A 51473-nucleotide genomic window follows, 5' to 3' on the forward strand; every position below is an offset into this window, starting at 1 on the left:
AAAGAGAAGGTTCAGGGGCAGTGGCGTTTATATAGTATGGTGCATAACATCGAAAAGCTCATGAAACACAGTTCGATAGGTTGGTAACGCTAGTTATCCACAGTAACTACACCTAAAAATCAAAAAAGTACGCATAAGAAAAGATTATGTAAAGTGTACCTGTTTGTTTTATGATCGGTAAAATTAATTCAAAGGGGCTGTGGATAAGTGGATTTTAAAAACGTTTTTCTACAGCCTCGTTATGCAAAACAAACTAAGGAACGTTTATGATTAAAGCTGCTATTGTAGGTTGCGTCTTTATTGGAATTTTTAAATTTTTTGAAAGGAATACTGGTAGAGACGTCGACTATTGGAGTGCCTTTGTATTAGTTGTAGTACCTCTCCTTGCGGTGTTTCTTCTAGCGCTAGGGGCTTCCTTTGTAGGATTGACTAGTTTAATGCCAATTGTTGCCTTGGTAGCCTATTTCATAATTCCGACGTTGCTCTTAAAGTTTCAGTTGGACTTTCCATGGTCAAGGTCTTCAGCGTACGGAGCAACAATTTTAGCTCTATTGTTCGGCTATGAACTTTTCACGCTGTTGGTACTTAGGTGAGATTAGGTGCATAACAAACGCAACCAAAACGGGCTGAGCCTCGCCCTCGACTCGCTGCGCTCGCGTTAGTTGCGGGCGTTCAATTTCCAAGGGACTATATGCCATATCCAATTGAACGGAAGCTTGTTGTTGCAGTTTCCTCAAGTGCTCTATTTGATCTGTCAGAGTCACATGCAGTCTTTGAAAAAGAAGGGCCGAAGGCTTATAAAAATTTTCAGGAAGAAAACTTAGATAAGGTTCTAGATAAGGGTGTTGCATTTCCTTTTATAAAAAGATTTCTGAAAATCAATCAGCGCTTTCCTGAAAGACTGCCAGTTGAGGTGGTGCTTCTATCAAGAAACTCGGCGGCCACAGGAAAAAGAGTTTTTAGATCAATCAAGCATTACGATCTTGACATATCTAGGGCTGCTTTTATGGAGGGTAAATCTCCATTTGAGTATATTCCGGCATTTAACGCATCACTGTTCCTTTCTGCAAATGAATAAGACGTCCAGAATGCTATTGATGCAGGGTATCCTGGTGGAATAGTTCTTCCAAGCAAGACAGTTCATGATGATGAATATGATGAGCTTAGAATTGCGTTTGACTTTGATGGTGTTATTGCTGATGACGAAGCTGAGGCGGTATTTAAAGGCGGTAATCTTCCAGAATTTCATGCATACGAAGTGGCAAACTCTGACACTCCACACAAGCCCGGACCGCTAGCAGATCTTTTTAAAAAGCTCTCTTTTCTTCAAAAGCTAGAGATCGAGAAATTGAAAAAGATCGAAAGTATAAAAGGGTGTTGACTACCGCCATTGTTACGGCCCGAAATGCGCCAGCTCATGAACGAGTAATTACTACTCTAGAAGATTGGGGTGTGAGTGCCAACGAAATGTTCTTCCTTGGCGGCATGGAGAAAGATCGAATATTGTCGAAGCTTAGACCGCACATGTTTTTTGATGATCAAAGAAGTCATTTGGAATCAAAGGCTGGTGATATACCTATGGTTCATATCCCATTTGGAATCGCCAATACAAAAAATTGAACAAGCAAAGGCAGCGGACAGCTAACGCTGCGCGCTGCTTTGGGCGTTAGCGGTACAACATGAAATACCAGTTATCCGAAGAATATATAAAGAAGAGAAAGAGAGGGATGCTTATGGCAGCGTTTATGTTCGGAGCTGTAGCTGTAATTCTTTCAATTCTTGGTATCGCTACTAAAAACTATGGAGTGTTCGTAGGCCTAATTTTCCTGGTCATGGCTTGGCAATGCTACAAAGGCATGAAAACGTGGGTAGCAAATGCAGTGAAGCTGCGATTTAGCTTCGACGGTCAAAGTTTGGTATTTTCGGGCTCGGAATTCGAAAGTAGAATGGCGCTTGCCTCTGTTAAAAAAGTAGTGGTGCAAACTAGAAAAAACCAACCTATATCGGTATTGCTTTTTCCCGCATCTGGCTCACTCGAAAAGTTTGAAGGCATAGATGATATGCCGTCTTTTGTAAACAGTATTAAAGGTATTGTTGGTGATTCCAAGGTTAAATATGCGCGTTTTTTCCACCGCTAACAAGTGACTATGGCCGCAAGTCAAGCACTTATGCTATTTTCTCATCTCGGTAAACTATGCCCTAGCAGCATTTCGCTCTCTTTGTCTTTTTCAAACGAGTCATCTGCCTGATTCAGCCGCCAGCGCTGCGGATGGACATAAAAAAAGCCCCGCGGTTTTCCGGCGGGGCTTTGCTTTGCTTTTTGTTTATTAGGCGGCAAATTCGCCTGCGATGGTTTGGATTGAGGCTTTAGCATCGCCAAACAGCATGCGCACGTTTTCTTTATAGAACAGCGGGTTTTCCACGCCTGAGTAGCCAGCGTTCATGCCGCGCTTGAGCACGAACACGGTGCGGGCTTCGCTGACGTTGATGACGGGCATGCCGTAAATTGGGCTGCCTTGGTCTTCGGTGGCGGCAGGGTTCACTGTGTCGTTGGCGCCGATGACGATGGCTACGTCAACGCTGCTCATTTGTGGATTGATAGCGTCCATTTCCATGAGCTGATCGTAAGGTACGCTTGCCTCTGCCAACAGCACGTTCATATGGCCAGGCATGCGGCCGGCGACGGGGTGAATGGCATAGCGTACCTGGCAGCCGTTGTTTTCCAGATGATCTGCCAGTTCGCGCACAACGTGCTGTGCTTGCGATACTGCCATACCGTAACCCGGTACAAATACCACGTTAGCGGCGGCTTCCAGAATCAGGTAGGCATCGTCGCAGTTGATGGGTTTGATTTCACCTTCCACCACGGTTGTGGATTTTTTCACTGCCTTAAAGCCACTGAACAACACGTTGGCCAGCGACCGGTTCATGGCTTTACACATGATGTTGGTCAGGATTATACCGCTGGCACCCACCAGTGCGCCGGATACAATCAACAGGTTGTTGTTCAGCACAAAACCGGCAGCACAGGCGGCCAAACCCGAGTAGGAGTTCAGCAGCGAAATTACAACGGGCATGTCGGCACCGCCGATGGGGATGACCAGCATGATGCCAAATACCAAGGCTATGGCAATCACGGCGTACAGGTGCACTGAGTCAGCCGTTGGTGCCTGCACGAACCATACGGCATTCAATACCAGTGTGATTACAATCAGGCCGTTGACTACCGCTTGACCGGTGAAGGTGATGGCGCGGCCGGGCATTTTCTCTGCCAGCTTGGCCCAGGCAATGAGCGAGCCCGATACGGTTACGCCGCCGATTAATATCGACAGCACAATGGTGCTGGCTACGAAAGCCGTCGCCTCGCCGTGGTAGAGCGCGGCCCAACCAACGAGCAAACTGGCGGCGCCGCCAAAGCCGTTAAACAGAGCGACCATTTCTGGCATGGAGGTCATCGCTACCAAGCGCGCGGCTAGCACGCCGATAACCGAGCCGATGAGCATGCTGGCCACAATCCAGGTGAAGCTGATGATCTGTTGATCCAGCAGTGTGACCACAATGGCCACCAGCATGGCGATGGCCGACAGTGCGTTACCCTTGCGCGCCGTGGCGGGCGAGCCGAGCATTTTTAAGCCCAGGATAAATCCCAGCGCCGATGCGATGTAGGCAAAGTTGATGACGATTGCGCTACTCATTTGGCACCTCCGGTGGCTTTCTTCTTAAACATGGCCAGCATTCGGTCGGTCACCAGGTAGCCGCCCACCACATTGATGGTGGCCAGCGTAACGGCCGCCGCACCCAACCAAGTGGCCAGGGCCGCGTGTTCGGCGCCGGCGCTCACCAGCGCACCCACCAAAGTAATACCAGAAATGGCGTTTGAACCGCTCATCAGCGGCGTGTGCAAGGTTGCCGGTACTTTGGCAATGAGTTCAAAGCCCACAAAGATGGCCAGCATCAATATGAACGTCAGGTAAACCAGTTGTTGCAGTTCGGGTGTCATGTTGACTACTCCCTCAATAATTTAAATGTTCGTTAGGTGTGGATTACGCGGCAGCCTGGGCGCGCGCGTTCTTAATCACCTCGTTGACTAGCTCGCCGCCGTGAGTAATCACGCAGCCTTTCAGAATTTCTTCATCCAGGTTCAGAGCGAAGCTGCTGTCTTCTTTTTGCCAATAGTCGAACACTAAATTAATCAAATTGTTGGAGTACATTTGGCTGGCATTCTGGGCCACGCGGCCGGGCAGATTGCGGTAGCCAATAATTTTGACACCGTTGTATTCCAGCTCCTTATCTGGCTCGGAACCCTCGACGTTGCCGCCGCTGTCCACGGCCATATCCACCACAATGGCTCCGGGCTTCATCACCGCCAGCATCTCTTTGGTGATAATGCGAGGCGCCTTGCGGCCGAATACCTGCGCGGTGGTGATCACGATGTCGCTGTTGGCCATTACGTCCATCTGGCCTTGGCGCTGCTTCTCGATTTGTTCTTCCGTTAGTTGCTTGGCGTAGCCACCGGCAGTTTGGCCGGTTTCGCCTAGATCGATCTCCAGGAACTTGGCGCCCAGCGACTCCACCTGCTCTTTCACCACTGGCCGGGTGTCGAATGCATCCACGCGCGCGCCTAGGCGTTTGGCGGTGGCAATGGCCTGCAGACCGGCAACGCCGGCGCCAATCACAAATACGCGTGCCGGTGTGATGGTGCCGGCGGGGGTCATCATCATGGGCAGAATGCGGTCCAGGCGCTCGGCGGCGAGCAATACCATGGCGTAGCCCGCTAGGTTTGCCTGCGACGACAGGGCGTCCATTTTTTGGCTGCGGGTAATGCGGGGAATCATTTCCATGCTGATGGCTGTGACGCCCTGCTGGGCAAAGGCGTCTACCAGCGCATGCTCGTTAAAGGGGTCAAGAAACGAAATATGGATGGCGCCGCGTTTGAGCTTGGCCACTTCCGCCAAGGGCGGTTTGCGCAACCTCAGTACCAGGTCTGCCTCGCCGAGTAACGCATCGCGGCTGAGTGCCAGGGTGGCACCTGCATCGGTGTAGGCGCTGTCTGGAATGAGCAGAGAGGCACCCAGGCCGGCTTCGATGGTGACGGTGGCATTGGCTGCCACCAGTTTTTTTACCCCATCGGGTAACAGGGGAACCCGGTTTTCGCCCGGGTCCAGTTCTTTGGGTATGCCGATTAGCATGATTGTCTTCCTCTGTAGCACCCGCCCTTTTTTGTCGGTATGACACCGGCTGTGTGTCCAGCCTTTGGCAACGGCTGAACCCTCAGCCGAAAATTTGCGGTGCGACATCATAGCTAAGGCTATTAGGGAACCGCTAGCTATAGATGTTATAAATAAAGGTAATGATTCTGTAATTACGCTACAAAATTATGAAGGTGCTAGCGTACCAGTGGGCTTTTCATGGGAATTATTGCGCGACCCGACAAATTAATTGTGCGAATTTTGAGCGATTCAAATAGCACAATTACAGCATTTGCTCACACAATAACGATAATAGATAAGTTTAATACACGGGCTACCGCAATTTACTCGCATCCTGGTGGTAAAACATTGGTTTAGCATTCATGTTGAGAATGCTTGATTACATTCGAATAGGTTTTATTAATACCTATTTGGGGCATTTGGGTGCTGGGCGAACACGCTACAATAGGGCCATTACCAGGGAGTACACGCTATGTCTGATTTAACACTACAGGCCTGGGCCGATCGTGCCCAGGCGTTATCTATTGAAGGGCGCGCTTTCATTGATGGCGCTTATATAGACGCGGCTGATGGCAACACCCGGCCCACGTATAATCCGGCTACCGGCGAATTACTGGCCCAGGTGGCCAGTTGTGGGCCGACCGATGCCGACCGCGCTATTGCTTCGGCGAAAGCGGTATTTGAAGCGGGGACCTGGGCCAACGCGGCGCCGGCAGAGCGCAAGCGCGTGTTGGTGCGCTGGGCCGAGCTGATTGAGGCCCACGCCGAGGAGTTGGCGCTGTTGGAAAGTTTGGATGTGGGCAAGCCCATTGCCGACACCCTAAACGTGGACGTGCCGGCGGCTGCGCGCACCCTGCGCTGGAGCGGCGAGGCCATCGATAAGGTTTACGATCAGGTGGCGCCTACGCCCGCGGATACGCTGGCGCTGGTGACGCGCCTGCCCTTGGGCGTGGTGGCCGCCATCGTGCCGTGGAATTTTCCGTTTTCCACCACCGCCTGGAAAATCGCGCCCGCCATTGCCACGGGCAACTCGGTGGTGCTGAAGCCCGCCTCTAACACCCCGCTCACCGCGCTGCGAGTGGCGGGGCTGGCCAAGCAAGCCGGCCTGCCCGACGGTGTATTACAGGTACTGCCAGGGCCTGGCGGCAGCCTTGGCAGCCATTTGGCCAAACACATGGATGTCGAGGGGCTGACGTTTACCGGTTCGACGCCGGTGGGCAAAATGCTGATGGAATACGCCGGTCAGTCCAACCTTAAGCGCACGTTTTTAGAGCTGGGCGGCAAAAGCCCGAACATCGTCTTTGCCGACGCCAATTTAGACAAGGCCGCTGCTATGGCGGCTACGGCGGTTTTTTACAACGGCGGGCAGACGTGTACCGCGGGTACGCGCTTGCTGGTGCAGCGCAGTATTCACGATGCCTTTGTGGCCAAGGTGATCGAGCACGCGAAAGGCTGGATGCCCGGCAACCCCCTAGACCCGGCCACCCGCATGGGGCCGATGGTGGACGAAGCGCAGTACAACACCGTGGCCGAGTATGTGCGCATTGGCTGCGATGAAGGCGCCACTTTGGCCTTTGGCGGCAAGCGAGTGGCGGTTACCGAGGGCGGCTTTTACCACCAGCCCACAATCTTCACTGGCGCCAATAACCAGATGCGCATTGCTCAGGAAGAAATCTTTGGCCCAGTGATGACAGTGATCCCCTTTGATACCGAAGCCGAGGCCATCGCCATCGCCAATGATTCCATCTTTGGTTTGGCCGGTGCCGTGTGGAGCCGAGATATCAATGTGGCCCACCGGGTCGCCAAGGCCGTGCGGGTGGGCACCATGGGCATCAACAATTACTTTGGTGGCGATATGACGGTGCCCTTTGGCGGCTTTAAGCAATCGGGCAATGGTCGCGATAAATCCATGCACGCCTTTGACGATTACACTGAATTGAAAACTACATGGATTGAATTTGACTGAGGCCGTCAGACGCTCGTCAGCCACAAAAAACGCCACCTCAGGGTGGCGTTTTTTGTGGCGCATACCCTTGCGCTGGCGTTGCACTGCGGTAAAGTGGGCGCTGTTTTGTATACACCCGGATAGGTGGAGTTCATCATGAAAGTGTTACCGTTGGTTTTGTTATCTGCATGTGCCGTTGCCTGTACGTGGGTGGAGCCCAAGCCCGAGGCGGCGCACATTAAACTGGTGCCGCTGGGCGATGTGCAACACTGCGAGCGCCTGGGCCAAACCGCCACAAAAGGAGTCAGCAAGGTGGGTATTTTTGTGCGCAAAGATGCCAAGGTAGTGGACGAGCTGGCGGCCCTGGCCAAAGATCAGGCCTATGCAATGGGCGGCAACCGTATTGTGCGCGAGTCTGAGCTCACCGCTGAAGGTGAAATGACCTTTGGCATTTACCGCTGCCCCTAGCGCGGCTGTCAGTGGCTTGAGTCTATACTCGCGCCAGGATGTGCATTTTTCTAGCCGGCTTGCGCCGGCTTTTTTGCGTCCAAAATATTTTTCTGCCCCCCTATTTAATTCCCAGAATTCGCCGCATATTAATGCGGGCCTGTCGAGGTGGCCGCTATGTTGAATTTACTGTTTTTTGTTTTGGGTTTATCCGCGCTGGTGCTGGGTGCCGATTGGTTAATAAAGGGTGCTGCGCGCCTGGCCAGTCGCTGGGGGGTATCGGCCTTGGTCATCGGTTTAACCGTGGTGGCCTTTGGTACCAGTTCGCCGGAATTTGCCGTCAGCCTAGAGGCGGCGCTGATGGGCCAGGCGGCGGTGGGCCTGGGTAACGTGGTGGGCAGCAATATTTTTAACGTGCTGTTTATCCTGGGTGTTACCGCGCTTATCCTGCCGCTGACCGTGGCCTTTCAACTGATTCGCTTGGATGTCCCGGTAATGATTGGCGCGAGCCTGCTGGTCTGGTGGTTGGCACGCGATGGTCATTTTTCGGCCTTGGATGGCGCCCTGCTATTTACGTGTTTGCTGGTCTACATCGGCTACTTGTTTTATCGCAGCCGGCAAACGCAAGCCGTGCTGGATCTGCCCGTGGATGTCGCCGTTCAAAAACCCCTGTGGTGGGATATGGGATTAGTGCTATTGGGGTTGGCACTGTTGGTACTGGGCTCGGGTTGGTTGCTCGACAGCGTCATTGTGTTTGCCCGCTATCTGGGCGTCAGCGAGCTAATGATTGGCCTAACGATTGTTGCGGCGGGTACCTCGCTACCGGAGGTGGTGACGTCGATCACCGCCGCCATCAAGGGGCAGCGAGACATAGCTGTGGGCAACGTGGTGGGCAGCAATATTTTTAACCTGTTGGGTGTGCTGGGGCTGTCCAGTCTGCTGGCGCCAGAGGGGCTGCTGGCGCCACTGAGTCTAGTACAAATAGATTTGCCCGTTATGTGTTTAGTGGCGGTGTTGTGCCTGCCAATTTTCTTTACCGGCACCCAAATTGATCGGTTCGAGGGCGTATTGTTTTTACTGGGTTATCTGGCTTATACCAGCTACCTGTTGATGGCCGCGTTGCATCATCCCTGGTTAACACTCATGGACGACGCTGTGTTTTTGTTTATGTTGCCGGTGGGCCTATTGCTCATTGCCGAGGTGATCAAACAACTGCAAACGCCCACCTGAGTGCCGCTAAAGTTTAAATTCAATGGGCGGCAAGTCGCCGTCTGTGGGCTTGGCGTCAGCCGCGGCGCTACCCGGCGCCGAGTCCGTGGGCTTTGGCGCCGCGGCGGTGGATTTGTCGTCGGGTTTTCGGGCGGGTTTTTGCGCGCGGCGCTCGGCCGCACGCCGACCTAATTGTTGCACAAGCTTTTGACATTGCGCGACCTGCGCTTCCATACCGGGCAGATCGGCCAAGGCTTCGCACATCAGCTCGTAGGCCGCTACCAGACGCGGATAATCGGGCGCCTGTTTGTGCAAGCCGTTCAACAGTTTCAGTGCCGAGCGCGGATCGCCGCTGGCTTGGCATTGTTCTGCCAGCAGATGGCGCAGGCGCGCACTCTCGGGTTTAAAGGTGGGCAGCACCAATAGCAAACGTTTAAATGCCGGGTAGACTTGGTCCTTGCGGTTACTGCGCAGCAAAAAGTCAAAATAGTGCGGTGCGAAACGGGTGAGCCTTTCGGGCATGCGTACGCTGCATAAAAACTCGAAACACCGAAAATAGTAATTGGCTTCCTGTGGAAACTTGCTGTTGGCTTCGGCAAACAGATCCACGACTTTATCGTACTCAGCTTCCTTTAAGGCAATATCAATGCGCGCGTTATGGCGTTGCTGATCCGTTCGCCCGCTGGTGTCGTCATCGTCGGCGCGCACCATAAATCCCAGTTCGGCTTGGTACTGAAAAATCATATAGCCCATGATGTGAAAGGCGACAACGGTGTAAAAATTGGAAATTAGCGATTGTAAAAAAGTATTGAGAAAACTGACGCCGCCAAAGATTTGATGCAGTACGCCCACCGACGCCATCATCACCATCATCAAGCCCAGCAACACACCATAGGGCAGGCCAATGGCGAGCACCAACTGCAAAATATTGAAGGGATTGATGGCTGCGGTCAGGCTTTGATTGAGCGCAAATAAAATAATTACGGCCGGAAAGCCAAGCACTAACAGTACTCCCGCCAGCCGAGCCATATTGGCGCCCAGCAGCGCGTGCACGCCAAACACTGCGGCCGCCATGACGATCAATAAAATCAGCAATTGAAAGAGCAGACTCACACCGCCTTCATAGGCGAGGGTGATATCGGGAGCGGACATTTTACCGTTGGCGGTTTGTTCCAGACAGGCAAAGCTGTAGCGCATCATGGCGCCGGTTACTATCAGGTACACCACAAAGGCGAAGGGCAAATAGGCCAAGACAGAGGTCAACAGCGAAACGCCAGTTATCAGCACCAGGCACTGGGTGGTAAGCGGGTAGCGAAAGGCCTGTTGCAGCCGCCGCCAAAAGGGTTCAGCACTGTTGCTGGCTCCCAGGCTGGTCACTTTATCCGCACAGTGGAAGCAGCGCTCGGCACCCCAACCCTGGCTGTCGTCGGTGCAGTTATCGCACAGTGTAGTGTGACAGGTGGGGCAGGCGTAAGTGGCGCCAACGCGGGGATGGTATTGGCAGTAGTCAGCTATCACGTTCAGATTCCCTCCCACGCGCTGGCGAGCGCTTCGTACTTTTTGGCCTTTGTGGGCTTGTGATGATTGCGAAATGCCAGGGCGAGCTTTTTCGCTAGCACATCCAGCGATGGGTGAGGCGGCGTATCGGATTCAAGGTTGTGGTACATGGCCTCGGCTGCGCTCAAGTCTTGCAGTTGCGTTAGGCGGACAGCCAGGCGGTAGCGCACGTCGGGCTCCAGCAGTGCTAACACCGCTGGCTGACTTTTTACCCACTCGGCTTGTTGGCGCAATTGGCCGGGCTGTTCGGGCTCTAGCGCCATCAGCAAAGCCAGCGACTGTTGGTGTTCGGCCCCGCCCGTTAATTTGGTTAGATTTAACCGCAACTGGGCCAACCGGTGATCGGCGCCATATTCGGCGATGGCGGCGTCGATCTGTTTGCGGGCAGCGTCAAAGCGAAACTGCTCAATGTGGGTGTAAATTCTAGCCAGTGCGTCTTGCTGCGGATCGATACTTTGATCCGCTTCCACATAGTCGGTGTCAATGGTTTTTGGGTTAATTAAATAATTGCCCAGCATCAACAATGCGCCCGCCAAAAAACCGCCGGCATGGGCCATAAAGGCCACATTAGATTCTGTGTCGGTATAAAAGCTGGTTAGCTCCTTACCGATATAGATTGGCAGGACAATCAGCGCCGGCGCGCGCAAATAACCCACTACCACAAAAAACCAGTAGAAAAACTCAATTCGCTTGAAGCGAAAAACCGCCAGATACATTGCCATGACACCGGAAATGGCGCCCGATGCGCCCACTAGCGTGGTGCTGCTCGACAGGTCCATCAGCGCGTGGGCCAGGCCGCCCGTGACTCCGGATATCAGGTAAAAGGCCAGAAAACGCCAGTGGCCAATGGCGGCCTCAACGGCAAACCCGCAAATAATTAGAAAAAATAAATTGCCCAGCAGGTGCATGATATCGCCGTGCAAAAACTGGTGTGTCAACAGGCTGCTGACACTGAGTTCTTTAGGAATTAATCCATGGGCGTTAAAGCTGAGCGACTGCACGTACCGATCGATGGTGGCCCTGTGGGAGAGCCAGTTTTCGGCGCGCTGGTAGCCGATAAAGTTGTAGGGGTCTGCGCGCAGATGTCGATAAAAATCGCTGCGCAACATGATGTGAACGGCGAGCGAAGGCAGCTCATCGTCGTCGTGCATATCGCGCAAGTCGTCCAGTGCGCTAAATTCTTCGCGCGCCTCCAGGTATTGCTGGATTAGCGGCCACTCGAGCTCCAGATAATTGTGCTGACCGTAGAGCGCCAGGGCCTGTTCGAGTTTTTGGTCGTCATTGGCCTGATAAAAGAAAAACACCATTACGTTGACCAGCACAATACTAAACAGCACCGTGGGGCGGTAGCGCCAGTCAAAGCGTTTTTCGGTGGGGATGATAATCAATGGCGACTCCCTGTCTGTGTGGTCCCGGTACGTTGGCCAGTGGCGGTGGGTTTTAGACGACAATGATACGCAATTTCTTGCGCTAGAGCAGTAACATTTCGTCGATAGGGTGGTAGGCGCTGGCCGCGTCTATCAGGCTGTGTGCCGTCAATCCGGGGACACCGTAGACCTCTGCGGCTACCCCGTGGCGCTGGATGATGCGCGCCAGCAATAGATCGAAATCGCCGTCGCCCGAGAGCAGCACGACGCGGTCGAGCGAAGCGGCGTACTCCAACACGTCGAGCGTAATGCCGACGTCCCAGTCACCTTTGGCTGAGCCGTCGCTGCGCTGAATATAGGGCTTTAATTTAACCTGAAAGCCCATGGATTTTAACGCCTGCTGAAATCGAAGCTGATTGTCATCACCGCGGTGAATGGCGTAGGCAAAAGCCTGACAAATCTGGCCCTGCTCGCTAAGCTGTTGCCACAGGGCGCGGTAATTGAACTGGCGCTGATACCGCTGGCGACAGGTGTAGTAGATATTTTGCACATCGGCAAAAACACCAATGCGTGTTTTGGGAGCATTCACGTACTGAATTCCGGGGTCTTGAGTCAAGGGTCACTCTAGCGGGCTGGCGGCATCTAGGCCAGCGTCTTGGCGGCCGCTCTGGCCGTATACCCTTACAGCCGCCGCTCATGCGGTGCCAAGCGATGAACGCGAATCATCGACAGAGGAGAAATCTATGAAATATCGGATTGAGAAAGACACTCTGGGCGAGGTGCGCGTGCCGGCGGCCCGCTACTGGGGCGCACAAACAGAGCGCAGCCGGCAGAATTTTAACATCGGTCCGCCCGCATCCATGCCACTGGATATCATTTACGGTTACGCGCAGGTCAAAAAGGCAGCCGCCGAGGTGAACGCGGAGATGGGGTTATTAGCCAATCGCAAAGCCGATTTAATCGGTCAGGTGTGCGATGAAATTTTGGCCGGCGAGCTAGACGATGAGTTTCCCTTAGTAATCTGGCAAACGGGCAGCGGCACCCAAACCAATATGAATGTGAACGAGGTAATTGCCAATCGCGGTCAAGTGTTGGCCGGCGGTGCTTTGACCGATGCGTCGAAAATACTGCAGGCGAATGACGACGTGAACAAAAGTCAAAGCAGTAACGACACTTTCCCCACCGCTATGCACATTGCTGCGCACGACGTATGCACCCGAAAATTGTTGCCGAACCTGGCCGACTTACGCAGTGCATTTGCTGAAAAAGTGGATGAATTCTCGGCGGTGGTGAAAATCGGTCGCACCCACTGGATGGATGCCACGCCACTGACATTGGGGCAGGAATTCAGCGCCTATGTGCAGCAATTAACCATGGCCGAGCGCTCACTGCAACAGGCACTGGTTGGCGTGCGCGAATTGGCATTGGGCGGCACGGCCGTGGGCACGGGTCTGAACACCCCGGTGGGATTTGCGCAGATGGTGGCCGAGCGCATTGCAGCGCAAACGGGCCAGCCATTTGTGACTGCGCCCAATAAATTTGAGGCGCTCAGTGCGCACGACGCGCTAGTGGAGTTAAGCGGTGCTTGCAAACGGCTTGCCGTGAGCTTAATGAAAATTGCCAACGATGTACGCGTGCTGGCCAGCGGCCCGCGCTGCGGCATTGGCGAACTGCAGCTGCCCGCTAACGAGCCGGGTTCGTCTATTATGCCGGGCAAGGTCAATCCCACCCAGCCAGAGGCGGTGACCATGGTGGCCGCACAGGTGATGGGCAACGATGTGGCGGTGGGTATTGCCGGCAGCAACGGTCAATTTCAGCTCAATGTGTTTAAACCGGTTATCGCGGCAAATGTTTTGCAAAGTGCGCACCTGTTGGCCGACGCCTGCGCCAGCTTTGCCGCGCATTGCGTGCGCGGTATTCGGGTTAACCAGGCGCAAGTGCAGGCGCATTTAGACAATTCCCTGATGCTGGTGACGGCTCTGAATCCGCACATCGGTTACTATAAGGCCGCAGAAATTGCCAATAAGGCGCACCGCGATGGCAGCAGCCTGCGCCAGGCGGCGTTAAGCCTGGGGTACGTCACCGAGGCGGAGTTTGACGCCTGGGTAGACCCTGCCACTATGACCGGCCACAGCACGGCTCCTAACAAAGCGACTTGATATGAAGATTGACTTGGCGGACATGGCAGTCGCCATTGGACTCACCAACCCCAAAAGCCCCGCGAACGTGGGCGCGGCCATGCGGGCCGCTGGCTGCTATGGCGCCGACGGTGTCTTTTACACCGGCCGGCGCTTTGAGCAGGCCGCAAAATTTCACACCGATACCCAGCAGGCCGCCAGCCGTATCCCCCTGCTGCGGGCAGAGGATTTTGAAGCGGCGCTGCCCGCGGGTATGGCGCGGGTGTGTATCGAACTGGTTGAGGGGGCAGTGGATTTGCCGAGCTTTGTTCACCCGGCGCGCGCGCTCTACATTTTTGGTCCGGAAGACGGCAGCTTAAAACAATCGGTGGTGAACGCCGCCGATGCAGTGGTCTACATTCCCACCCAGGGCTCCATGAACCTGGCGGCCACCGTGAACGTCGTGCTTTACGACCGCCTGGCCAAACAATTGGCCTCGCAAGCCACCGCTAGCGACGACGCGCTCATACGCGCCAGCCGCGATGTCAATAATCGTCTGAGAGTGCCGGAGGCCGCTAAATCCGGTAGCCATAACAGACTTTAGCGGCGCTTTGCGTTAACGTTTGGTCTTCGAACTACGGGGACCGATTCGCGTGCAGATGTCAATTGTCGTTTTCTGGGGACTGGGCTTGCTTTTGCTGGCCCTGACCTTGCTGCCCATGTGGCGCTGCGAACACTGGTCGATTAGAGGCCTAGACTTTCCCAGGCTGCAGCTATTGGCCGTGTCGCTGTGCTACCTGGGGGCAGCGGGGAGTTGGCTGGGCTGGGGGCAGACGGCCTTTGCGGGCCCGCTCGCCTTGGGCTTGGTGTGTTGCGCTGTCCAAGCCTGGTGGATAACCCCCTACACGCCGCTGTTTCCCAAAGAAGTGGCAACTGCCTCGGCGGATTGGCCCTGTATCAGCTTACTCACTTCCAACGTTTTGATGACCAATCGCAACAGTGCGGCACTTATTGAAAAAGTGCAGGCCCTGCGTCCCGATATTTTGGTGACACTGGAAACCGACCAATGGTGGCAGCAGCAATTGGCGTGTTTGCATTCGCACTACCCGCACCGCATAAGTTGTCCGTTGGATAATTTGTACGGCATGCACGTCTATTCTCGGCTGCCGCTGACGGCACCGGCGATACACTTTCGGGTTGAGCCGGGCGTACCCTCGATGCAAGCGCAACTGTCGGTGTCGGGTCGGCGGCTAGACGTATACTTTTTGCACCCTGCGCCGCCCAGTCCCACAGAGAATGCGACTTCGGACGAGCGCGATGCCGAATTAATCCAGGTGGCGAAAGAGGTGGCCCACAGTCCGCACCCGGTGATCGTCACGGGCGACCTGAACGACGTGGCCTGGTCCGCCACCACGCGACTATTTCGAAAAATCAGTGGCCTGCTGGACCCCCGCGTAGGGCGGGGCATGTTTAATACTTTTCACGCTGGCCTGCCCTTTGTGCGCTGGCCTTTGGATCACATTTTTCACAGCCACCACTTTGGTCTGGTATCGATCCAGCGGCTGGAGAGCATTGGGTCGGACCACTTTCCTATCTACACCCAATTGGCCCTGGCGCCCGGCCAGAATAGTGAAGACGATGGGCTGCAGCCAGATGCCGAGGATCGTCGTTGGGCGAGGGAAAAAGTGCGTTAACCGATTTGTGCTTGCCGGTGTTGCCGGGAATACGCATTCTTAAGCTATCGCCACAGTTCACCTCATTACAGGAGTAACTACATGACCGGACAGGTTTCCGTTCAGCAAGCAGACACGCACAGCAAGGCCATGGGCTACTTGCTGTGGATCTTTGGTTTTATGGGCGCGCACCGTTTTTACTATGGCAAGCCGATCACCGGCACGCTCTATTTCTTTACCTTTGGCTTGTTTTTGATTGGCTGGATTGTGGATCTTTTTCTAATTCCGGCCATGGATGCCGAGGCCGACAGCCGCTATCAAGACGGCCATACCAACTACAACCTAACCTGGATATTCCTAACCTTTTTGGGCATTTTTGGTGTGCACCGCTTCTATATGGGCAAGTGGGTCACCGGTATTATCTGGTTCTTTACTTGCGGCCTATTTTTGTTGGGCTATCTCTACGACTTGTGGACATTGAATGAACAAGTCGACGAGGTAAATCGCAATTAACCCTTCACTGCAAACACACAGGTAATCGGCGCGCGCTGCTTGCCTGTGTCAGAAAGACGCGCAATACTCAGTTTTTTCGCCGCCACGGGGCGACTAGCTTGAAACAATCCATACTAGCAGCGCTGCATGAGTTTTGGTGGTTTGGCCTCAAGCAAGCCTATGCCTGCCTGTTTGGCGGATTCTTGTTGTTGGTGATGCTTGTCACCCACTATTGGTACCCTCTCGAGGCCTTGCATCGCTACGATTTTATTTTTCTGTCCGCCATCGGTTTTCAGCTAGTGTTATTGGCCTTGGGGTTGGAAACCTGGCGCGAAGCGGGCGTGATCGTTATTTTTCATTTGCTTGCCACAATCATGGAATTGTTTAAAACTTCGGATGCCATTGGCTCCTGGCACTACCCGGAAGCCTATGTGTTTGGCATTGGCAATGTACCGCTTTTCACGGGGTTTATGTACAGTGCCGTGGGTAGCTACCTCGCTCGGGTGTGGCGTCTCTTCGAGTTTCGCTATCACCGCTATCCCAATCGCACGGCAACGCTGCTATTGGTGACGCTAATTTATATCAATTTCTTTTCGCACCATTTTATCTGGGATTTGCGTTGGCTATTGATTGCGGCGACGGCTGCACTATTTTTTCGCACCACCATCTGTTATCGCGTACTCTCAGAGTACCGACAGATGCCGCTGCTGTTGGGGTGGCTGCTGGTGGCTTTGTTTATTTGGCTGGCGGAAAATATTGCCACTTACGCCAATATCTGGATCTACCCCAATCAACAGGCCCAGTGGCAACTGGTGCCCCTGGCAAAGCTCAGCTCCTGGTATCTGTTGATGCTGTTAAGCTTTGTGTTGGTCTCCTTAATAGCCGGCACCCAGCCAACACCCGCTCAGCCGCGCGCGACAGCGACGAACAGAAACGGCGAATGTAACAAAGGGTAATGCGATGAAGTTTATTTTTGAAATTACGATCAAGCCGGGTTATCGGGCCGAAGATTACGCCAGCGCCTGGCTTAAGGCGAGTCAAATTATTCAGCAGGCGCCCGGCGCCATGGGCACAGAATTACATCGAAAAATCGGCGAGCCCCACAAACTGATCGCCATTGCGCACTGGCGCAGTAAGCGCGAGCGGGATGCCATGGAGGCGCAGCACAATACATCGGTGGCGGATATTATTCGCGCTGCGGCGACGTTTGTGACGGTCAATGTGATTGGCGAATTTGAAGAGCCGGAATGGGTGGTGAAGCCGGGCGCAACAGATTGACGGCAAACTGTTCAGCTCAAGATCACTGGCTGAGCCCTGCGGATTTTGCCGCCCGGCTGGTGGATAACACGCCGTTACATTGTTTTACCTTAGAGCGCACCGTCGCCGTTAAAGCGGGGGTAAAAACAGACAATACCTATTTTAAAGTTTACTATTCGGCCGAGTAAGCGGTGACCAATGAATGCCTGCGCTGCTGATTGGCTGCGGGCACAAAGTCTGAGAGGTGATATGGCGGATTATGTGGCAGGCGTGCACTGGGCGCGCAAACCCGGCGAGGCGTTTGTGGATAACACCTACAGCCGCGCTCACCAATGGCAATTTGACGGCGGCCTGGTCGTGCCCGCGTCGGCATCCCCGCACATTGTGCCACTGCCGTTTTCGGTGGCGGCTAACGTCGATCCGGAAGAGGCGTTTGTGGCGTCGTTATCGAGTTGCCACATGTTATTTTTTCTGTCCATTGCCGCCAAAAAACGCTACTGCGTCGACACCTATCGGGACGAAGCCGTGGGTGTGATGGCGGCGGACGCTCGGGGCAAATTGTGGATGAGCGAGGTGGTGTTGCGTCCGTGCGTGACCTTTAGCGGTGCGCGCCAGCCGGATAACGCAGCGGTGGAAAAGATGCATCACCTGGCGCACGCCGAGTGCTTTATTGCCAATTCGGTGAAAAGCGCCGTACGCACCGAGCCGGTGTTCGACTAGCGGCACCGGCGAGTCACACGGCCAGCACCGCAGGCAGCGGGCGGCCGTGTGTGCCGTTGTTACTGGCCGTCTGCGCCTTCTGCGGGAACCACCTCTTCGGGTGCCTGTTCACCGGCGGCGGGGCTTTCGCCGCCAACCAGATGACACGCCCAGCCCCAGCCCGATTGTTTGTCGGCAAAGGCTTGCGCTTGGGTTTCGCAGTAGCCAGCTTCGTTGTCTGCGCGCCAGAGCGTTTGCGCGTTACCGTCTTTGGTGTAGTGCACTTCGCAGGGCACTGGCTGGCCCGGTGTCTGATAAACCACACTGATTGTTCTTTCCATGCCGCCATTGGTGCATTGGTAGGTTTCTGCCTGGACCAGGGCGCCGGCGCCCAAGGTTAGCAACAGTGCGCAGAATTGCGTTTTCATGTGGAACTCCCGTAGTTGAGTGTGGTTGCAAGCTTAGGGTCAATTGGTGAGGCTCGCCAGCGCTTGGCGCATATTCTCGTAGCCCAGCTGCCGGTAGGCATCGAAGTGTTGCTCGTTGTAAAACTGATTGGCCGTGCTGTCGTTGGGAAAGCTGGGGTCTAGGCGACTAAAACTTGTGAGCTGTGTGCTGCTCCCGGCGGTGAGTAGGCTTTTGACATACAGCAAAGTGCCGGTCTTACCCGAGGCGTAGCGAATCTGTCCTGTGGCAAAGCTGCGTTGGTGCAGGCCGTTTTCCACCGCGCAAAGTGGGGCGGTGTCGATCGCAATCTGGCAACCAAAATCGGCTTCGGCACGCTGAATGAGCAAGCCTAAATCCGATAAACTGGTGCTGGGATCGGCGCCGGCGTCGCCGGCAATAATCACCGGCAGCTCGCGCCTCAGCAATTCGTATACGCCCAGGTTTTCGAAGTGGCCACCGTCGGTTAGATGAATATTGCGCGCTGTTTCACTGAGCCCAATGCCGAGCATTTCCCGCACAATTAACCAGTAGGGCATGCGGTTCCAGCGCTGATTGCCCACCTTGGGTGCGCGGGTCCAGAAACCCAGCCGAAAGTTCAGCAGCGCCATTAAGAAGCTGAGCCCGGCATTGGCAGTTTGGGCAGTGTCTGGGTCTACTGCCGCGCCCGAGGTGGTCATGGCCTCGCCGAGGGTCAAGCGACCCGACTGAAAGTGCGTGGTCTCGGCAAAGCCCGTGGCCGGCGAGCCACAATGCAGGGGCGTTAAGGTAAAACTGGCGCCTAAGCGCGCGCGCCACAGCGTATTGGTGGAGCTTTTGGTGCTAAGGGTGGTGTTGATCAGTGGCAGTGGCGCGCCCGTCGCCGGCGTCAGGGATGCCAGCAGAGTGTCGTTTTGGCGCGCAGGTGTGTTGGCCACGGGCATGAAAAATGCGTTGCACAATTGCGCCAAGTAATAGCTGTGCATGGAGCTGCGATTAATCGAAGCGAGTAGTAATAAAACCACCGCCATAGTCAGCCACAGAGCGAAGCCCTGGGTTTCTACAATACCCACATGAAACACTAGGTGGTAAGCGCCGGCCGCCAAGCCAAACAGCAGCAGCGCGATACCCACCAGCGCCAGGCGCGGTTGATTTTTGGCGCGCGTGAGGGTGGCGACACCACCTAAGAATGGCACCACATAATTCAGGTGTTTGGTCCAGCCGCCGACGAGTTCCGCCTCGGCCATGGCCACCAGTGCATCGCCCAACTGCGCCGCCAGCGGCAAGCTGCCAACTAAGCCCAGGACAATACTGGCGGCGAGCAGCTGGCCCATGCGCCGGCGCGGGCGAAAGCGATGATGCGCTGTGTGCTGTCGCCACAGCGCCATGGCGGGGATGCAAAGTAGGTAGCCAGCAAAGCAGGCTGCCGACAAGAGTAGCGCCACTAAATAGCCCACATGGCCTTCGATACTTTCAGCGCCCGGTAGATGCCAGTGGTTGGGCCAGTGCAGCTGCGCGTGCGGTAGGCCGGCCAGCCAAACCACCGTGAGTAGCAAGGGCATGAGCACCAAGAGATTAAACAGCGTACTGGCCAGTAGCGCAGACAGGAGTGTGGCGCTGCTCACGGATTTGCCGTCGATTAAAAATTTGCCGTGCGCGCGCAACCAATCCATAACGCTGCCCTCGCCTGCAGGCTGTTCAAACAGGCCCGCATTGTCGGGGCTGTTGGCGCGGTGCTTTAACCATTGAAAGCAGCTGCCAATGTAGCCGCCGCCCGACACGGTGGACAGATAGTCCACCTGCGACAACTTCTGGGTGGCCGCCAGCGCCTGCAATACCCCTAAGTGAAAGCAGGCTGAGCGAATGCCGCCGCCGGAAAAGGCCACGCCCAACACCGGTTGCTCCGCTGGGGTGCCGGCGCGCTGCCGACGCTCGGTTATCCACGCCTGCTCGGCAGCCTGTACCTGTTGGAAGGTGTGCGTTTCGCTCATCCTTGGTAGCTCGCCAGACAGCTAGTGCCGGGCTGAAATTGGTAGCCCTCGGGGTTATCGCGATGAATTTTCAAGTACTCGATCAGTGCCATGCGCTCGTCGTGAGTTAACAGCGGGCCAATGGTGCCTTTGGGCAGGGGGTTGGCTTTGTAGTCGGCGCGGTAGGCGGCCCATTGCTCGGGCGATGCGGTAAAACCGTGACCGGTGTTGTGGTTGCCGCTGAGGCGCGTGTCAAACCACAGGCCGTCCTTCTCGCGACCGGCAGCTGGGGTTGAAACATAGCCGAGATGCACGGGGTCATAGTCTCGGCGGCCCACAAAGAAGCGTTGATCGCGCTCTTCGGGCGGCATTAGCATTTGATAAATGCTGGGCACGGAACCATTGTGCAGGTAGGGTGGCGTGGCCCATACGCCGGCCAGCGGACGAGGTTTATAGCCCGCAATTTGCTGGGGCAGGTCGAGGGTGCCAAAGCCTTCCAGACACTGAATTTGGTCGGCGCTCAACTGGTTGTCTTCGTAGTAGCGTGCCTTAATCAGCAGACCCACCAAATTCAAGCCGACACCCTCGGTGAGTTTGGCAGGGTCCAGCGCGCTGAGATTATCGGCTACCGATTGGCGACCGTAGTCCATATCCCACCAGAGTGCATTGATCTGGCACTGATAGCTGCAGGCCAGCTGGCGGTAGGGCTTGTAGTTGGCGTTAACCTTTTTACTGGGTTGCAGATTGTGCGCATTGAGCGCCGCGCGTATGGCGTCGAAGGGCGCATTGCTCAGGCCATTTTCGCCCAGCTCATCGGGGTTGGGGTATTGCGCGATCAGCGCGGCAAACGCGGCTTGCACCTCGGGCGTCGATTGCTCGGCGCTGGCGATGGCGCGCAGGCGGGCCAACACATCGCGCGCTATCTGCTTGTCGAACAAGGGCGTGAATACCGTTTTAATGGTGTCCCTGTCGATCCCGGTGGGGGTGAGGTCGTAGGTTTTGTCGATAAATCCGCGCGCGGCATTGGCGTCGGTGCCAATGTGATCCAGGTCGATAACTTCAATCAGCCACTGATCTTCGGTGCGGGTTTTTAGCGGCGCTTCTGCAAGCATGCGCGCTTCGCTGGCGCGGTGCGGGCCGTGGCATTCGACGCAGTGGTTTTGAAACAGGGTTTTACCTTGTTCGGCCAGCGTGGCGTCCACTTCGCCAAATATTTCGCTGGGCCACTCTGGTTCCAGCAGCGTTTGCAACGTGTGCTCAATTTTTTCGATATCGGGAATACGCACGGAACTGCGGAAGCGATCGGCCGCCGGCAGCGGTGCGCCCTCGGGGGTGATTAAGGGAATCACCGCACCAACACCCAGGGCTTCGCCGATATTGCGCGCGAGGGGTTGTGCCACCGAGCCGTTGTACTGCACCCAGTTGAATTTCCAGATGTTCCACAAATAGGGATAGCTCACCGGCGCTGCCGAGACCTGCATGTTCGATTCAATCAGGTGATCGCCAAACAGTGTGTTGGCAATGCGGCCCAGGGCGTCGGTGCGGCCGTAACCTTCGCGAGTGGGGTAAAGGTGTTTCAATGGATTGTTTTGCTTAATGGATAAAAATGCCCCCAGCGATTTACCCAATTGTTGCTTGAGTAAATCGCGATCGCCGCCCTGTGCCAACACCTTGTTGGCAAAGCGATCAAACTTGACGGGATTGGCCCAGGTTTCGATCAGTGCGGTGATCAAGGTGGGGCCAAAGGTGCCGCGGTTTAGATCGGTGAAGGCGTGCATAGCCTGACCGCCATCTACGCGCACGGCGTAATTGATATCGCCTTTCTTGTAGTGCAGCTCACCGGTGTGGCAGGCCGCGCAGGTGATGTCTAACACCTCTTCGCCGATGTCTGCATTGAAGTGCTTGGTAAAACCCACGGGCAAGTGGTCGGGATTTTTGGCGCTGGGTTTTGGGTCCACCAAAAACTTAAAGCGGCGCATATTGCCGGGCGCGGCAAAGCGCTCGGTGGATCGGGGCATTTCCAGATTCACAAACCAGCTGTAGCGCAGCGCACCCAAGTTGGCGCCCTGGGGCACCGAGGTGCCCTGGGGCGTGTAGTAATAAATGTCGCGCTCGGCGGCGGACCAGTTTTGGTTTAGGTAGACAGTTTGATCGGTGAACTCCTCGCCCGGCTGAATTGCTTTGGAGGTTTCAACGAAGTACACGAAAGCCATCACCACCAGGGCGCTGAGCGTGACCAATGTGCCCAGTACCCAGCGCAGCCAACGCAGGCCAATTAGCTTTTTTATCCAATTTATCATTGTGTGTTCCTTGCCAAATGTCATGGAAGCCAGCGCGGCTTACAGGGTTTTCAGGTATTCGATTAAGGCGTGTTTTTCAGCGGTTGCCAGCTGAGTGCCGAACGCATGGCCGGCGTTGCTGTTGCCCGGCAATCGGGTATCAAACTGGAAAATCTGTGCCGGGTCGAGCGACTGCTGGCTTAAGCCCACCGCCGTTGGATCGAATTCCACTTTGCCGACCACAAAGGTGGCGGGCCGTTGATCGGGTGGGCTCAACATGGCCTCTAAGGTCGGCACCGATCCATTGTGCAGGTAGGGAGCCGAGGCCCAAATACCGGACAGCGGTCGGGCTTTGTAGTAGTGCGGATTGTCGTTCAGGGCGGCCTTGTCCACTTTGTGGGTGCTGAGTGCGGCCTGCCAAGTCGATGCCAGCGGGTGGTCGAGCAAAGCACCCACGGCCGCGTGAGCCACCAGTTGGATCGTGGGTGCGGTTTCGCCAATCACTGGGCCCGCCGCAAACAACACCTTTTTGCCGGCAAAGGCGCCCGACTGTGCCGTGGCGCCAGTGAAATTGCGGGCCATGGTGGGGTCTGTGCCAATGGTCGCCAGGTCCACGGGCGTGCTTTTTAGCATGCGCTTGGGGTCATTGCGGTCGGACAATTGATGACAGCTCAGGCAGTGTTGTTGGTACAGGGACTTACCCTGTTGGGCCAAGGGGGTATCGATAGCGCCAAGTATTGTCTCTGGCCATTGCGGTGCTGTGATCTGGTACCACTGATCTTGAATCGGGCCGAGGTTGCTAATTTCGACGCTGGATTTGTAGCCCAGACCGAAATCATTGTGTGCGATATCCAGGTGGCCGAAGACCGCCAGTGCGGTGGTGGCGTTCTGGATCAGTGGACCTGGGCCGGCGTTGGGCGCCGAGGCATTCCACTGCACTAAGTCCAAGTGCGAGGCGTCCCACAACACTGGGTAGCTCACCGGCGCGTTAGGGTCTTGGCGGTTGGCTTCAATCCCTAAAAAATCCACCGCGACGGCGTTAAAAATCTGCCCGAAGGCGTCCAGCCGGCCGTAGCCATAGTGACTGTCGGTACGGTTGGTGTGTTGGCGTTGTTTGAGTGTGTCTAACCACGCAGCCATCGACTGCGTCAGGGCGTCTTCGGCCGGCGCTTGGGCGCCGAGGCGGGCGCGAAAGCGCGCAAATTTTTCGGGCGCGGCGAGCGTGCTCGCCAGGGCCTGAATGGCGGCTTCTTCAAAGGCTTGAAAATCGATCAGGGCCGCGCCGCCGTCGATGTGGATGCGCTGCCCTTGATAATGAATCAAGCCAGAGTGACAGGCTGAACAGCCCAGCCCTAGCCAGCGGTGGTTGTCGCGCTCGGCCGATACCGTGAGGCCGATGGCCAGGTTATCTGGGTTGGCCTCCGACGCGCCGGGTACGGCGAAGCCAAACGACTCGAGGTATGCGGGGGTATTAAACAGTTGTGGCTGGTCGGCTTGCTCCAGTGCTAAAAACCAACTGTGGGGCATCACGCGAGAGCCAAAGGAAGTAAACCAGGCGCTGTTGCGTGTGTCGTCATCCCAATTTTGATCCAGCAAGAGTAATCCACTGGGCGTTGAGTTGTGTTGCGGTTCGGCGGATTGATCGCAGCCGATGAGTGTGATGCTTGCACAGGCAATGCCTAAGCCAAGTGCGCCCCAAGTTGGTATGGTCACTGATGTGTCCTTGTTGTTTTATGTATCCAGCGCGTTTTTTACCATATTTATCGGTTTGATGCCCCTGCGAGGTTTAATCCTCGGCGGGCTTTTATGTTTCACTGGCGAGTTTAACTTGGCACAATAACTAAAATTACAAAACTGGCACCGGGTTCACCCGTTGCATTAGGCGCCAATTGGGCCAAACAAGAATAACAAAATGCAGTGGTTCAGGCAGCAAGCGGGGCAAAGGCTATGCAGTGGATGATGACGGGGTTGCGTTGGTTGGGGTTGTGGGGGTGTTTGTGTTGGTGTGCTGGCATGCAGGCTGCGGAATCCATTCGCGTCTACGATCAAATGCCAAACTTGTCGCTCACTCAATCCATGGCGTTGTTGGAGGACCCAGAAGCTTCGTTGACGTTGACGGATGTGTTGGGTGACGCCGCTTCGAGGTTTTCCCAATGGCAAGCTCCGGCAGCGAACTTTGGTTTTTCTGGCAGTGCCTACTGGGCCAAGCTCAGGTTGCGCAACGAGCAAAGCAGTGCGACCGAGGTTTTGATCCGCCAGGATTATCCCCTAATCGACTACCTGGACTTTTGGTTTCAAGATAAAAACGGTGTCTGGCGTGCGGTGGCCACCGGCGATAGACGCAACTTTACCAGCCGGCCTATCGGTGTGCGCGACTTTGTTTTTCCGCTGCAAGTCCCGGCCCACAGCGAACAAACGGTGTATTTGCGCTTTAAATCGGGCGGGCCCATTAATATTGGCCTGAGTATCGCCAGTCAGGCCAATGCGCTGGCGCGCGTTAGTGGTGAGCAACTGTTGTTTGGCGCCTACTACGGCGGCTTCCTGGTCTTGGTTATCTATAACCTGATTTTGTTTCTGGCGGTGAAAGACCGAGTGTACGTGTATTACATGGTCTATGTGGTGAGCTATGGGTTGTATATGTCAGTACACAACGGCCTGGCGTTTCAATACATCTGGCCCGGTAGCCCCTGGCTGGCGAACCAGAGTTTGCTGATATTGTTGGGGATTTCGCTACTGTTCGGGTTGCAGTTTTCGCGCGAGGTGAATGGCAGCACCCGGCTCGCACCCAAGACGGATCGCTTGGCGGTGATCCTGCAGGTGGCAAGCGGGGCCTTGTTATTGGTAACGCCGTTTTTAGATTACCAGCATTTAATTCTGGCCTACTCGCTACAAACCATCTTTGTGTGTAGCTGCATACTCGTATTGGGCAGTGTCTGCTGGCTGCGCGGCTCGGTTCCCGCGCGCTACTTTATGGCCGCCTGGCTGCTCTTTATGGTGTCGGTGTTAATCTACATGGTTAAACAGTTCGGCTTTCTGCCGCACAACTTCTTTACCCAAAACAGCTTTCAGATGGGCTCATTGCTGGAAATGGTGCTGCTTTCCTTGGCGCTGGGGGCGCGGGTGAATGAAATGCAAAAGCTGGGTTACTCCGACGCCCTCACTGGCCTGGCCAACCGTCGCCATTTCGATGAAATGCTGCCCCGCGAACTGGCCAACGCCGAGCGCACCGGCGCGCCGCTAACGCTGATGATTCTGGATATCGACCACTTTAAACGTATTAACGACGAGCACGGACACGCGCGCGGCGATCAAGTTATCGAGGCCATTGGACGATTGCTACGTAAAAACGTACGGCGCCCAAGCTTTGCCAGCCGCTACGGCGGCGAAGAGTTTGCCGTGCTACTGCCCCACACGAATGTATCGCAGGCCATGGCGCTGGCGGAGCGCTTGCGGATGTTGGTGCAAACTGAGATGCCGAGTGGATTGCCAGTGACGGCCAGTTTGGGTTTAGCCTGCTGCGAAGGGGGGTTGTTAAGGGCGCAGGGAGCGCTGTTTGAAGCGGCGGATTCGGCGTTATACCAGGCAAAGTCCGAAGGGCGTAATCGCGTCCAGTGTTATCAATTACCCGAGGCGACCCGGCGAGAAGTAGAAGCGGCGAAAGCCTAATGCCTGAAAAAGTGGCGGCGCGGCTGCGTCGCCACAATTTTGCAATTTACTTGCCCTTTTTACCGGCGGCAGGCTTGGCAGGTGTCGCGACCTTACCGGTTGCTTTTTCTGGCTTGTTGGGCACCTTGGAAACAGCAGATGGAGCCGCTTTGTTGCCACTTGGGGTTTTAGCCATTTCAATCTCCTAGAAAGGCTGGAGGGGTGCCTGCCCTGAGCGGGCCAGCTTGACCCTCGGTTACCAACTCGATGTTGGCTACTTAAATATATGCCTAATTTTACGGCGCGCAAGTGGCTGTAAAAAATATTTTTCAATGCAGACGCAAGGTTGTTATTTGGGTTCTAGGCTGAGTGCAAATGCCTTGCTGAGTTCTATCCAGGCGGCCAGTTGTTGCTCCGAGTCGACCCCGGCGGCGGCGATGTATACCATGCCCCTGAGTGGCTTGCCGGTAAAATCCATTTGTCTGACATAGGGGATTTTCAAACAAGCTTCGTATTTTTCTGGGCCTACGCGCGCCATTAATTCTTCACCCACTACGCCACAACACATATTGCCGTTTAACATCATCGCCAAGCCGCCAAACATGTGCTTTTCGTGGTAGTTGTCGTGGTGATTCAAATGGCTTCTAACGCGTTCGGCCAGCGCTTCACTGTAGGCCATAGGTGTGCTTCCTCATTGATTGGACTGCCAGGGGTAATCCATTTGGCGCGCCGTTTGGATGGCGAGCGCCGGGTTTGCCAGGCGGGCGATCAGGTGCAGGCTCGCGTCTATACCTGCCGACACGCCGGCAGTGGTTAGGGTGTGCTGGTGATCGATAAACCGGTGTTCGGGTTGCACGCTAAGTGCGGGAAACTGTTCGGCAAGCAGGGGTGCGTCTTCCCAGTGGGTGGTCGCGCTCAACCCCTGTAGCAAGTCGGCGTCTGCCAATAGAAATGCACCGTTACAAATACTTGCCATAATTGCCGTGCTGGCCCGCCGGTTTTTAAGCCACGCGAGCAGTTCTGGGTTGTCGCGCGGGCCGTCAACCACGCCGCCGGGCAGTATGAGTAGCTGCACTTCAGGCAGGTTGGCGCGCGTGCAGTCGGCCTGCACAACGAGACCGGCGCGGCTGCGCACGGATAGCTGTTGGTCACTGAAGGTGATCACGTTAAAGGGGGCCTGTAGCTGTTGCCGTTCGCACAATCGGTTGGCAGTGGTAAACACCTCCTGCGGGCCGGCAAAGTCCAGCAGTTCAACCTCGTCAAACAAAAAGATACCCACATTCAATGCGGGCGATGTTTGTATGAAATTTTTCACGCTTCGTCCTTGATCCAAATATTAGTGTTAACTACGGGGCCTGCTCGATAGCTGTTTATATACTGTCGGCAGTGCAGACTGGTTTGATAAGGCGAGCGTTGCACCCGTGCAATTCGTTTAGTGTGTCGGGCTAACCCGCTTTTCAGTCTTTTCAATCTGCGTGTCAATCTACGAGGTCTAGTCAGGTCGTCAGCGCGTAATGCCGTACAGGCAATCTGCCTCAATAGGTGATCCATATCATGCAAGTGAACTAACGCTTGGCTGTTGCGAATGGTTGCGAGCCCCTGCCTTCGCAACCAACCAGCAAAAAAATTCATCAATATTTCTCGACGGCGCAAGCGCACTTGCAATAGTTAACGCACGATTAAAACGTGTGGGCGATACCGATGTAAAAGGGCTATAAACACCGGCATCCGCGCCACACAACGATTAAAGTTTAGCACAGGCTGGCCAAGTCAACCGACAGAGTGCTGCACGATCGAAGAGCGTGACCAGAGAGAGGCTTTGGGTACGAAACGGTGGGTATTTACTCGTCTCGGATTGTCTACTCTGCTATTAGGGCGATTAACTGTTGCGATGAGGGATTTATCACAGCATTTGGGTGTGGGTACATGGATAATACAGGCGACTGAATCAGCACCTAAATCCAAGCGATAAGTTGACCCTTAAGGCAGGTGAAAGGTCGCGGGCGTAAAACCTTGTGAACGCAAGGCGCCGCCGGTCACTGGTGCATAACGAGGTGAAACTATGAGCTTACAAACCTTTGGGCCCTATCTAAATAAAGGTTTTTTAATAACTGCATTGGCGACGTCAGGACTCTTGGCGGCTTGTGGCGGTTCATCGAGCAGCGACGATACCGCCACACTGAATCTTTCCATTGTGGACGGCCCGGTTGATGCTGCCGATGCGGTGGTGATTGCCTTTACCGAACTTGAATTAAAGCCCGCCGGAGGGCCGAGTCGCGTGATAACGCTGGACGACACGGCCACCATTAATCTGCTCGACTACCAGGGTGAGGTGAGTGCACCCTTGGTGCGAAACCTAGCGCTGGACGCCGGCGATTACAACTGGGTGCGTTTGGCTGTGGATGCCGCGGCCACCTATATTGAAATTGACGGTGCGCAATACCCGCTGGAAATTCCGAGTGCGGCGCAGACAGGTCTGAAATTAAATCAGGGCTTTACGCTGGCGGCCGGTGGAGTATCGAATTTCACGCTGGAATTTGATTTGCGCAAATCAGTTCACCAGGAAGGCACCGGCGATTATAAATTACGCCCCAGGCTGCGCATGGTGAACAACCTGGAGGTGGGCACGGTATTGGGCAGGGTGGATCGCGCGCTAATTGAAGATGCGGCCTGTGAAAATAATGGCGACAATAACGACATGGGCAATGTGGTTTATGTGTTTGAGGGCGCCGATGTCACCCCTGTCGATATTCGAGGCGCCGCCACTGATCCGATCACCTCGGCAACGGTGGTGTACGAGCAAAGCAGTGACAGCTTTATATTTACCGTGGGCTTTTTGGCTGCCGGTGACTACACCTTGGCGTTTACCTGTGACAGCCTGATCGACGATCCGACGGCAGCCGATGAGCTATTTTTTGGCGCCGCGATTGATGCCACTGTTACGGCCGGTAATACCACTCCGGTGATTTTGCAGTAGGTCCTTCAGCAAATAAAATCGGCCTCCGGGCCGATTTTTTGCGCACTAATCCGCACTTAATTCCCAAGCAAGTCGCGGGAAATAATGAGCTTCATGATTTCATTGGTGCCGGCGTAAATTTTTTGCACACGCGCATCGGCCCAGGCGCGCGCCACCGGATACTCCCACATGTACCCATAGCCACCGTGCAGCTGCAAACACTCGTCGGCCACTTTACATTGCAGCTCGGTGGCCAGCAGTTTGGCCTTGGCGGCCGTGGGTACGTCCAGTTTTTGTTCGACGTGCAGTGCCAGGCAATGGTCGATAAACACCCGCATGGCGGTCAGTTCGGCGCTGAGTTGCGCCAGCACAAATTGGGTATTTTGAAATGCGGCAATGGGTTTTCCAAAGGCGCTGCGCTCTTTGACGTAGTTAACCGTGTGATCAAGCACGGCCTCGGCGGCGCTCGTTCCGCCGATGGCCACCGACAATCGCTCCTGGGGTAATTCTTGCATCAGATAGACAAAACCCTGCCCCTCTGCGCCCAGCAGATTCTCTTTAGGAACTTTGACATCCTGAAAAAACAGCTCGGAGGTGTCTTGCGCTTTCATGCCGATTTTTTCGAGATTTTGGCCCTTGCTAAAGCCTGGGCTATTCGATTCCACCAGCAATAAGCTGGTGCCGGCGGCGCCGGCATTGGGATCGGTTTTGGCCACCACAATAACAAGGTCGGCGAGTTGGCCGTTGGTAATAAACGTTTTGGCGCCGTTGAGCAGGTAGTGATCGCCCTGCAACACAGCGGTGGTTTTAACGCTTTGCAAATCGGAGCCGGTGCCCGGTTCGGTCATGGCGATGGCGGTGATTAGGTCGCCGCTGATACAACCGGGCAGGTATTTTTGTTTGAGTGTGTCGCTGCCGTAATTGTAAATGTAGGGCACGGCGATGTCTGAGTGCAGTCCCCAACCAATACCCGATAGACCGAGGCGGGCCACCTCTTCGTCGATGATGGCGTTGTAGCGAAAGTCCAGACCCAGGCCACCGTCGGCCTCTGGGATGGTTGCCCCCAGGTAACCTTGGGCGCCGGCTTTGCGCCAGAGTTCGCGGTCGACACAGCCGTCTTTTTCCCATTGGCTGTGAAAGGGTTGGGCCTCTGATTCTAAAAATTTTCTAACGCTGTCGCGAAATTGTTCGTGTTCGGATTGGTACACGGTTCTGGGTATCACGGTGAGCTCCTGGTTAGCTGAACAACGTATTATTGTGGGCGGCGTCGAGTAAATTGGCGGGCGCTTCAAAGCGTTCGCCGTAGCGCTCGGCCAGTGTCTGTGCGCGGCTCAAAAATTCACTGGGGCCGGTTTGATTAACAAACTGTACGGTGCCGCCGGTCCAGGCCGGATAGCCAATGCCAAATACTGCGCCGATATTGGCGTCGCCCGTGTTTTTCACGACGCCCTCTTGCAAGCAGCGCAGGGTTTCCAGCGCCATGATGTAGAGCAGGCGATCTTTGACATCCTGCAAATTGGCAGAGGGGTCATTGGCGGGAAAGTGGTCGGCCAGACCGGGCCAGAGCGCTTTCTTGCCGTGCTCTGGGTAATCGTAAAAGCCTGCGCCCGCCGCTTTACCCAGGCGCCCGGCCTCGAGCATACGATCCAATACGGCGTCACCCGGGTGCTGTGGGTAGGGCGTATTGTCTAAGGCTAAATCCTGTTGGGTTTGGCGGCGCACCTTGTCCAGTAAGGTCAGGCTCACCTCGTCGATAACCGCCAGCGGCCCCACCGGGAAGCCGGCCAGAAATGCGGCGTTTTCTATCACTGCCGCGGGTACGCCCTCGGCTAACAGGGCCATGCCTTCGTAGGTGAAAGTGCCAAAAACCCGCGAGGTATAAAAGCCTCTGCTGTCGTTTACTACGATGGGCGTTTTACGAATTTGCTGCACGAAATCGTAGGCGCGCGCTATGGCTTCGTCACTGGTGTTTGCGCCGCGAATAATTTCGACCAGCGGCATTTTTTCCACCGGTGAGAAAAAATGCAGGCCCAGGAATTTTTCGGCGCAATGCACGGATTCAGCCAGGCCAGTGATGGGCAAAGTTGACGTATTACTAGCGACTAACAGGTCTGGGTGCAGGTGCGCGCCCAGTTCGCGCAGGGCGGCGGCTTTTACGTCGCGGTTTTCAAACACCGCCTCAATGATCAGCTCGCAGCCGGTGAGGTCTTCGGCCAGGCTGGTGGAGTGAATGCGCGCCAGCACCGCGTCGGCTTCGGCCTCTGTAAGCCGGCCTTGAGCCTGTTTTTTTTCCAGCAGGGCACTGGTGAAAGCTTTGCCTTTGCCCGCAGTGGTGTTGTCCACGTCTTTAAGCACGACGTCTATACCGTGGATTGCGCATTGGTAGGCGATACCCGCGCCCATCATGCCGGCGCCCAATATGCCGACCTTTTTGATGGGCGCCGCGCGCTCGAGTTCCGGCCGGCTTTTGCCGGCTTTAATAGCGTTGAGTTGGAACCAAAAGGTATTGATTAAATTTTTGCAGATTTGTCCGCGCGCCAGCTCGACGATGTAGCGCGATTCAATGCGCGTGGCGGTGTCGAAATCCACCTGAGCGCCCTCCACGGCGCAGGCCAGAATTTTTTCCGGTGCGGGCAGGCAGCCGTGCGTTTTGGCGCGCACCATGGCCGGCACTATGGGCAGGGTGCGTGCCAGCGCCGGTTGCGACGGGGTGCCGCCCGGCAATTTGTAGCCCTTTTCATCCCAGGGTTGGCGCGCCTCGGGATGGGTGGCCGCCCAGGCCTCGGCGCGGGCGATCAGGCCGGTTTCATCGTCGGCCAGCTCGTGAATCAGCCCCGCCTTTAAGGCGCGCTCGGGCGTGAGCTGCTTACCTTCGGTAAGTAACGGCAGCGCCGCCTGTAATCCCAGTAGGCGCACAGTGCGGGTAACACCGCCGGCGCCCGGCAGCAGGCCCAGGGTGACTTCGGGCAAGCCCAGCTTCACCGAGGGGTTGTTGAGTGCCACGCGGTGGTGTGCGAACAAACACATTTCCCATCCGCCTCCGAGGGCTGCGCCATTGATGGCGGCAACCACCGGCTTGCCCGCCGTTTCCAGTTGGCGCATGCAGCGCTTGAGTGTTTCGACCATGTCGAAAAATGCCTGGGCGTTGTCGTCGTCAACCTGGCTTAAGGCGGTTAGATCGCCGCCCGCAAAAAAAGTCGCTTTTGCCGAGCGAATGACGAGGCCGCGCCAATCGCTGTCGAACAGTGCGGTGGTGGCGGCGACAAAATCCTCGGTGAACTTTTGGTCCATGAGATTGGCGCTGGCATCGGGGCGATCCAGCACAAAGTGGTGAATGCCGTTGTCGTGTTTGATGAGTTGCACGCTGGTATTTGTCATGTGTGTCTCCTACACCCGCTCGATCACGGTGGCGATGCCCATGCCGCCGCCCACGCACAAGGTAATTAAGCCAAATTGTTGATCGCGCGCTTCCAGTTCATCCAACAAGGTGCCGGTGAGCATGGCGCCGGTGGCGCCGAGTGGGTGGCCCATGGCAATGGCGCCGCCATTGACGTTGATTTTTTCCGGTGCCACCTTCAGCTCGCGGGCAAAGCGCAGCACCACCGAGGCAAAGGCCTCGTTCACTTCGAACAGGTCGATGTCATCCACGGTCAGCCCGGCAATGGCCAGGGCTTTGCGCGCCGCCGGCGCAGGGCCCGTGAGCATGATGGTGGGGTCGGTGCCCACCAGCGCGGTGGCGCGCACCTTCGCGCGGGCGGTCAGCCCCCACTGGCTGGCCGCATTTTGACTGCCAATCAGCACCAGGGCGGCGCCGTCCACAATGCCCGAGGAGTTGCCGGGGGTGTGCAGGTGTTGAATCTGCTCCACCTCCGGGTACTTGGAGCGGGCGACGCCGTCAAAGCCCATGGCACCGATATCGGCAAAGGAGGGTTTAAGTGCGCCCAGACTCTCGAGCGAGGCATCTGGGCGCAGGGTTTCGTCCTGCGCCAATATCTCAAAGCCGTTGGCGTCGCGCACGGGTATGACCGAGCGGTTGAAGGCGCCCCTGGCCCAGGCGGCCGCGGCCTTGTGGTGCGAGTGCATGGCAAAGCTGTCCAAGTCTGTGCGCGAGAAGCCCGCCAGGGTGGCAATGAGATCGGCACCGATTCCCTGGGGCATAAAGCCGGTTTGCGCGTTGGTGGCCGGATCTAATGCCCAGGCGCCGCCGTCGCTGCCCATGGGTACCCGCGACATGGATTCGACGCCGCCGGCCACAATTAAGTGCTCCCAGCCGGAGCGCACTTTCTGGGCGGCCATGTTGACGGCTTCTAAGCCCGAGGCGCAAAAGCGGTTGAGCGTGACGCCCGCCACGTCGTCGTGCCAGCCGGCCGTCAGCGCCGCAGTTTTGGCGATATCTGCGCCCTGGTCGCCAATGGCAGTTACGCAGCCCAGCACTATGTCGTCCACCTGATCGGTGGGAAAGCTGCCGTTGCGGCGGTGCAGTGCCTGCAACAGCTGGGTGACGAGTGTGATGGGTTTGACTTCGTAGAGTGCGCCGCTGGCCTTGCCGCGCCCGCGGGGTGTGCGCAGTGCGTCGAAAATAAAGGCTTCCGATGTCATGGGGATTCCCTGCTGTGTGGGTGATGAATCAACTATAGGCCAGGGGGCTATTGCAATTTAATGATCCTAAGTGACAATGCCACTGATCAGATGGCTAAGGGATGTCACCCAGCGCAGGAACAGGAGTCATTGCGTGGTTCGATTATTGTTGATGGGAGTGGTGTGGGGCCTGTGCGCTTGTACGCCCACCCGCGTGGCTGAATTCGGCTTGCGGTTGTTTGTGGATTGCGACGAGGCCGGCTACGAGGGCTCAACCATTCGCGACGAAGATTGGCAGCGTCGACACGACGGCGGCAAGGCAATGTGCAACCGCATAGTGGAGTCCACGGCGGCCACACTGGCGGGCGAGGCGTAGCGGCAGCTCGTAATGACGATTGATTGCTCTGGCGGGCGTAGCCCCGCCGTACTGCAGATGGATTGGCCGTGCTGCCGCTAATTACCCACCCGGCCTACAGTTACGACTTTCCCGCGCGGCACCGCTTTCCCATGCAAAAATTTAGCTTGCTGCACGACTACTTGCGCGCGCGCGGGCTGGCGACGGAAAGCAATACGCTGCGCCCGGGTCGCTGTCGGCCAGGGCTTTTGGCGCTGGCCCACGACGATGACTACGTGGCGCGTTTTATAAGTGGCCAGCTCTCGCGGCAAGAGGAGCGGCGGATGGGTTTGCCCTGGAGCGAGGGGCTGGTGCGCCGCACTTGCATTTCGCCCGCGGGTACGCTGCTGGCGGCGCACTACGCCTTGAAATACGGTATTGCCTGTCATCTGGCCGGCGGCACCCACCACGCGCATAGGGATTTCGCCTCCGGCTTTTGTATTTTTAACGATCTGGCGATTGCCGCGTTAGCCGTGCTGGCGCACACTCGCGTACAGCGGGTGCTGATCTTCGATGTGGATGTGCACCAAGGCGATGGCACGGCGCGTATTTTGGCCGAGGAGCCGCGCGTGTTTACCTGCTCGGTGCACTGCGAAAAAAACTTCCCCGCGCGCAAGGCGCACAGTGATTTGGATATTAACCTGCCGGTGGGCATGGGCGACGAGGCCTACCTCAGCGTGGTGGAACACACCTTTGCGCGCTTGCTACGCGAGTTTCAACCCGAGCTGGTGCTCTATGACGCAGGCGTGGATGTCTATGCCAACGACCCCTTGGGATTGTTGAACATTTCCGAATCGGCCATCGCCGCGCGCGATGCACAGGTATTGCAAATGGCGCGGGCGGCGGGGGTGCCGGTGGCGACGGTGATCGGCGGTGGCTACGACCGCGATCAGCGCGCGCTGGCCCGACGCCACGCGCTTTGCGTCGAACAGGCCGCTCGGGTGCACGGGCTGTTATAATCGCGCTTTTGCGAAGTATTTCTATGTCTGTATTAGCCGCCCTGCAGGCGCGCAGCGACTGTTGCGAGTTGTGTAAATCCACCGATCAACTGGCTGCGGTCGAAGTGGGGCCAGAGGCCAACGCCAACTCCGATCGCCAGCTGTTGGCCTGTACTGTGTGTCGCGCGCAATTGAGCGGCGAATCGCCGCTGGACGAAAATCACTGGCGCTGCCTGAACGACAGCATGTGGAGTCAGGTGCCCGCGGTCCAGGTGCAAGCCTGGCGTCAACTCAAGCAACTGGCCGCCGATGTGCATTGGGCGCAAGAGTTGTTGGACATGCTGTATCTCGCGCCGGAACTGGAAACCTGGGCCAAGGCATTGGGGGCCGAGCAGAACCTGGTGCACACAGATTGCCACGGCAATGTATTGAGCGCCGGCGATAGCGTCACACTCATTAAAGACCTGCCGGTTAAAGGCGCTAATTTCACAGCCAAGCGCGGCACGGCGGTGCGCAGTATTGCGCTGGTGCCCGACAATGCGCAACACATAGAGGGCAAAGTGGAAGGCCAGCGGATCGTGATTTTGACCCAGTATGTGAAAAAGAATTAAGCACTCTTAAAGCCTCCCAGTGCGATCGACCATAAAAAAACCGGGTTAGGCCCGGCTTTTTTGGTGCGCTGGCATTATGCCCGGCGGGGTCGGCGCGCCAGGAGCAGCATTAATGCGCCGATCAACATCAGCAGGGCGCTGTTGGGTTCGGGCAAGACGGTTTTAATTTTTGAGGCGTACAGGTTGACGTGCGACAGGCCACCACCTCTATTAAATTTATTGATAAAACTCCAACTGCCAGCGCTCACACCCTTAGCGATTTCAAACACAAACCACTCGTCTGGCTGGTTGCCGGTGCCAAATTTAAAACCCAGTGCGGCGTTGTCGTAGTGATTCCAAAAGTCGCTGTCGAAACCCCAGGTGCCGGTGCTGGACTTATTGGCGCCCGGTGTTTGGCTAAACACAATGGCAAAGGGATCGAAGGGGTCGTTGAGCACGCCCGCATCGTCTTTGCTTTTTAATACCCAATTGACCGGCGTGGACAGTAAAAATTTGTCCGTGCCCGGGTTGCCGCTGATATTGCCGGTGCCTGCGCCAAGGCAGCTGAGTGCGTAGGCGCTGTCCATCTTCATGTGATTTTTGGTGGTGTCGGCACAATTGATGGCGGTGGCACTGGCGTGGGCTGCCGCTAGCCATAACACACAAGCGACGAAGGTGTTTCTCATTTCAGGTTAAACCTCGAAATTGGCGAAAAAAATAGGGGGTGCGGTTGGGCCGACTGGGCGTTGCGCGTATTGCCTGAGCAATCCGAATCGGAAGCCGACGCAGTGGACAAGCAACACCTGTGCCGCTTGAAAAATATCTCTACCATTCAATGCGTTAGTGCTTTTTGGTTGCTGCGCTTGCAGCGGGCTTGTCAAATTTATCGACGGTTTAGCTGCCCGCAGCTAGCGCGTCCTGGGCGCGCGCCACATTGTCTTGCAGGTGGTGGGGGTTGAGGGTGCCTACAATGGCGCTGGTAACGCCGGGGGTGTTGAGTACAAAGTCCATGCTGGCTTGTACCGGATTGGCTTCTGCGCCGGTGCGCGCGTCGGTCTGACACAGGTGGCCGCTGGCCAGCGCCTTTTTGATAAACACGCCCTTGTGGTGCTGGGCGCAGTAGTCGATGACGGGGCGCTCGTCGCGCTCGCGCAGGTTGTAGGTAACCATCACGCCGTCGGCCTGTTGCGCGGCTAAGAGCCCGCCCGCCACGGTTTTGGTGGACATGCCAAAGGCGCGGATTTTGCCCTGGCGTTTTAACTCCGCTAATTGCTCGAGCGCGCCCTGCTGTTCAATGATGTGGCAATCGTCGCCGTTGGAGTGCACTAACACTATGTCGATCACCTCGGTGCGCAGCCGCTGCAAGCTGCGCTCGACGCTGGCGCGGGTGTGTGCGGCGCTGAAGTCAAAATGGGAGGCGCCGTCGACAAATTCTTCACCGACCTTTGAGCAAATCACCCAGTGGTCGCGCTGACCTTTGAGCAGTTCACCCAGGCGGGTTTCACTGGTGCCGTAGGCGGGCGCTGTGTCGATCAAATTGATACCCAGTTCGCGCGCGCGATGAATCAGCGCCAGGGCCTCGGCATCGGAGGGCAATTCAAAATGGTGCGGGTATTTTACGCCTTGATTGCGGCCGAGTTTAACGGTGCCAAGGCCCAGGGGGCTAACGTGAATGCCGGTGTTGCCAAAGGGGCGCTGAATCATCAGTGGGTCTCGGGAGTCTGGTTAAAAGCGATGTCCCAGGGCGTGTGTGCCAGGGGCGCGGGCGGTAAGAAGCTCGCATCGGTAGCGGCGTGGCTGGGGGTAATTTGGTCGTCCGCTAACAGCGACAACATGCTGTTGGCCATGTTGGGTGCCAGCGTTAATTTGGTGGGCCAGCCCACAAGAATGTGGCAAGCCGCACCGTCGGCGCGCTGAGCGCGGGCGGCAAAGGCCTGATCGGGGCGGGCAAAATTGCGCTGTCGGGGTTCGGCGCGCGCCACTGGCAGGGTGGCCCACTGGGCGCTGGAAAAGTCGAGCCAGGGCATGAGCGCGGCCAGTTCTTTTTGCGCGCAGGCAATGAGCTCGGCCGGTGTCTGTTGGGCGCCCTGCTCCGCCAGGCTGCCGCCCAAATACCAGACGATATCGCCATCGCGCGCCGGGTGGCTGGAAATGGTCAGGCGCGGCGTTTTATCGGCGCCCAGGCAGTGGCCAAAAAATCCATAGCCCAGTTTGTGTTTTACCATGACCTGCTGCAATGGTCGCAATTGCATGGCCGGCTGCTCGCATCCGCACTCGGCCAGCAGCGCCTCGTTGCCGCGTCCGGCGGTGAAAATTATTTTTTTCGCGTGCAGCCTGTGCCGCTGATGGCCCACTGTTGTGCACAGGCTTATGCCATCGGACGTTTGTTCAATGCGGCTGTGTTGCCAGTTAATCGTGCGGGCGCGATCGCCTAAATTGCGTGCCAGCGTGGCTACCACGCTGGGCACATCCAACACTAAATCCACCAGCTTATAGAGATCGAAGGTGCGACCGGCGGCGGCCAGCAGCGGCGGATAGTCGGCGGGTTTTAGGTGGTCCACGCGCCCGCGCAGAGCTTTGCTGGCAAAAAAGGTGGTGATGCGCGAGGTGACGCTGGGGCTGGCCCACATGTAAAAGTGCTCGCTCAGTACCCGCGCACCGCGCAGGTCTACATCGCCCAGGCCCTTCAGACAGGCGGCCCAGTGGGCGGGCATGTCGGCGATGGCTTCACTGGCACCGGTGAGCGCGCCCGATAAGGCGTATTTTACACCGCCGTGAATCATGCCCTGGGACGCCAGCGACTGGTGATCGCCCAGGCCCGACTGCTCCAGTAGTAACAGGTTGTAGCCCGCCGATTGCAGACGATTTGCCAGCCACAGGCCGGCGATGCCACCGCCGATGATGAGCGTGTCGAAATAGTGGTGCTGTTCGGACATAACCGGGCTCATGAAAAATTTCGCAAATTATACGGCAAAGACCCGCGCCTGGCTTGGCATGGTCGCGGGCGGTGGCTTTCGGTATGCTTGCGCCTTTGAGAGCAAGCAACCCGCCTATGACCCGCATTGTCTACACCCTGATGTTATACCTGGCCCTGCCGGTGATCGCGCTGCGATTGCTGTGGCGCGCGCGCCTGGCACCGGCCTATCGCGCGCGCTGGGGCGAGCGCTTTGCTGTTGCAGGGGGCAAGCCTCGCGGCCCCGCTATTTGGGTGCACGCGGTGTCGGTGGGCGAAACCCTGGCGGCTCTGGACATGATTGAATTCCTACAGCAGCGCTACCCAGACCACCGACTCTTAGTTACCACCACCACGCCAACCGGTTCCGAGCGCGTGACGCAGGCGCTCGGCGATACCGTGGATCACGTCTACCTGCCCTACGATTTACCGGATTGCTGGTGGCGTTTTTTCAAGGCATTTCAGCCGCGCTTGTTAATCGTTATGGAAACTGAACTGTGGCCCAATTTGTTGGCGGCCTGCGCGCGCCGGCAAGTTCCGGTGTTGTTGGCAAACGCGCGTCTGTCGGCCAAGTCTGCCAGGGGCTATCAGCGGTTGGCGTGGCTCAGTCGGCCCATGTTGCAGCGCTTGACGGCGGTGGCCGCCCAGCAGCAGCCAGACGCCGAGCGCCTGATCGCGCTCGGCGCGGCACCGGGGCGGGTGCACGTAACGGGATCGATTAAATTTGATCTCACTCTGACCGATCAACAGCGCGTTCGGGCTGCCGCGCTACTGACCGAGTGGGCGCCGGCGGGCGAGTGCATTTGGTTGGCGGCCTCCACTCACCCAGGCGAAGATGAGCAGATACTGACGGCCTTCGCCGCAGTGCGCCAACGCCAGCCACAGGTGCGCTTGGTACTGGTGCCCCGCCATCCCGAGCGCTTCGACAGGGTCGCGCGCCTTTGCCAGGACGCCGGCTGGCGCACCCGGCGCCGCAGCCAGCCAGGTGGCGACGCCTTCGATGTGTTGGTGGGCGATACGATGGGCGAGTTGTTGGTGTTTTACGGTGCCTGCCATGTGGCGTTTGTGGGCGGCTCGTTGGTGCCCACGGGCGGCCACAATATGATCGAGCCGGCCGCTTGGGCTAAACCTGTTATCTGCGGGCCGCACCTGTTCAATTTTGCCGAAGTAGCGCGCTTGATGAGCGTCGCGGGCGGTCTGTTTCAAGTGTCGACTGCCGCCGCGCTGGCCGAGCAAGTGCTGGCCTTAGTGGCAGATGAATCCCTGCGGTCGCACTCTGGGGCAGCGGCACAGTCGGTGGCTGAGACGAATCGAGGCGCGCTCGCGCGCTTAGTGCAGCTTGTGGACGAGACATTGCGCCGCTGAGTGGGCGCAGGTGTGCGCCAAAAAAAACACCGGCCAAGGCCGGTGTTTTTTTTGGCGCTAGGTGGTGCGGATTACTGCTCGTACTTGGCGCGCTCAACGGCGGCCAAGTCATCCAGCCACTCGTTGATTTTAACCACGTCTGCAGGTGTCAGATTGCCGGCCACTGCCTTCAACTGAAACTGGTTGATAACATAATCGTACAGGGCGTTGGAGTAGTCGCGTCGGGCTTGGTACAGGGTGCGCTGCACTTGCAGTACGTCCACCAGGTTGCGGGTGCCCACCTCGTAGCCAGCCTGGGTGGCAGAGACGGCACTTAAGCTCGAGGTAATGGCCTGCTTGCGCGCGGCTACGCGGGCCACATCGGTGGTCACTAGCAGGTGCAGCGAGCGCGCCGCCTGAATGGTGTCGCGATTGGCTTTGTTGTACAGCTCTTCGGCCTGCATGGCGCTGCCGTGCGCTTGGCGCGAACGGGCACTGGTACCGCCGCCTTCGAAAATGGGTACGTTCAAATTCAGCGACGCGGTGGTGCCGTTGGTGGCGCGATTATTCAGAATGTTTTCACCGTCTTCCGAATCGGAGTCGCTGTAGCCCAGGCTGGCAGTCAATGTGGGGTAGTGCGCTGCTTGCGACGCTTGAGCACCGCGGCGCGAAGCCTCGGCGGCCAGGCGTGCAGACTTCAGTGCATAGTTATTTTGCAGAGCAAAGCTCACCCACTCCGAACGGGCTTCGGGCTGTGGTTTTAGTACGGGAAAATCTTCTTTCAGAGGCGCAATGGTGTCGTGGGCGGTGCCTGTGAGTACCTCCAGGGCTTCGAAAGCGATACCCAAATTGCCGCGCGCGGTGAGTGTTTGCGCGGTGGCAATGTCGTAAGAGGCCTGGGCTTCGTGGACGTCGGTAATGGCCGTCAGCCCCACTTCAAAGCGCTGCTTGGTTTGCGCCAACTGGTGCGAGTTAGCGTTTTCTTCGGCGATGGACGCCTCCAGGGTGTCGATGGCGCGCAGTACGTTAAAGTAGGCGGTGGCCACGCGCACGATTAAGTCCTGTTGCGCAGCGCTGAAATCGGCCTCGGCTTTTTCCGTTAAATCGATACCTTGCTGATAGCCAAACCAGGCTGCCATATTGAACAGTGGTTGGGTCAGGGTGGCGCCCCAGGTTGTATTTTCGGGCTCGGAGGGGCCGGTGACACCCGATTGCGTCACATCCAGATCGCTTTTGCTGTAGCTGGCATTGGCGGAAATTAGCGGCAGCAAATTCGCGCGGCCAATATTTTTTGCCTCGCGCGCGCTGCGGTAGGCGGCCTCGTCTGCCTTGAGTTGATGGTCGTTTTCAACGGCCAATTGGTAAATTTCGTTGAGGGTATCGGCCTGGGCAAAATTCAGGCTGCCAATGAGCCCGGCCGCGCATATCCAGCGCAGAGTGTGGGCTAGCGGTTTGCGGGAAGACATAGTCGCATCCTTCGATGACTGAATTACTGAGGGTTTGTGTGCGGCAAGATTACCTTATCAGTTAGGTCTGGCCTAGTGTGGATTGTGAAAAGTAGGGTTAATTCAGGTCGAACGGAAAGGCGCCTGAGATCAACTGGCGCAATGACTTGCGGGCAGGGCCAAGGTGCGGTGGCGGACGCAAAAAGTAGAGAGTTTGCGAAAAAATGCCGTACAGTAGCCCACATAATAACGAGGGCTGCCGGTCAGACCGGCGCGCAGAGAGGGTGCAAATGTCAAAAGGCTTTGATTATGTGATTGTGGGGGGCGGCTCCGCTGGCTGCGTGTTGGCGAACCGGCTGAGTGCCGACGGCGAAACGCGGGTTTGCCTGTTGGAGGCCGGCGGCAGTGATCGCAATCCGCTGATCGATACTCCCCTGGGGGTAATTGCTGCGGTGGCCGGCGGCTTGTTCAACTGGTCTTTCCACACCAAAGTGCAGCCCACCATGGGCAATCGCTCGCTCTACTGCCCGCGCGGCAAAGTATTGGGGGGCAGCAGCTCTATCAACGCCATGTTGTATGTGCGCGGTCAGCCAGAGGACTACGACCGCTGGGCGCAGGAAGGTTGTCCCGGTTGGGACTGGGCCTCGGTGCTGCCCTACTTCAAAAAGGCGCAACATCAAGAGCGCGGTGCCAATGCATTTCACGGCGTGGGTGGTCCTTTAAACGTGGCGGACCTGCGCAGCCAGCACCCCCTGTGCGAGGCCTTTCGACGCGCCGCCATCGAAGCAGGCCTGCCGGCAAACGACGACTTTAACGGCGCCCATCAAGCGGGCGTGGGCTGGTTTCAAACCACCCAAAAAGATGGCAAGCGCTGCAGTGCGGCGGTGGCTTACTTGCACCCGGTACTCGCCGAGCGCCGCAACCTAACGGTAATTACTCGGGCCCAGGCGCGCCGTGTGTTGTTGGATGGCAAGCGCGCGGTGGGGGTGGAATACCAGGTGGGCGACGATATTTACCAAGCGCTGGCAGCCAAGGAGGTCATTCTGAGTGCCGGTGCCTTTGGTTCGCCACAGCTGTTGCTCTTGTCGGGTGTGGGGCCGGCCCACAAATTGGCCCCGCATGGCATTCCGGTCGCGCACGATTTGCCGGGGGTGGGCGAAAACCTGCAGGAACATGTGGATGTTTTGCTGGTGGCCAAGGAAAAAACCGCCACGTCCTGGGGCATTTTGCGGCCCCGCCAAATACTGCGGTCGTGCTATGCACTGGGTGAATACCTGCTCAAGCGCCGAGGTATGTTGAGCTCTACCGTGGCCGAAGTGGGCGCGTTTTTTCGGGCCGAGGAGGACGCCCCCACGCCCGATGTGCAATTGCACGTGTCGCCTCTGGCCATGGCCGATCACGGCCGCTATTGGCCCTACTATTTTCGGTACGGCATCACGGTGCACGTGGGATTGTTGCGACCCCACAGTCGCGGTTCGCTAAGTTTACACAGCGCCAACCCGAGCGCGGAGCCCTGTATTGATTTGAATATGTTGAGCGATGCCCGCGATCTGCCGCCGCTAGTGGCGGCTTTGAAAAAAGTGCGCGACATTTTTCAACAGCCGGCGCTGCGATCTATTTACGGTGGTGAACTGGTGCCGGGCGACGCGCTGGCGAGCGATGCAGAACTGGCAACCTTTGTGCGCATGGCCGCCAATCACATCTACCATCCGGCCGGCAGCTGCAAAATGGGCGATGACGCCATGTCAGTGGTGGACGCACAATTGCGCGTCCGCGGTCTGGAGAAGCTGCGGGTGGTGGACGCTTCCATTATGCCGACATTGATCAGCGGCAATACCAATGCGCCCACCATCATGATTGCCGAAAAAGCGGCCGATATGATTCTACAAACACCCACGGGGAACTAAATGGCCTGGTGTGGCTCCAACCAACAGGTTTTAAAACGCTAAACGTGAAAGGGGATTAACCCATGAAAATTTATTCGCAAGTGGCCGCGTTGATTCTGTTCTGTCTGCCTGTCGTTGGGCTCCAAGCCGCCGAGGTTGCCGAGTCGCAGGCGCCGGCCTTGTCCAAGGTGAAGCTGGACCGGTTGGACGAGGTCTACGCCAAACCGGGTGTGGACTGGCACCAATATACCCATGTGCTGCTGGCGCCGCTGGATATGAATGACACCGAAATTAAAGCGCCGTCGGGCACCCACAAGCGCGACATCAAGCCGCTTACCGACAAGCAAAAGGAAGCGTTTAACAGCGCGTTTCAGCGCGCATTTACCCGCGAGCTAAACGAAGACGACGCCTTTCAAGCTGCCTCAGAAGCCCAGGCCAATACGCTGAAAATCCAGGGTAAAATACTGCAACTGGCGCCCACCTATATTCCCGACAGTCGCATGGCGGCCTCGGGTCGCAATCGGGTGTACTCGGAAACCGCGGGCACTATCACCATGCAATTTGAAATTTACGACGCGGTCTCTGGTGAGCTACTTGCCAAGGTGACAGACAAGCGTGAAGCCACGCGTATGTGGCGCGAAAATAACGCCGTTCAAAACCGCGCACAAGTGAATCAGATCATGGGGTCTTGGGCGCGTATTTTCCGCAACCACCTGGACGACGTGTCGGCCCGCTAAGTTCGCACGCCGGCGCCAAGGCGCGCCGGTTTTACCCCTCCCGCCCACTGCTATACACTGCTCTGCACCGCCCGTGTGCCGAATGGCCACTGTCCTAATCCGTGGATTCACAAGGAATGCCCTATGCAGCGATTAATAATCTTTTGCCTGACCCTGCTGGTTATGGCGTGCGCCGCCAAGACTAAAGCGCCCTCGCCCGCCGATAAAACGCAGGCGGATTTAGCCGCCTTTTCGGTTATCAGCGTGACCGACCCCGCCTTTCAGCCCAATCGGGGCGAAACCATCAGTTGGGTGTCGGATGTCATCTTTGTCGGGCAGGAGGAAACGCCAGAAGATTTGCAAACCATTGAGTTTATCAAGGCCGATATCGATGAAGACTTGGCATTGAAAGGCTTTCAATTAGGCGAAGGCGTGAATGCAAACTATCGGGTGCTCGCCCTGGTGCAAGTGGGCGATGAGCAATTGTCCACGGAAATGCGCGAACTGTTTCGCCTGTACCCGAGTTTGGGGCGCGACAGCCAGCTGCACAAGGGCATGTTGATCGTCGCCGTGGCCCGCCCCGGCAGTGTGCAGGCACTTTGGCGGGGCGCCATAAAAGTATTTTTGGACGACGATCAGGTGTTGACCCCAGCACAACAGCGCCAGCGTCTGCGCGCGGCGGTGGACAAGGTTATGGCCTCCATGCCCAAAGCACTCTAACGGCGTTGGTAAACGGGCCACGGGCCGGAGCACATGCATGTTTGATTCAGAATTTCGACGTCGCGACGTAGAGCTCGCCGAGACCGAAGTAACCTACCAAGGCTTTTTTCGGATGGTGCGTCTGAAGCTGCGCCACAGGTTGTTTCGCGGCGGCTGGAGCGGTTGGATCACCCGCGAGCTGTTTGAACGCGGCGAGGCGGTAGCCGCTATTTTGTACGACCCAGTGCGCGACCGCATTGGCTTCGTCGAACAGTTTCGCGTAGGTGCGCTGAATGATCCCCTGGGCCCCTGGTGCCTCGAGGTGGTGGCTGGCATGACGGAGGTGGGTGAAACGCCGGCTGAGGTCATCCATCGGGAAATCGTGGAAGAGGCCGGAATTGCGGCTCGGCAGTTGGTACCTATCTGCCAATACATGAGTAGCCCGGGCGGCTCGGACGAGCGCTTGCACCTCTTTTGTGCGCTGTGCGACCTCAGCGAAGCCGGCGGTATATTTGGGCTGGCAGATGAAAATGAAGACATTCGGCTGCACACGGCTGCGGCCGACGCCGTATTCGCCGCCCTCTACAGTGGTCGATTTAACAATGCCGCCACGCTCATATGCCTGCAATGGCTGCAGCAACACCGCGCACAACTGCAGGCGAATACCTGATCGAACTGCGGTGCAGTTCAAGTCTGCAGCACGCGAGGCGTGAGTTTGACATAAACCTGTGCCATGCTTAGCGGCAATGGTGTTAATTGTGGTGCGCTTTTATGGCTGTATGTGCTGATCTCCGCGCAAAACGTCGCTATCAGGTTGACTTGGTGGCGCAGCAGGCACTGGGCGACATGAATTACGCCCGCCTGATGCGTTTGCTGCCCGACCTGGCGCAACGCAGCCTCTGGTGCTTCAAAATTACCGCGCCCAAGGGCGATTGGCGGGTCACTTTGCGGGTTGAAGAACGTGCCAGATTTACCACCAGCGTGCTAATATCGCGCCATCAGAGCGACTGCCGCTGGACCCAGTCGCCCGTGCTGAAAGTGCGCCTCTATCACGATGCCCAAATGGCAGAAGTGGTGGCGTGGGAAAGGCACCGCGTAAAGCTTGGGCGCTACCCCTACCCGAATACCCAGATGTACCACTGTGATGAGAAGGTGCAACTCAATCGCTTTCTCGGTGAATGGTTGGCGCATTGCCTCGCCGAAGGCAAGGCAATTGACATCAACCTGAAGTTAACCGGCTAGCCCTGCGGCAACGGAAGAATAGGACTGGTTCAACCGGATGGACTTTCCAGAACACATAGCTTTTCCCAGCGATCGCCCTCTGCGGCTATTGCAAATCACCGACTGCCATCTGGGCGAGTACCCCGGCGAAGAATTGCTTGGCCTAAATACCGACCAAAGCCTGCACGACGTGTTGAACCTGGTGGCCAAGGAGCCTGCCGATCTCATCATCAACACCGGCGACGTATCCAGCCATGGCCACGTGGGTTCCTACAGCCGCTATCAAACGTTGGTAGATGGCTACACCCAGGTGCCGCACGCCTGGATTCCCGGCAACCACGATTTGCCCGACGCTATGGATGCCGCCGTAGCCGGCGGACGCAGCCCGCGCGTCATCGAAGCGGGGCCCTGGCAGTTTATTTTGTTGAGTACCTATGTGCCGGGGCACGAGCACGGTGACTTGACCGACGGCGAGCTGAAATTTTTAGCCGATACCTTGGCGGCTTCCAACAAGCCGGCATTGATCTTTTTACACCACCAGCCGCAGCCTGTGGGTAGTGCCTGGATCGATCAATACACGGTGCGCGCGCACGCCAAGTTCTTTGCGCTGGTAGACCCCTGTCCGCGCGTGAAAGGTGTGGTTTGGGGCCATGTACACCAGGCCTACGATCAAATGCGCGGGCACATTCGCATGTTGGCCAGCCCGTCGACCTGCATACAGTTTTTACCAGACAACGACGACTTTGCCTTAGACACCCAAATGCCCGGTATTCGCTGGTTTGAATTGCAGGCCGATGGCCAGTTTGACACCGGCGTTAAACGCATTGCCCACAAAGACTACCCCATCGACTTCAACTCCACGGGCTACTAATGCCCCAACTGTTGTACATCCACGGCTTTCTCAGCTCGCCCGCCTCTGCGAAGGCGGTGCAGCTTGCCAACTGGTTGGCCAGTCACCGGCCAGAGATCACCTTTATTTGCCCGGCGCTCTCCCCGCACCCGCGCCAAACGCGCAGCGCGCTGGAGCAAATTGTGGCAGCAGCGCGCGGCCCGCTGGGTGTGATGGGATCTTCCCTGGGCGGCTTTTGGGCCACTTGGCTGGTGGAGCGCTACGGGGTGCGGGCCCTGTTGATCAATCCCTCCACTAACCCCATGGCCATGTTGCCCGCCTATTTGAATCGGCCAGTGAAAAACTACCACAGCGACGCCAGCTACATCTTGACCGAGGGGGATCTGCGCGACTTGCGCGCCTGCGATACCCCCAGCCTCCGCCGCCACGCAAACTACTGGCTGCTGACGCAAACCGGCGACGAGGTGCTCGACTACCGCCTCGCCGTGGACAAATACCGGGGCTGCCGACAAACGGTGGAGCGGGGCGGCGATCACAGTTTTCAAGGTTTTGAGCGTTTTATCGAACCGGCAGTGGAATTTGTGCTGCCGTCACAGGAGTGATCAGAATGAAAAATTGGGCCTGGCTGATTGGCCTGTGTCTGTCGTGGCCGGTGGCGGCCGACGAGATGCAAGCGTGTTTGCTGGAAAAAATGAAAACCGCCAGCGATGAACTGAGTATTGGCGATCTGCGCAAAAGCTGCGCTAAGGTACTGGAATTGCAACAACTCCAGCAGGCCACCGAGGCCGCTCACGGCGAGCCCAGCCCGGTCACTCAGCGACTCATCGCCGAGCAGGAGGCGGTCGACAACCCCTTTGAGCTCTCTTCCTATCGGCGCAACTATGTGTTGCTGGGTTCCTACAACGCCACGCCCAACACCGAGATCTGGGATTTAGACCACCCGGAGCAGCCCATCAACAACACCGAGGTCAAGCTGCAATTATCCTTCAAGGCGTTGGTGGCGCGCGGTATTCTGGGCGCGGATTTGTGGGCGGCCTACACCCAGCAAAGCTGGTGGCAATTGTACGCCGAGCAATCGGCACCCTTTCGCGAAACCAATTACGAACCCGAGGCCATGCTGCGCTGGGATACCCACATGACCGGTCTGGGCTACACAGTGCGCGCGTTAACGCTGGGTTTTAACCACGAGTCCAACGGTCGCTCGGGCGAGTTTTCGCGCAGTTGGAACCGCTTGATGGCCACCACCGTGATCGACAAGGGCAACTTGGTGGTGGTACCGCGCCTTTGGTGGCGCCTGCCGGAGCCCGACGACGAAGACGACAACCCCGATATCGACGACTATTTGGGCGTGGGCGATTTGGCGGTGGCCTACAAATGGGACGAGCAGCTGTTTACCGCCACCTTCAAAGGCGCCCAACAGCGCAAAAAGAACCACTACGGTGTGCAGCTGGACTGGACCTTTCCCATGGGGGGGCGATTCAAGGGCTACGTGCAGTACTACAACGGCTACGGCGAAAGCATGATCGACTACAACCACCGCAACCACCGCATCGGCTTTGGCATTTTACTTAACGACTGGCTCTAAGTGGCACCGGCTAAACAAAGGCCGCGCAACTGCGGTATAGTGGCCGCTGCCTATCCACTGCTGCGATATTAACGATAGATGTCTAACTACAACGCACAAGATATTGAGGTCTTAACAGGCCTCGACCCGGTTAAAAAACGCCCGGGTATGTACACTGAGACTACGCGCCCGAACCACCTGGCCCAGGAAGTGATCGATAACTCCGTGGACGAAGCCCTGGCCGGCCACGCGCGTCAAATAGACGTGGTGCTGCACAAGGACCAGTCGCTCACGGTTAGCGACGACGGCCGCGGCATGCCCGTGGACATGCACCCCGAGCAAAAAAAACCGGGGGTTGAGGTGATCCTGTCCACCCTGCACGCCGGTGGCAAGTTCTCCAATAAAAATTACCAGTTTTCCGGCGGTTTGCACGGCGTCGGTGTGTCGGTGGTGAATGCGCTGTCCGAGCGCTTGGTGGTCAGTATTAAGCGCGACGGCCAGGTGCACCAGATCGAATTCTCCAACGGCGACAAAACCCGCGACCTGACGGTGGTCGACACCTGCGGCAAACGCAATACCGGCACCTCGGTACATTTTTTACCCAATCCCAGCTATTTCGACTCCGCCAAATTTTCCGTGACTCGCCTGCGCCACGTCTTGCGCGCCAAGGCGGTCTTGTGCCCGGGTTTAAAAGTTACCTTTAAAGACGAACAGACCGGCGATGTGGATGAATGGCTGTATGAGGATGGCCTGTCGGACTACCTGAACGCTTCCACCCAGGGCTGGGAAACCTTGCCCGCTACTCCGTTCGTGGGCACCTTTACCGGTTCCACCGAGGCCTGCGATTGGGCGGTGCAATGGTTGCCCGAGGGCGGCGAAGTCATTCAAGAAAGCTACGTCAACCTGATTCCCACCGCGCAGGGCGGCACCCACGTCAACGGCTTGCGCACGGGTCTGCTGGAGGCTATGCGCGAGTATTGTGAATTTCGCAATCTGTTGCCGCGCGGCGTTAAGCTGGCGCCGGAAGATATTTGGAACGCCTGCTGTTTTGTCATGTCTTACAAGCATCACGACCCACAGTTTTCTGGGCAGACCAAAGAGCGTTTGTCCTCGCGCGAGGCGGCCGCATTTGTGTCCGGCGTGGCTAAAGACAGTTTTAGCTTGTGGCTGAATCAACACACGGAAGACGGCGACAAGCTCGCCGATTTGTGTATAAACAACGCGCAAAAACGCGTGCGCTCCAGCAAAAAAATTGCGCGCAAAAAAGTGACGCAGGGCCCGGCGCTTCCAGGCAAACTGGCCGATTGCGCCTGCGCCGAGCCAGAGCGCGGCGAACTATTTTTGGTGGAAGGCGACTCCGCCGGCGGCTCGGCCAAGCAGGCGCGCGATCGCGAGTGCCAGGCCATCATGCCATTGCGCGGTAAGATTCTGAACACTTGGGAGGTGGACTCCTCAGAAATTTTGGCGAGCCAGGAGGTGCACGATATCTCCGTGGCGCTGGGTGTCGATCCCGGCAGCGATGATTTGAGTGGTTTACGCTACCACAAAATTTGTATTCTGGCCGATGCCGACTCGGACGGGTTACACATTGCCACATTGTTATGCGCGCTGTTTTTACGGCATTTTAAACCCTTGGTACAAGCCGGACATATTTTTGTGGCCATGCCGCCACTGTACCGCATTGACCTGGGTAAAGAGGTGTTTTACGCGCTGGATGAAGCGGAAAAACAAGGCATTCTGGATCGCCTAACGGCCGAAAATAAAAAGGGTAAACCCAATGTCCAGCGCTTTAAGGGTTTGGGTGAAATGAACCCTCTGCAATTGCGCGAAACCACCATGGCCGCCGACACCCGGCGCCTAGTGCAATTGTTTGTGGACGACAGCGACGACACGGTGCAAGTGATGGATATGATGCTGGCTAAAAAGCGGGCCGGTGATCGCAAACAGTGGCTGGAAGACAAGGGCAATTTAGCGGATATCGCGCTTTAACTGGCCTGCCTGAGCAAACGGAGTTCAACGACATTGAGATTCACCGATAAGGAGCGACACATGAAAAAAATTAGCCTTTTGATAATGGGTGCTTTGCTGGCCGGCTTGGCGGCGTGCACCAGCTTGCCCTCGGCAGATAGCGATTGGGACACCAACTACGATTTTGCCAAAGTGAAAACCTACGGCTTTATTGATCGCGAAAAATTGCGCAGCATGACGCCGCTGACCAACGACATCACCCGCAACCGTATTGAAAATGCCATCGAAAAAAGCATGCAAGCTCAAGGCTTCAGCTACCAGGCCGATCCCAAGCAAGCGGATATTTTGGTGAGCTATCACGTCACCACCAAAGATAAACAGGATATCCGCACTTACAATACCGGTGTAAACCACTGCTGGAATTGTGCCTGGGGTCGCGGTATGGGTATGGGCGTTGGTTTTAACACCACCGATGTACGCGTGAAAGATTATGTGGAAGGCACGCTGATTATCGATATGGTCAATCCCCAAGACAGCGAGTCGGTTTGGCGCGGCATGCTGAGCGCCCGCATAAGCGATTTGAAATCGCAGCAAGAGCGCATAGACGCCATTAATTACGCCGTGCAAACCATACTGGCGCAGTTTCCACCCCAGCCTGCGGCCCAGTAAGTTGCGGTTTTGTAATCAAAGGCCTGCGGGCCTTTTTTCTTGCGTTAGATTTGTGTCATAGAGAGCGCAGACATGTTGCAGTACCAAATTATTCCGGTGACGCCCTTTCAGCAAAATTGCAGTTTGCTGTGGTGCGACCAAACGCGCGAAGCCGCGTTGGTCGACCCAGGCGGCGACGTGCATTTATTACAGGCGGCCATCGCGGCTCAGGGCGTTACTCTCACCAAAATACTCCTGACACACGGGCATCTGGATCACGTGGGCGGCACGGCGGCTCTAGTTGCGCAGTACGGCTTGCCGGTGGAGGGACCGCACCGCGAGGATGCCTTCTGGATCGACCAGTTGGCCATGCAGTGTCAAATGATGGGCTTCCCCCCGGTCGAAAATTTTCAGCCCGACCGCTGGCTCGAAG

General features: G+C 56.8%; 49 protein-coding genes and 1 pseudogene. 30 read left to right on the plus strand and 20 right to left on the minus strand.

Annotated elements, in window-relative coordinates:
• Nucleotides 1-691 precede the first annotated feature (691 nt).
• The 3 genes and pseudogenes from ACW8F6_RS09565 to ACW8F6_RS09575 all read left to right on the plus strand — a co-directional run bounded on the left by ACW8F6_RS09565 (nucleotide 692) and on the right by ACW8F6_RS09575 (nucleotide 2138).
• A pseudogene (locus ACW8F6_RS09565) lies at nucleotides 692-1381 on the plus strand (5'-nucleotidase).
• Entirely contained in the window at nucleotides 1375-1620 is a 246-nt protein-coding gene (locus ACW8F6_RS09570) for a 5'-nucleotidase (protein WP_491575639.1), read from the plus strand. The pseudogene ACW8F6_RS09565 and the gene ACW8F6_RS09570 overlap by 7 nt, the downstream one beginning before the upstream one ends.
• Before the next feature lie 59 nt (nucleotides 1621-1679).
• Nucleotides 1680-2138 (plus strand): hypothetical protein, encoded by a 459-nt coding sequence (locus ACW8F6_RS09575; protein ID WP_491575640.1) that lies wholly within the window; start codon nucleotides 1680-1682, stop codon nucleotides 2136-2138.
• Between the two features lie 189 nt (nucleotides 2139-2327).
• Here ACW8F6_RS09575 and ACW8F6_RS09580 read toward each other — a convergent pair whose 3' ends face one another.
• Genes ACW8F6_RS09580 through ACW8F6_RS09590 form a run of 3 tightly spaced genes read right to left on the minus strand, consistent with a single transcriptional unit; the run spans nucleotide 2328 to nucleotide 5189 of the window.
• Nucleotides 2328-3695: an NAD(P)(+) transhydrogenase (Re/Si-specific) subunit beta gene (locus ACW8F6_RS09580; protein ID WP_491575641.1), complete on the minus strand. Its 1368-nt coding sequence runs from the start codon at nucleotides 3693-3695 to the stop codon at nucleotides 2328-2330.
• Nucleotides 3692-4000 carry an NAD(P) transhydrogenase subunit alpha part 2 gene (locus ACW8F6_RS09585; protein ID WP_491575642.1) on the minus strand — a complete coding sequence of 103 codons (309 nt, stop codon included), beginning with the start codon at nucleotides 3998-4000 and terminating at the stop codon, nucleotides 3692-3694. The genes ACW8F6_RS09580 and ACW8F6_RS09585 overlap by 4 nt, the downstream gene beginning before the upstream one ends.
• Nucleotides 4001-4043: 43 nt before the next feature.
• A complete protein-coding gene (locus ACW8F6_RS09590) occupies nucleotides 4044-5189 on the minus strand; it encodes a Re/Si-specific NAD(P)(+) transhydrogenase subunit alpha (RefSeq protein WP_491575643.1) in 1146 nt (381 codons plus the stop codon).
• A gap of 493 nt (nucleotides 5190-5682) precedes the next feature.
• On the opposite strand from ACW8F6_RS09590, the gene ACW8F6_RS09595 reads away from it, so the two are divergent.
• From ACW8F6_RS09595 to ACW8F6_RS09605, 3 genes are all read left to right on the plus strand, one after another.
• Nucleotides 5683-7176 carry an aldehyde dehydrogenase gene (locus ACW8F6_RS09595; RefSeq protein ID WP_491575644.1) on the plus strand — a complete coding sequence of 498 codons (1494 nt, stop codon included), beginning with the start codon at nucleotides 5683-5685 and terminating at the stop codon, nucleotides 7174-7176.
• Nucleotides 7177-7311: 135 nt separating this feature from the next.
• Entirely contained in the window at nucleotides 7312-7623 is a 312-nt protein-coding gene (locus ACW8F6_RS09600; RefSeq protein ID WP_491575645.1) for a DUF4156 domain-containing protein, read from the plus strand.
• A gap of 156 nt (nucleotides 7624-7779) precedes the next feature.
• Complete coding sequence (locus tag ACW8F6_RS09605; protein ID WP_491575646.1) at nucleotides 7780-8832, plus strand: calcium/sodium antiporter; 1053 nt, start codon at nucleotides 7780-7782, stop codon at nucleotides 8830-8832.
• Between the two features lie 6 nt (nucleotides 8833-8838).
• Here ACW8F6_RS09605 and ACW8F6_RS09610 read toward each other — a convergent pair whose 3' ends face one another.
• From ACW8F6_RS09610 to ACW8F6_RS09620, 3 genes are all read right to left on the minus strand, one after another.
• A complete protein-coding gene (locus ACW8F6_RS09610) occupies nucleotides 8839-10329 on the minus strand; it encodes a tetratricopeptide repeat protein (RefSeq protein WP_491575647.1) in 1491 nt (496 codons plus the stop codon).
• A gap of 2 nt (nucleotides 10330-10331) precedes the next feature.
• Nucleotides 10332-11756, minus strand: coding sequence for a rhomboid family intramembrane serine protease (locus ACW8F6_RS09615; protein WP_491575648.1), 1425 nt, complete (start codon nucleotides 11754-11756; stop codon nucleotides 10332-10334).
• 82 nt (nucleotides 11757-11838) lie between these two features.
• A complete protein-coding gene (locus tag ACW8F6_RS09620) occupies nucleotides 11839-12351 on the minus strand; it encodes a LabA-like NYN domain-containing protein (protein WP_491575649.1) in 513 nt (170 codons plus the stop codon).
• Nucleotides 12352-12478: 127 nt separating this feature from the next.
• Here ACW8F6_RS09620 and fumC point away from each other — a divergent pair, with 127 nt between their 5' ends.
• From fumC to ACW8F6_RS09655, 7 genes are all read left to right on the plus strand, one after another.
• Entirely contained in the window at nucleotides 12479-13894 is a 1416-nt protein-coding gene (gene fumC / locus ACW8F6_RS09625) for a class II fumarate hydratase (protein WP_491575650.1), read from the plus strand.
• A 1-nt stretch (nucleotide 13895) separates the two neighbouring features.
• Complete coding sequence (locus ACW8F6_RS09630; RefSeq protein ID WP_491575651.1) at nucleotides 13896-14456, plus strand: RNA methyltransferase; 561 nt, start codon at nucleotides 13896-13898, stop codon at nucleotides 14454-14456.
• 55 nt (nucleotides 14457-14511) lie between these two features.
• A complete protein-coding gene (locus tag ACW8F6_RS09635; RefSeq protein WP_491575652.1) occupies nucleotides 14512-15546 on the plus strand; it encodes an endonuclease/exonuclease/phosphatase family protein in 1035 nt (344 codons plus the stop codon).
• A gap of 129 nt (nucleotides 15547-15675) precedes the next feature.
• On the plus strand, nucleotides 15676-16038 hold the full coding sequence (locus tag ACW8F6_RS09640) for a TM2 domain-containing protein (RefSeq protein WP_491575687.1): 363 nt from the start codon (nucleotides 15676-15678) through the stop codon (nucleotides 16036-16038).
• A 98-nt stretch (nucleotides 16039-16136) separates the two neighbouring features.
• The gene (locus ACW8F6_RS09645) at nucleotides 16137-16973 is read left to right on the plus strand and encodes a DUF817 domain-containing protein (protein ID WP_491575653.1); all 837 of its coding nucleotides are present in this window, start codon (nucleotides 16137-16139) and stop codon (nucleotides 16971-16973) included.
• 4 nt (nucleotides 16974-16977) lie between these two features.
• Complete coding sequence (locus ACW8F6_RS09650) at nucleotides 16978-17295, plus strand: antibiotic biosynthesis monooxygenase family protein (RefSeq protein ID WP_491575654.1); 318 nt, start codon at nucleotides 16978-16980, stop codon at nucleotides 17293-17295.
• Nucleotides 17296-17523: 228 nt separating this feature from the next.
• The gene (locus ACW8F6_RS09655; protein WP_491575655.1) at nucleotides 17524-17994 is read left to right on the plus strand and encodes an OsmC family protein; all 471 of its coding nucleotides are present in this window, start codon (nucleotides 17524-17526) and stop codon (nucleotides 17992-17994) included.
• A gap of 59 nt (nucleotides 17995-18053) precedes the next feature.
• Here ACW8F6_RS09655 and ACW8F6_RS09660 read toward each other — a convergent pair whose 3' ends face one another.
• Genes ACW8F6_RS09660 through ACW8F6_RS09675 form a run of 4 tightly spaced genes read right to left on the minus strand, consistent with a single transcriptional unit; the run spans nucleotide 18054 to nucleotide 24358 of the window.
• Complete coding sequence (locus ACW8F6_RS09660; RefSeq protein WP_491575656.1) at nucleotides 18054-18401, minus strand: hypothetical protein; 348 nt, start codon at nucleotides 18399-18401, stop codon at nucleotides 18054-18056.
• Nucleotides 18402-18440: 39 nt separating this feature from the next.
• Entirely contained in the window at nucleotides 18441-20387 is a 1947-nt protein-coding gene (locus tag ACW8F6_RS09665; protein WP_491575657.1) for a patatin-like phospholipase family protein, read from the minus strand.
• Nucleotides 20384-22666 carry a di-heme-cytochrome C peroxidase gene (locus ACW8F6_RS09670; protein ID WP_491575658.1) on the minus strand — a complete coding sequence of 761 codons (2283 nt, stop codon included), beginning with the start codon at nucleotides 22664-22666 and terminating at the stop codon, nucleotides 20384-20386. The genes ACW8F6_RS09665 and ACW8F6_RS09670 overlap by 4 nt, the downstream gene beginning before the upstream one ends.
• Nucleotides 22667-22705: 39 nt before the next feature.
• Entirely contained in the window at nucleotides 22706-24358 is a 1653-nt protein-coding gene (locus ACW8F6_RS09675; protein ID WP_491575659.1) for a di-heme-cytochrome C peroxidase, read from the minus strand.
• A 234-nt stretch (nucleotides 24359-24592) separates the two neighbouring features.
• Between ACW8F6_RS09675 and ACW8F6_RS09680 the strand changes: the two genes are divergently transcribed.
• Nucleotides 24593-26311: a diguanylate cyclase gene (locus ACW8F6_RS09680; protein ID WP_491575660.1), complete on the plus strand. Its 1719-nt coding sequence runs from the start codon at nucleotides 24593-24595 to the stop codon at nucleotides 26309-26311.
• Nucleotides 26312-26357: 46 nt separating this feature from the next.
• On the opposite strand, the gene ACW8F6_RS09685 is transcribed toward ACW8F6_RS09680, so the two are convergent.
• The 3 genes from ACW8F6_RS09685 to ACW8F6_RS09695 form a co-directional block, all read right to left on the minus strand.
• Complete coding sequence (locus ACW8F6_RS09685; protein ID WP_491575661.1) at nucleotides 26358-26486, minus strand: hypothetical protein; 129 nt, start codon at nucleotides 26484-26486, stop codon at nucleotides 26358-26360.
• Between the two features lie 153 nt (nucleotides 26487-26639).
• On the minus strand, nucleotides 26640-26969 hold the full coding sequence (locus ACW8F6_RS09690; protein WP_491575662.1) for a TfoX/Sxy family protein: 330 nt from the start codon (nucleotides 26967-26969) through the stop codon (nucleotides 26640-26642).
• 12 nt (nucleotides 26970-26981) lie between these two features.
• Nucleotides 26982-27605: a DJ-1/PfpI family protein gene (locus ACW8F6_RS09695; protein ID WP_491575663.1), complete on the minus strand. Its 624-nt coding sequence runs from the start codon at nucleotides 27603-27605 to the stop codon at nucleotides 26982-26984.
• A 747-nt stretch (nucleotides 27606-28352) separates the two neighbouring features.
• On the opposite strand from ACW8F6_RS09695, the gene ACW8F6_RS09700 reads away from it, so the two are divergent.
• Nucleotides 28353-29267, plus strand: a complete 915-nt coding sequence (locus ACW8F6_RS09700) for a DUF4382 domain-containing protein (RefSeq protein WP_491575664.1) — start codon at nucleotides 28353-28355, stop codon at nucleotides 29265-29267.
• Between the two features lie 56 nt (nucleotides 29268-29323).
• Here ACW8F6_RS09700 and ACW8F6_RS09705 read toward each other — a convergent pair whose 3' ends face one another.
• From ACW8F6_RS09705 to ACW8F6_RS09715, 3 genes are read right to left on the minus strand one after another with little or no spacing between them, the layout of a single operon-like run.
• On the minus strand, nucleotides 29324-30469 hold the full coding sequence (locus tag ACW8F6_RS09705; protein ID WP_491575665.1) for an acyl-CoA dehydrogenase family protein: 1146 nt from the start codon (nucleotides 30467-30469) through the stop codon (nucleotides 29324-29326).
• Nucleotides 30470-30482: 13 nt separating this feature from the next.
• A complete protein-coding gene (locus ACW8F6_RS09710) occupies nucleotides 30483-32624 on the minus strand; it encodes a 3-hydroxyacyl-CoA dehydrogenase NAD-binding domain-containing protein (protein ID WP_491575666.1) in 2142 nt (713 codons plus the stop codon).
• 9 nt (nucleotides 32625-32633) lie between these two features.
• On the minus strand, nucleotides 32634-33845 hold the full coding sequence (locus tag ACW8F6_RS09715) for an acetyl-CoA C-acetyltransferase (RefSeq protein WP_491575667.1): 1212 nt from the start codon (nucleotides 33843-33845) through the stop codon (nucleotides 32634-32636).
• 133 nt (nucleotides 33846-33978) lie between these two features.
• Between ACW8F6_RS09715 and ACW8F6_RS09720 the strand changes: the two genes are divergently transcribed.
• The 3 genes from ACW8F6_RS09720 to ACW8F6_RS09730 all read left to right on the plus strand — a co-directional run bounded on the left by ACW8F6_RS09720 (nucleotide 33979) and on the right by ACW8F6_RS09730 (nucleotide 35767).
• A complete protein-coding gene (locus ACW8F6_RS09720) occupies nucleotides 33979-34200 on the plus strand; it encodes a hypothetical protein (RefSeq protein WP_491575668.1) in 222 nt (73 codons plus the stop codon).
• A 68-nt stretch (nucleotides 34201-34268) separates the two neighbouring features.
• Nucleotides 34269-35177, plus strand: coding sequence for a histone deacetylase family protein (locus tag ACW8F6_RS09725; RefSeq protein ID WP_491575669.1), 909 nt, complete (start codon nucleotides 34269-34271; stop codon nucleotides 35175-35177).
• A gap of 23 nt (nucleotides 35178-35200) precedes the next feature.
• Nucleotides 35201-35767 (plus strand): PhnA domain-containing protein, encoded by a 567-nt coding sequence (locus tag ACW8F6_RS09730; RefSeq protein WP_491575670.1) that lies wholly within the window; start codon nucleotides 35201-35203, stop codon nucleotides 35765-35767.
• Nucleotides 35768-35841: 74 nt separating this feature from the next.
• Here the strand turns inward: ACW8F6_RS09730 and ACW8F6_RS09735 are convergent, their stop codons facing one another.
• From ACW8F6_RS09735 to ACW8F6_RS09745, 3 genes are all read right to left on the minus strand, one after another.
• Nucleotides 35842-36432 (minus strand): PEP-CTERM sorting domain-containing protein, encoded by a 591-nt coding sequence (locus tag ACW8F6_RS09735; protein ID WP_491575671.1) that lies wholly within the window; start codon nucleotides 36430-36432, stop codon nucleotides 35842-35844.
• Between the two features lie 208 nt (nucleotides 36433-36640).
• On the minus strand, nucleotides 36641-37450 hold the full coding sequence (locus tag ACW8F6_RS09740; RefSeq protein ID WP_491575672.1) for an aldo/keto reductase: 810 nt from the start codon (nucleotides 37448-37450) through the stop codon (nucleotides 36641-36643).
• Nucleotides 37450-38682 carry an FAD-dependent oxidoreductase gene (locus ACW8F6_RS09745; RefSeq protein WP_491575673.1) on the minus strand — a complete coding sequence of 411 codons (1233 nt, stop codon included), beginning with the start codon at nucleotides 38680-38682 and terminating at the stop codon, nucleotides 37450-37452. Before ACW8F6_RS09745 ends, ACW8F6_RS09740 begins: the two co-directional genes overlap by 1 nt.
• Before the next feature lie 116 nt (nucleotides 38683-38798).
• On the opposite strand from ACW8F6_RS09745, the gene waaA reads away from it, so the two are divergent.
• Nucleotides 38799-40064 carry a lipid IV(A) 3-deoxy-D-manno-octulosonic acid transferase gene (waaA, locus tag ACW8F6_RS09750; protein WP_491575674.1) on the plus strand — a complete coding sequence of 422 codons (1266 nt, stop codon included), beginning with the start codon at nucleotides 38799-38801 and terminating at the stop codon, nucleotides 40062-40064.
• A 71-nt stretch (nucleotides 40065-40135) separates the two neighbouring features.
• Here the strand turns inward: waaA and ACW8F6_RS09755 are convergent, their stop codons facing one another.
• On the minus strand, nucleotides 40136-41509 hold the full coding sequence (locus ACW8F6_RS09755) for a TolC family outer membrane protein (RefSeq protein ID WP_491575675.1): 1374 nt from the start codon (nucleotides 41507-41509) through the stop codon (nucleotides 40136-40138).
• 269 nt (nucleotides 41510-41778) lie between these two features.
• Here ACW8F6_RS09755 and ACW8F6_RS09760 point away from each other — a divergent pair, with 269 nt between their 5' ends.
• The 11 genes from ACW8F6_RS09760 to ACW8F6_RS09810 form a co-directional block, all read left to right on the plus strand.
• Entirely contained in the window at nucleotides 41779-43395 is a 1617-nt protein-coding gene (locus tag ACW8F6_RS09760; protein WP_491575676.1) for a GMC family oxidoreductase, read from the plus strand.
• A 62-nt stretch (nucleotides 43396-43457) separates the two neighbouring features.
• A complete protein-coding gene (locus tag ACW8F6_RS09765; protein ID WP_491575677.1) occupies nucleotides 43458-44111 on the plus strand; it encodes a DUF3313 family protein in 654 nt (217 codons plus the stop codon).
• Between the two features lie 123 nt (nucleotides 44112-44234).
• Entirely contained in the window at nucleotides 44235-44810 is a 576-nt protein-coding gene (locus ACW8F6_RS09770) for a DUF4136 domain-containing protein (RefSeq protein ID WP_491575678.1), read from the plus strand.
• 37 nt (nucleotides 44811-44847) lie between these two features.
• Nucleotides 44848-45459 carry an NUDIX domain-containing protein gene (locus ACW8F6_RS09775; protein WP_491575679.1) on the plus strand — a complete coding sequence of 204 codons (612 nt, stop codon included), beginning with the start codon at nucleotides 44848-44850 and terminating at the stop codon, nucleotides 45457-45459.
• A 101-nt stretch (nucleotides 45460-45560) separates the two neighbouring features.
• Nucleotides 45561-46031 (plus strand): DUF1249 domain-containing protein, encoded by a 471-nt coding sequence (locus ACW8F6_RS09780; RefSeq protein ID WP_491575680.1) that lies wholly within the window; start codon nucleotides 45561-45563, stop codon nucleotides 46029-46031.
• A 37-nt stretch (nucleotides 46032-46068) separates the two neighbouring features.
• The gene (gene cpdA, locus ACW8F6_RS09785) at nucleotides 46069-46881 is read left to right on the plus strand and encodes a 3',5'-cyclic-AMP phosphodiesterase (RefSeq protein ID WP_491575681.1); all 813 of its coding nucleotides are present in this window, start codon (nucleotides 46069-46071) and stop codon (nucleotides 46879-46881) included.
• Nucleotides 46881-47462, plus strand: a complete 582-nt coding sequence (locus ACW8F6_RS09790) for a YqiA/YcfP family alpha/beta fold hydrolase (protein WP_491575682.1) — start codon at nucleotides 46881-46883, stop codon at nucleotides 47460-47462. Before cpdA ends, ACW8F6_RS09790 begins: the two co-directional genes overlap by 1 nt.
• A gap of 5 nt (nucleotides 47463-47467) precedes the next feature.
• Nucleotides 47468-48445: a phospholipase A gene (locus ACW8F6_RS09795; protein ID WP_491575683.1), complete on the plus strand. Its 978-nt coding sequence runs from the start codon at nucleotides 47468-47470 to the stop codon at nucleotides 48443-48445.
• A 78-nt stretch (nucleotides 48446-48523) separates the two neighbouring features.
• Nucleotides 48524-50413 (plus strand): DNA topoisomerase IV subunit B, encoded by a 1890-nt coding sequence (gene parE, locus ACW8F6_RS09800; protein WP_491575684.1) that lies wholly within the window; start codon nucleotides 48524-48526, stop codon nucleotides 50411-50413.
• A gap of 60 nt (nucleotides 50414-50473) precedes the next feature.
• The gene (locus tag ACW8F6_RS09805) at nucleotides 50474-51061 is read left to right on the plus strand and encodes a DUF4136 domain-containing protein (RefSeq protein WP_491575685.1); all 588 of its coding nucleotides are present in this window, start codon (nucleotides 50474-50476) and stop codon (nucleotides 51059-51061) included.
• Between the two features lie 72 nt (nucleotides 51062-51133).
• Nucleotides 51134-51473, plus strand: a 340-nt coding sequence (locus tag ACW8F6_RS09810; protein WP_491575686.1) for an MBL fold metallo-hydrolase, incomplete at its 3' end; no start/stop codon positions are given.

This window comes from Simiduia sp. (assembly GCF_058345725.1).

Coding starts and splice junctions, on each gene's coding strand:
- ACW8F6_RS09730 (WP_491575670.1), top strand. CDS start 35,201: ATGTCTGTATTAGCCGCCCTGCAGGCGCGCAGCGACTGTTGCGAGTTG.
- ACW8F6_RS09640 (WP_491575687.1), top strand. CDS start 15,676: ATGGGCTACTTGCTGTGGATCTTTGGTTTTATGGGCGCGCACCGTTTT.
- ACW8F6_RS09700 (WP_491575664.1), top strand. CDS start 28,353: ATGAGCTTACAAACCTTTGGGCCCTATCTAAATAAAGGTTTTTTAATA.
- cpdA (WP_491575681.1), top strand. CDS start 46,069: ATGGACTTTCCAGAACACATAGCTTTTCCCAGCGATCGCCCTCTGCGG.
- ACW8F6_RS09590 (WP_491575643.1), bottom strand. CDS start 5,189: ATGCTAATCGGCATACCCAAAGAACTGGACCCGGGCGAAAACCGGGTT.
- ACW8F6_RS09760 (WP_491575676.1), top strand. CDS start 41,779: ATGTCAAAAGGCTTTGATTATGTGATTGTGGGGGGCGGCTCCGCTGGC.
- ACW8F6_RS09770 (WP_491575678.1), top strand. CDS start 44,235: ATGCAGCGATTAATAATCTTTTGCCTGACCCTGCTGGTTATGGCGTGC.
- ACW8F6_RS09740 (WP_491575672.1), bottom strand. CDS start 37,450: ATGATTCAGCGCCCCTTTGGCAACACCGGCATTCACGTTAGCCCCCTG.
- ACW8F6_RS09605 (WP_491575646.1), top strand. CDS start 7,780: ATGTTGAATTTACTGTTTTTTGTTTTGGGTTTATCCGCGCTGGTGCTG.
- ACW8F6_RS09735 (WP_491575671.1), bottom strand. CDS start 36,432: ATGAGAAACACCTTCGTCGCTTGTGTGTTATGGCTAGCGGCAGCCCAC.
- waaA (WP_491575674.1), top strand. CDS start 38,799: ATGACCCGCATTGTCTACACCCTGATGTTATACCTGGCCCTGCCGGTG.
- ACW8F6_RS09790 (WP_491575682.1), top strand. CDS start 46,881: ATGCCCCAACTGTTGTACATCCACGGCTTTCTCAGCTCGCCCGCCTCT.
- ACW8F6_RS09665 (WP_491575657.1), bottom strand. CDS start 20,387: ATGAGCGAAACGCACACCTTCCAACAGGTACAGGCTGCCGAGCAGGCG.
- ACW8F6_RS09715 (WP_491575667.1), bottom strand. CDS start 33,845: ATGACATCGGAAGCCTTTATTTTCGACGCACTGCGCACACCCCGCGGG.
- ACW8F6_RS09660 (WP_491575656.1), bottom strand. CDS start 18,401: ATGAAAACGCAATTCTGCGCACTGTTGCTAACCTTGGGCGCCGGCGCC.
- ACW8F6_RS09690 (WP_491575662.1), bottom strand. CDS start 26,969: ATGGCCTACAGTGAAGCGCTGGCCGAACGCGTTAGAAGCCATTTGAAT.
- ACW8F6_RS09765 (WP_491575677.1), top strand. CDS start 43,458: ATGAAAATTTATTCGCAAGTGGCCGCGTTGATTCTGTTCTGTCTGCCT.
- ACW8F6_RS09585 (WP_491575642.1), bottom strand. CDS start 4,000: ATGACACCCGAACTGCAACAACTGGTTTACCTGACGTTCATATTGATG.
- ACW8F6_RS09580 (WP_491575641.1), bottom strand. CDS start 3,695: ATGAGTAGCGCAATCGTCATCAACTTTGCCTACATCGCATCGGCGCTG.
- ACW8F6_RS09680 (WP_491575660.1), top strand. CDS start 24,593: ATGCAGTGGATGATGACGGGGTTGCGTTGGTTGGGGTTGTGGGGGTGT.
- ACW8F6_RS09575 (WP_491575640.1), top strand. CDS start 1,680: ATGAAATACCAGTTATCCGAAGAATATATAAAGAAGAGAAAGAGAGGG.
- ACW8F6_RS09670 (WP_491575658.1), bottom strand. CDS start 22,666: ATGATAAATTGGATAAAAAAGCTAATTGGCCTGCGTTGGCTGCGCTGG.
- ACW8F6_RS09655 (WP_491575655.1), top strand. CDS start 17,524: ATGGCGGATTATGTGGCAGGCGTGCACTGGGCGCGCAAACCCGGCGAG.
- ACW8F6_RS09755 (WP_491575675.1), bottom strand. CDS start 41,509: ATGTCTTCCCGCAAACCGCTAGCCCACACTCTGCGCTGGATATGCGCG.
- ACW8F6_RS09635 (WP_491575652.1), top strand. CDS start 14,512: ATGTCAATTGTCGTTTTCTGGGGACTGGGCTTGCTTTTGCTGGCCCTG.
- ACW8F6_RS09650 (WP_491575654.1), top strand. CDS start 16,978: ATGAAGTTTATTTTTGAAATTACGATCAAGCCGGGTTATCGGGCCGAA.
- ACW8F6_RS09795 (WP_491575683.1), top strand. CDS start 47,468: ATGAAAAATTGGGCCTGGCTGATTGGCCTGTGTCTGTCGTGGCCGGTG.
- ACW8F6_RS09775 (WP_491575679.1), top strand. CDS start 44,848: ATGTTTGATTCAGAATTTCGACGTCGCGACGTAGAGCTCGCCGAGACC.
- ACW8F6_RS09805 (WP_491575685.1), top strand. CDS start 50,474: ATGAAAAAAATTAGCCTTTTGATAATGGGTGCTTTGCTGGCCGGCTTG.
- fumC (WP_491575650.1), top strand. CDS start 12,479: ATGAAATATCGGATTGAGAAAGACACTCTGGGCGAGGTGCGCGTGCCG.
- ACW8F6_RS09595 (WP_491575644.1), top strand. CDS start 5,683: ATGTCTGATTTAACACTACAGGCCTGGGCCGATCGTGCCCAGGCGTTA.
- ACW8F6_RS09780 (WP_491575680.1), top strand. CDS start 45,561: ATGGCTGTATGTGCTGATCTCCGCGCAAAACGTCGCTATCAGGTTGAC.
- ACW8F6_RS09745 (WP_491575673.1), bottom strand. CDS start 38,682: ATGTCCGAACAGCACCACTATTTCGACACGCTCATCATCGGCGGTGGC.
- ACW8F6_RS09630 (WP_491575651.1), top strand. CDS start 13,896: ATGAAGATTGACTTGGCGGACATGGCAGTCGCCATTGGACTCACCAAC.
- ACW8F6_RS09710 (WP_491575666.1), bottom strand. CDS start 32,624: ATGACAAATACCAGCGTGCAACTCATCAAACACGACAACGGCATTCAC.
- ACW8F6_RS09600 (WP_491575645.1), top strand. CDS start 7,312: ATGAAAGTGTTACCGTTGGTTTTGTTATCTGCATGTGCCGTTGCCTGT.
- ACW8F6_RS09685 (WP_491575661.1), bottom strand. CDS start 26,486: ATGGCTAAAACCCCAAGTGGCAACAAAGCGGCTCCATCTGCTGTTTCC.
- parE (WP_491575684.1), top strand. CDS start 48,524: ATGTCTAACTACAACGCACAAGATATTGAGGTCTTAACAGGCCTCGAC.